The sequence below is a fragment of the Marinifilum sp. D737 genome (genome assembly GCF_026672275.1).
Taxonomy (GTDB): Bacteria; Bacteroidota; Bacteroidia; order Bacteroidales; family Marinifilaceae; genus Marinifilum.
Genome location: NZ_JANQCD010000029.1, coordinates 1 through 57671 on the forward strand (window position 1 = coordinate 1; position 57671 = coordinate 57671).

The window sequence follows — 57671 nt, forward strand, 5'->3', positions numbered from 1 at the left end:
CCTACTGGGATTTCGAGAGTGACTTATTGGTTTTCAGTGGCGAAGCTCAATTTTTTATTGCATAGCCGAAGTTACGTAATAAAAATTAGCTGATGTCAATGGAATCAAGATGTTGCTCGCAGTTTTTCAGGAGGACATTAAACAACTTCAGTATAAAAGATCAAATACTCCATAAGAGTAACATTAGTAGATTGCACTTTTGGGGGTGTTTGATTAGGAGATCCATTTTCTTCAGTTTAGTTCTTTTTCGTTTTAGCTTTCATTTGAGTTTGTGAGGGGAGATTATAAACAATCATTAAATATGTGTCTCAAATAATCCTTAAATTAATGGTTTACTAAATCAATTCCCATGAGGTACTTATTTGTTGTTACATTACTGCTGCTTTCCTTTTCATGTAGCAATTCTGTTGATGAGAAAAGAATCATCGATTCAAATAAATTCAACGAATTCATTTCAAAAAAAGACAAAACACTGGTATACATTTGGACGACATGGTGTAGTGGTTGTCGCAAAAGCCTGGAGGAAACTTTGCCCAAACTCATCCAGGATATCAAAGCTGATGACTATCAATTGTTGATGATTGCTGTTAGCAAAAATAAGGAAGAGGTGGACTCTTTGGTTGGGGCAAACGGTTTAAGCAGCAATTCTTACTTACTGGATTTTATCGGTCCTGATAAAGGCAAGTTTCAATCCGTTGGTATCAGACAGTTTCTCTCCTCCAATTTCCCAAACGAAAAGATCTTCACGGGAGGCATTCCTGTATTTTTTCTAGTAAGCAGAGATAAAGAAGTTTTGGTTAAAAAGCTTCCTCATACTTATGATGAGGTTATGGAGATTCTGGAATAGAAACTCCAAGCTTCAAATCTCAAGTAATTGATTCAAATTATGGATCATATAGAATAAGCCGGTAATCGACTGTTTCATTTTTCGACTATCAGACTTTCATCAACAAAAAAGACCCATCAGAAAATCTGACAGGTCTTGAAATAAAATATCTTGATGGTCTATGCCTCTTCGTAGAAAAATTTATCAGCGAAAGCTGGTTTTAAATCATCCAACCATAGCGCTTTAGGATCGTATTTTGCAAAGAAAGGACGTCCAACCCAATCAGAGTTTCTTCCCTGTATAAAGTTCAGAACGAAAACTTTTTCACCATTAATTTCGGTAACACCTGCAACTTGTACTTTTCCAGGATTAGCCGACATACTAGGTCCTCGAACCGTACGACATACACCGCTAACCTGAGCATAAGCCTTGCGGAAGATATCCCAAGCTTCTTCAAGTGTAACAGCAAAATATTCTTGAGCACCAGTTTCACGAGCAATAAACATGTAGTAAGGAATCATTCCCCAATCTACTTGCTTTCTCCACATGCGAGCCCACATGTCAGCATCAAAGTTCAAATGCTTCATTAATGGTGATTGAGTGCGAATTACTGCACCTGTAGCGCGAATATTTTTTACAGCTTGTTCTACAGCTTCAGTGCTCATTTCATTAATGTGATTAAAGTGAGCCATAATAGATAGGTTCAATCCACTATCTTGAATCTTTTTGAATACATCCAACAATTGTTGGGCATCATCATCGCTAGTGTAACGATATGGCCAGTAACCTAATGTTTTGGTTCCAATACGGATTGTCTTCAAGTTTGGAATCTTGGCTGCAATAATGGCATCGATATATTGTTCAAATACTTTCGATTTCATTACCATTGGATCTCCACCTGTAAACAACAAGTCGGTAATTGATGGATTCTGACGCAAGTACTCAATGATTAGATCAACCTGCTTCATAGCAAATTTCAACTCATCGATACCTGTAAACTGAGGCCAACGGAAACAGAAGGTACAGTATGCATGACATGTTTGTCCCTGAGAAGGGAAAAACAACATCGTTTCGTTGTATTTGTGCTGAATACCAACCAATTTTTCACCATTTAGTTCAGGAACATTGTGTACTTGTCCTGCCGGATTAGGATTTAGTTCCATTCTAATTTGGTTGGCAGCTTTGGTGATTTCAGGTCTTGAAGCACCGCTTCTAATTAATTCAGCCATTCTGTCGTAATGCTTGGCTGAAAGCATATCTTTTTGAGGGAAAGTCAGGATAAAAATCGGATCATTTTCGAAATTGTCCCAATCGATCAACTCATCAACTACGTAATTATTTGCTTTAAAAGGAAGGACCTCTCCAACAACTTCAATATCAAAAATCTGCTCTTCGCTCAGTTTACTAATCTGAGGAATATTCTTAAAGGTCTTCAGTGTGTAAGCTCTATACTTCATAGGCTAATATCTGGTTTTGATGTTTTAACAAGTAAGCGCGCGTAAACACGATTACTCCCCCTGGTTGTAATTATTTTACTCAAAATCAAGCTATTAGGATATGGTAGCGCAGATGTATGTGTGTAACTCATCAGAGTTATTGGCTACAAATGAGATTCCCCATGTTCAAGTTAGGGAAAAATTGGGACATTTTCCACATAAACTGTTCACTGTCAGCTGTAAAGGAAGACTAATATCCCAGCGTATCAAATAGCTGTGGCACAAATGTATAATATTTAAAAATTTTAAACAAGCTTGTTGGTGAGTTAAGTATTTGTATTAGTGATAGATTTAACTTTACTCACTCACTAATTTATATTGCAGGAATGAGTGATAAAGATTACTTTTGCTGAGGATCAGGAAGAAGGCATAATTGGGCTAAATAAATAATTTAACAGCTTACATATGCATTCTAAATAAGTATTTTTTGCATATCAGTAATTTAATGAAGAGAAGAGATATAGAATTAATGGCACCAGTAGGTTCATACGAATCTTTAATGGCTGCCATTCAAGGGGGAGCTAACTCGATATACTTTGGTATTGAGCAATTGAACATGCGTTCAAGGTCAGCAAATAACTTTGGATTTGAAGACCTAAAAAAAATTGCCAATATCTGTAAAGAGAACAATGTGAAATCTTACCTTACCGTTAACACGGTATTGTTCGATCATGATATTAAGTTGATGTATAAAATTGTTGATGCTGCCAAAGAAAGTGGTGTAACTGCAATTATTGCATCGGATGTTTCGGCAATTATGTACGCACGATCGATTGATGTTGAGGTACATATATCTACTCAATGTAATATCACGAATATTGAGGCAGTAAAATTTTACGCTCAGTTTGCCGATGTTGTGGTTTTGGCTCGAGAGTTGGATTTGAACCAGGTAAAAGCCATTTACGATCAGATTGTTGAACAGGATATCAGAGGTCCTAAAGGTGAATTGGTGCAGATCGAGATGTTTGCGCATGGAGCTTTGTGTATGGCAGTTTCGGGTAAGTGTTACCTGAGTCTGCATGAGAAGAACTCATCTGCGAATCGTGGTGCGTGCATGCAAACCTGCAGAAAAGCTTATACAGTAACGGAAAAAGAATCGGGTAACGAGTTGGAAATTGACAATGAATACATCATGTCGCCCAAAGACTTGTGTACCATTGGGTTTTTAAATAAAATGATTGATGCAGGCGTTCGAGTTTTGAAATTCGAAGGTCGTGCACGTTCTCCTGAATATGTAAAAACTGTGGTTGGTTGTTACAACGAAGCAGTTGATTCTTACCTTGATGAATCCTACAATAAAGAGAAGATTGATGCTTGGATGGAGCGTTTGTCTACAGTATTCAACCGTGGATTTTGGAATGGGTATTACCTGGGACAAAAACTGGGTGAGTGGAGCAATGAATACGGAAACCGTGCTACCAAGCGTAAAGTGCTTATTGGTAAAGGAACCAATTATTTTACCAAGATTAAGGTTGCGGAATTTTTGTTGGAATCCAACGAACTTGAAGTTGGGGATAACATCTTGATTACAGGACCAACAACTGGAGTGGTTGAAACCACAATCAAAGAAATTAGGGTAGACCTTAAACCAGTAGAAAAAGCGGTAAAAGGAGACAGTTTCTCCATAGCTTTGGATACTATGATTCGTCGATCGGACAAATTGTATAAGATTGTTGAGGTCACCAATGATCTAATTCAATAATAATTAATGTAAAGACGTACGGCCGTACGTCTCTAACAATGGCTAAATATGAATAAATTCGTTCTAACATTTATTACTTTGTTCGCTGCGCTATCCCTTAATGCAAGCGACTTTAAAGATTCATTATTAAAAAATGGTGATAAAGTACCAGAGTTTACTGTTACTACTTTAGATGGGAAAGAAATTTCGATAAAGGATTTGAAAGGAAAAGTGGTTCTGATCAATTTTTTTGCTACATGGTGTGGACCTTGTATGAAAGAGTTGCCAGAAGTTCAAAAACAATTGTGGCCGAAATTTAAGGATGAAAATTTTACATTGATTTCAATTGGTCGTGAACATACAAAGGATCAGTTAACTAAGTGGAATCAGAAGAAAGGTTTTACCTTCCCGATTGCACCGGATCCGAAGCGTGAAGTTTATTCAAAATTTGCCAGTCAGTACATTCCTCGTAACTTTATTGTCGATAAAACAGGTAAGATCATTTGGCAAGGGGTTGGATTCGATCAAAAAGAGATGGACCAAATGATAAAAACCATTCAGGAAAACTTATAATCCATGCAAGGAAATATCAGAAAAATGCGTACCGATTTAGGGGATCAAGTGCAGTATCAGTTACCTATTGGTGATGATTTAACTGAAATGAACTCACTAATTGGTAAGAAGATTAGTTTGAAATTTTTGGATCAAATCAATTGCATGCATTGTGGAAAGAAAACCAAAACATCCTTTTCGCAAGGATATTGTTATTCATGCTTTACCACATTGCCTCAAACCGATCCAAGCATTGTTCGTCCTGAGTTGGATTTATCTTATTTGGGAATTTCGCGCGATATGGAATGGGCGAAAGAAAATTCCCTTACATCGCATTACGTTTATTTGGCTTATTCTGGCAATTTAAAAGTTGGTGTTACCCGCGAATCGCAAGTTCCAACACGTTGGATTGATCAAGGGGCTAGCAAGGCAATAAAGCTTGCCAAAACCCCAAACAGACATATAGCTGGTGTTATGGAGGTGGCTTTAAAGGAGCATTTTTCTGATAAGACCAACTGGCGCGAAATGCTAAAACAGGATGGCACTACGGATATTGACCTATTGGAGGAGAAAAAGAATGCTGCTGATAAGTTACATCCGGAATTGAAACAATATCTGAGTGATGAAGATGAAATTTACAGCATTAATTATCCTGTAGATGAGTTGCCTAAAAAAATTACCAGCTTTGGTTTTGATAAAATAAAAGAGTTCGAAGGAGTTTTGAAAGGGATAAAAGGTCAATATTTGATTTTCGAAGAAGGAAAAGTTATAAATATTCGAAAACATAACGGATATCTTATCGAATTGAAAGTAATTTGATAAAAAATGTAAGAAACTGTAGGTAAAAAGAGCAAATTTCTTAATACATTTGTGTAGACTTGAAAAACTTAAAGAAACAAAACACTAATCGCTAAATTCATATCTGAAATGGAAAACATTAACTGGAAAGAATTTGGTTTTGGTTATACTAAAACTGATTACAATGTTCGTTGTCACTATCGTGATGGAAAATGGGGAGAATTAGAAGTATCTTCATCTGATCAAATCAATGTTCATATTGCATCAACAGGTTTGCACTACGGACAACAAGCATTCGAAGGCTTAAAAGCATTTAAAGGTCCTGATGGAAAAGTTAGAGTTTTCCGCATTGACGAAAATGGTAAACGTCTGCAAAGCTCATCTCACGGTATTATGATGGCTGAAATGCCTTTGGATTTATTCCGTGAAGCTGTAATCAAAGCTATCAAATTGAATGAAAGATGGATTCCTCCTTATGAATCAGGAGCTTCTCTATACATTCGTCCGGTATTATTTGGTAATGGTGCTCAGGTTGGAGTGAAGGCTTCAGATGAATATACTTTCGCAGTATTTGTAATGCCTGTTGGACCTTATTTTAAAGAAGGATTCAAGCCAACTGACTATGTGATCTATCGTGAATACGATCGAGCTGCTCCTCAAGGAACAGGTATCTATAAAGTTGGTGGTAACTATGCAGCTTCGTTAAGAGGTGGAACAAGAGCTCACGATGAAGGATTCTCTGCAGTATTATTCTTAGATGCGAAAGAGAAGAAATACATTGATGAATGTGGTCCGGCTAACTTCTTTGGAATCAAAGATAACACTTACGTAACTCCAAAATCAAACACCATTCTTCCATCTATTACAAACAAGAGTTTGTGTCAAATTGCTGAAGATTTAGGTATGAATGTAGAACGTCGTCCAATCACAGTTGAAGAATTGGCAGATTTCTCAGAAGCTGGAGCATGTGGTACAGCAGCTGTTATTTCTCCAATCCGTAAAATTGTTGATGCTGATAACAATATCGAATACAAGTATGGTGAGGAAGCAGGAGAGCGTAGCTTTAAGCTATACGAAACTCTTCGTGGTATTCAGTACGGAACTGTTGAAGACAAACACAACTGGAATACAATCATCGAGTTTTAATTGATTTCATTCCTTTTAAAATATAGAAAGAGCATCGGGTTTTCCTGATGCTCTTTTTCGTTGTTGTAAATAATTTCGTAATTAATCCGGATTAATTTGCCAGAAGCAATCCTTTTATTCGATCGTCAAAAGCCGAAAGAGCAGCTTTTGAACCTTCTCCCATTGCAATCACAATTTGTTTGTAAGGAACTATAGAAACGTCCCCAGCAGCATAAATACCAGCTTGGTTGGTTCTACAGTGCGAATCAATTTCGATTTCGCCAATTGGGTTGGTTTTAACTGTATCAGCAAACACTTTACTGTTGGCATTTAAACCAATCTGAACAAAAACGCCATCGGTTGTTAAAACTTCTTCCTTTTCGGATATTCGATCCTTATATTTTAAAGAGTGTACCTTATTGCCATCACCATCAATACTTAATGTTTGAGCATTGGTGGTAATGCTTACATTCGATAATTCTTTGATTTTATCTTGTAAAACCTGGTCGCCCTTTAATTCATCCATAAATTCTAGTATATGAACTTCTGAAGCGATTGAAGACAAGTCAATTGCAGCTTCTAATCCAGAGTTTCCTCCACCGATTACAACCACTTTCTTGCCTTTGTAGAAAGGACCATCGCAGTGAGTACAGAAAGCCACTCCTGAACCAATATAATCGCTTTCTCCGGGAACATTTAATTTTCTCCAGCTAGCTCCAGTAGCAATGATAAGTGCAGGTGCAGTGATTGTTTCATTCAGTGAAGTGGTAATGGTTTTAATACCATCAACAACATCCATGTTTTCAATCACACGATTTTCCAGGATATCAATGGGATAATCATGAAGGTGTTTCATTAAGTTACCTGATAATTCAGCTCCACTTGTTTTGGGCACGGAAATCATATTCTCAATGGATACCGTTTCGGTTACCTGACCACCTATTTTTTCGGCAACAATGGCTACTGAGAAACCTTTACGTGCTGAATATACTGCGGCAGAAACTCCAGCAGGGCCACCACCAGCTACAATAACATCATACTCTTTCTTTTGCTGCAATTCGGGTGTGTACTCAGTTCCCAATTGTTCTTCCAGCTTACCTAGCAATTCACCTAGTGATGAACGACCGACGTGCAATTGTTTGCCATTTGCATAAACTGTTGGAACAGCTTGAATGTTTAAATTTTCTACTTCTTCCTGATTAATGGCTCCATCAATAATTTCGTGTGAAATATTTGGATTCAGAAAGGCAAAAATGTTTAATGCTTGAACAACATCAGGACAATTGGTACAAGATAAGGAGATGAAGCTTTTAAGTTCAACTTTATCTGAAATGGCTTGAATTCTTTTGGTAAGCATTTCATCTGGCAAGTTTTTTCCAATTCCATCAAGGTTTAAAACTGCCAATAGCAAGGTTGTAAATTCATGACCATTAGGTACAGCTTTAAAAGTGACATTGCTTTCTGCTCCATTTTTCAGAATGGTAAATGCCAATCCATCTGCTTCTGATATTTCTAGATTTACCTTATCGCTACATGATGCAACATCCTCTAAAAGAGAGATTAATTCTTGCTTGTTAGAGTGCGATGATGATACTTGTATTTGAAATGTATATTGGTTTTTAAGCGATGAAAATAAATCAATTACCTGATTTTTTATTGTTTGTTCCAGCATGTTTTTTTGATTTTGGGAAAATCTGCCTTAAGGTAGTTTAACTTTAATCGGATATATTTTAAAGATTACTTCAAGGCAGACTCGGGTATTTTTTTCTTAAATTTTGCCTACTAAGTCGATGCTAGGCTGTAAAGTTTCATTTCCTTCTTTCCATTTGGCAGGACAAACTTCGGATGGATTTTTAGCAACAAACTGTAATGCTTTTAATCTGCGTAGTAATTCATCGGCATTTCTACCTACATTACCTGCAACTACTTCGTATGCTACAATTTCTCCCTCTGGATTTACAATGAAAGTTCCACGTTCAGCCAAACCTACTTCTTCAATCATTACATCAAAACCACGAGATAAAACTCCTGTTGGATCTGCTAACATTGGGTATTGAATCTTCTTAATGGTATCTGAAGTATCGTGCCAAGCTTTGTGTACGAAGTGTGTATCGGTTGATACAGAGTAAATTTCGCAATCTGTAGCTTTAAATTCAGGATATAGGTTTGCAAGATCTTCCAATTCAGTTGGACACACGAAGGTGAAATCGGCAGGATAGAAGAAAAAGACAGACCATTTACCCAATAAATCTGATTTTTTTACGGTTTTAAAATCGTTGTTTGCAAATGCTTGTACTTCAAAATCTACTACTTGTTTTCCAATTTGTGACATACTTTGTTTTTTATGTGATTATTTTTATTGTTTTGTTTTTATCTGTTACAAATCTAATTCTTGATTCGATATAAATCAAATAGATAATAATACTAAAAACATAGAAATAATCAATGAAGATGTGTTAAGGTGTTTATAGCTAATGTATTATGTGGCTTTGGGAGAGTGAGGTGATGGAAAAAAATAAACGAGTACAAATTGAATTGTACTCGTTTTTCTCATTGTAAGGTGAGATTTAGGATTTATAATCTATTAAATGTTTGGTTCTATAAGAACTCAAACGATGTTACTAAATTAATGAATTGCTTTTAAATTTCAACTCGATTGTTCATTAATGCTTTAATGGATTCTGCCAATCGCTGAACACCAATTTTGTTTTGCTCTTCATCCATAAACGAAAAATTAATTCTCATGGTATTTTTACCACTCCCATCGCAGTGGAATACAGTACCAAGAACAAAAGCTACATTTTTTGCTATTGCAATCTTAAAAAGATCTTCTGCATCCATGTCTTCAGGTAATCTCAAGAATAGGAATAAACCACCTTCAGGTTTTGTCCAGCTAACACCTTCGGGCATATAATCTTCAAAAGCTTTAAGCATTACATCTCTTTTTCGGTGATACATTTCGATAATTTTCTTCAAGTTTTTATCGAATAAACCTTCTTCAATGTATTTTGCAGCAATCTTTTGCACAAAAGGAGCTGTGCATAAATCTGTTGATTGCTTCGCTTTAACAAACTTGTCAATAATTGCCTCGTGGGCAACGATCCATCCAATTCTAAAACCAGGCACAAAGATTTTTGAGAAAGTGCCTAAGCTCATTACTTGTCCAGTGTTATCCAGTTCAAACATCATTTTTTGTGCTTCTCCTTCAAATCTTAATTCTCTGTATGGGCTATCCTCAACAATTAGAATATTGTATTTTCTTGCTATTTCTATGATTTCCAATCGGCGAAATTCTGGCATTGTGATTCCTGCAGGATTCTGAAAGTCGGGAATAACATATATGAACTTGGGCATTTCGCCTTGTTCCTGCATTTTTGCTAAAGTTTCTTCCAATAAGTCAGATCGCATTCCGTGCTCATCAAATTTGATTCCAACCGGAATACCGCCATAACTTGAAAAAGCACCTAAACCGCCCAAGTAACTTGGCAGGCCGCAAATGTATTTATCTCCTCGGTTTAAAAATATCTTACCAGCTAAATCTAATCCTTGTTGCGATGAAGTTAGAATTACAAGGTTGTTTGTAGTAATTTGCAAACCCTGATCTTGATAACGTTTGGTGAGGATTTCACGAAGTTTACGATCACCTTCGGTCGCACCATACTGAAGGGCTGAACTACCTTCCTGATCAAGAATCTTACAGGATATTTTCTTTAAATCATCAATAGGAAAAGAGCTTGGTGCCGGCAAGCCCCCTGCAAACGAAATGATATCATCTCGCTGGGTTAATTTTAACAATTCTCTGATTACCGACCGTTTCATTCCTTTTGCACTGTCGGAAAGAATATTTTCTAAGTTAGTTATCATTTTAATCCCTCTTTTTGATTAATTTATGTTGTGATTTTTTGAAAATCAAGCATTTTGACCACTAATAAATTTACGTTTTTATAGTGGTAAAACCATAGAATCATAAACAAATGGGATTTCAGAATGACAATTTATAATAAATATGCATTCAAAACTTTGAAACAATCAAATCAGCTCTCTGAGCTTTTCAAGTTGTTTGTACTTGTTAACATTCCGCATACTTCTGGCGGTTTTTGTAAAATACTGATGATTCTCTATGAATCGGATTTGTAATCGGTTCCACTCATCAATACTTTTAATTTTGCCATACTCTTTAAGCTCGCGGTATAAATTTCCTGAGACAGGAATGAAATCAGTTCTTCCAAGGTAATCCAAATCTGCATCGCACATGATCATTTCCAACAAGGATTCTGGTTGCGGTGGATGTTTGGTGTGCATGATTAGACTAGATACATCATCAATTTGTTTTTCGGAATATTTGTATTGAGGAAGGATATGTCTGGCAAGTTTAACACTATACTCTTCATGATCGTTATAAGAAAGAATAAAACCGGTATCGTGGAAAAGGGCTGCAGTTTTAATGATTAGCATTTCGGCTTCCGTAATTCCTTCTTTTCGGCCAATAATCTCTACTTCTGTAATCACATCTATGGTATGTTTCAGGTTGTGATAATACAAGTTCTTGGGAAGTTCATTTTCCATTTTTGTAAGAACGGTCTCTTCCAAGTCATCGTAACGAAGCATTTGAAAGCTTGTTAGGAAATAATCGTTAGGGAGTAAGCCTTTTAAATCTGCCGACATATTTGGTAAGAAACCTTTCACAAAGTACATGTCGATATTTCCTTTGTATTTCACAGGCATTCTGCCACGATATTCACAAATGAAAAAATCTTTTACCAGCATGTATGTCATTCCAGAGATATTAATTTCCCCAACAGCCCCGGAGGATTCCATACGGCTTGCAGTATTAACCGTATCACCCCAAATATCGTAACTGATTTTTTTTGTACCAACTACACCTGCAATAACCGGTCCGGTATGAATTCCGATTCTCAATCCCCAAATGGCCTTTTTTCCATTTTTCGAATTGATTTTCATGTTATTCATGTATTGCTGAATTTCCAGAGCCGCTAAAATCACCTCAATAGGGTTGGTTCTGTTTTTATTAGGAATACCCCCGGCACACATGTAGGCATCCCCAACGGTTTTTATTTTTTCAATATTGTATTTCTCAACAACAGAATCAAAATGCATGAAAAATTTATCCAGTTCATCAATCAGATCTTCGGGATTCATTTGTTCTACAATTTTTGTAAATCCATGAATATCTGAAAACAGAACGGTTACCATCCTATATCTTTTGGAACTTACTTTTCCTTTAGATTGCAGTTCTTCGGCGGTTTGTTTGGGTAGAAGGTTGGCTAGTAGTTTTTCAGCTTTTTCCTTCTTAAAAATTAACTCTTGATTTTTATTGTAAAATTCTCTTTCTAACTCACTTCTTTGTCGTCGAAGCTCAATTCTAAACCACAAAAAAAGAAATACTACAATTATTGAAAGAAGCAAGCCAAAGAAGATTAGATTTTGCGAAAATAAACCAGCTTCTCCTTGCTCCAATATGTGCAATATCATATCGGATTTCATAAGAAGTATGCAGAGAGTGTAATGAGTCATTCCGGATCTGTTAATAACCAAATGTAAACGATGAGACTAAAAATAGGGAAGAATTTTTAATTATCGCGCTGAAACAGAAAATAATCAACAAACTTTAACTGGTGGAATAAATTTGTTGTTTTAACAAAAAATACCTAAATTGAATCCAGTTATGTTAATACATGTATTTACTGTTCCCCTTTTAAACTAAACTATGGAAAGTACAAAAAGATCTTTACTTGTAGCATGGGATTTTTCAACTGTTGCTGAATATGCACTTGATCATGCAAGTATTTTTGCGGAAAATGTTGAAGCTGAGGTTGTTTTGGTTCATATTGTTAAGAAAGAATCACAACTGGAGGAGGCCAAAGGCAAAATGGCGGAAGCTGTTGAGAAAATCTACAATGAGAAAAACATTCGACCTGAATTCATTGTTCGTGATGGAAGTATATTTACTACAATAAATGATGTGGCCAAAGAAATGAATGCTATGTTGGTTCTTATGGGGACGCATGGAATTAAAGGTATGCAGAAACTTACAGGAAGTTGGGCCTTAAAAGTAATTGTAGGATCCAGAGTTCCATTTGTTGTAGTTCAGGCTCCTCCTGTCCAAAAGAAATACTCTTCAGTTGTATTACCAGTAGACTTTAAAAAAGAGAACAAGGAGAAATTAAGTTGGGCGGAATTTTTAGGGAAGTTCTTTAAAGCCAAAATGCGAGTTATTACGCCTAAGATGCCTGAAGGACAGATGTTGCAAAGAACAAAAGCCAATTTGGTTTTTGCTAAAAAATACCTGGAGAGCAGAGGAATCGATTATGAGATTGATACCGCCGATGGTGGCAATGATTTTGCGATGGAAACAGTTGAATTTGCAAAGAGGATTGATGCAGATATCATATTGATTATGACCACAAAGAATATCTCTTTCCAGGATTACATGCTTGGTGCACACGAACAATTTGTTATAGCCAATTCGGCTCACATCCCGGTGATGTGTGTAAACCCAAGAACCGATTTATCTAAATACGGTAGTTTTTACTAAAGCTTATCTTATTAATATCTATATTTGAACAACGGTTATTTAGCCGTTGTTTTTTGTTTGATGTAAATGATAAAGTAAGATGAAATTAGTTTTTGCAACCAATAACCTTAATAAATTAAAGGAGTTACAGCAGTTACTTGGTAAAAAAGTTGAATTGCTAAGTTTAAAGGATATCAATTGTAATGATGAAATTCCGGAAGACTATGATACCCTTGAAGAGAATGCAACTCAAAAGGCAGAATACATATATAAAAAGTACAATGTGAATTGTTTTGCCGATGATACTGGTTTGGAGATAAAAGCTCTTAACAACGAGCCTGGTGTTTACTCTGCTCGTTATGCAGGCGTAGATAAGGATGCCAAAGCCAACATGAAAAAGGTATTGACGAAACTTGATGGAATCGAAGATCGTTCAGCAAGATTTAGAACGGTAATTTCTTTGTTTTTAAATGATAAAGAGTATCAGTTTGAAGGAATAGTTGATGGTAATATTCTGGAATCTGAGAGAGGGAAAGATGGATTTGGTTATGATCCAATATTTGAACCTAAGGGCTACAACATATCATTTGCTGAAATGGAAATGAACGAAAAAAATAAAATTAGCCACAGAGGTTTAGCTGTTCAGAAATTAGTCCAGTTTTTATTGGATTACAAAAATTAATAAGTTGCTATGAGAAAGATTGCTATCCTTTTTGTTTTGATTTTTTACATTTGCTCAATTCAAGCACAAAATTTTGTGGGATGGAGCGAGCATTTGCCATATCGTAAAGCCAAACAATTGGTAGCATCTTCTGATCATATTTTCTGTCTTACAGAATCGGGTGTGTTTTCTTATTCGTTAATTGATAATGAAATAAAGTCATTTGGCAAAACAAATACTTTATCTGATTCAGATGTGTCATCAATAGCCTGGTCCGAAGAAAATGAGACTCTTGTTTTGGGCTATGAAAATGGAAATGTTGATTTGGTAAGAAATAGTGAGCTTATAAATATCGATGATATTAAGAATTTTGGTGGTTTTGCCGATAAACAAATCCGATCGATACATGTAAAAAACGATATTGCTTATTTGGGAACCAGTTTTGGCATTGTTGCCATTAATATAAACAAACAAGAAGTTGCTGACACTTATTTGATCGGTGAAAATGGATCTCAAGTGCAAGTAAATGATGTGATTACTGGTGAAGTGTATGTTTGGGCAGCAACAGAAAATGGAATTTTTAAGGCCAATTTAAATGCTGGCAATCTGGCCGATTTTAATAATTGGTCTAGGATTACCACTATTCCTAATCATACACGGGCTTGTGTTGATCTTTGTGTTTTAGATGGAAAAGTGTTTGCTCTGAGAAATTCAATTGGAACTGTTAGTGAGATATATCAATATCATAATGAAAATTGGAGTGAGTTTTACACAAATGTAGCGCCTATTAATTCAATTAAAACTTCTCTTGATAGATTGTATGTTGTTTTAAATAAGGAAATAAAGAGTTTTAATGCTTTGGGTAGCCAAATCGCTGATATCTCCGGCTCCGAAGCCAATAATTTTAGGGATATTTTACTTGAAAATTCTAGGGTTTTTATTGCTGATTATGAGAAATCACTTTTAGAACAAACAGGTGGTGAATTCATACAAATTAAGCCCGATGGACCATTAAGATCAGAAATAACATCGGTTTACTCTATAGGAAAGAAAACATGGGCAAGTGCAGGCCTTGCAAACGAAAGTTTGCCTGCAGAATTGTATTTATTTGCAGATTCTGAATGGAAGAACTTTACTGATAGCAATGTTGAGGAATTAAGGGATAAAAAGAATATCACAAGCATTGCTGGAAATCAGAAAAATGAAGCGAGAATTTATGCTGGAACCAGTGGAGATGGCATATTTGAATTCGAAAATGGAGAATTAAGAAATTACTATCACTCTTCTAATTCGCCTTTGGAGAAGAATGGAATCATATCTATGGATTCTGATGATGAAGGTACAGTATGGGTTTTGGATGCCAATTCAGGAAAAAGTATAAAGGCTTTAAGCTACAATGATGAATGGGTTTCTTTGTCGTATAGCAGTATGGATAATCGTTCGGATTTACAAAAAATTATTGTCCTTCAGAATGGTGATAAATGGGTTTTAAGAGGATTGGGAAGTTCGCTATTTGCATTTAATGTAAATGGTACAATTGCCAATAATGATGACGATGTGAAGAGCAATTTCTTTGTGCGGGATGAAAATAATTCCAATATCAGTTCGCAAATCCATGATATTACAGAAGACCAAAAGGGGAGTGTTTGGGTTGGTACATCAAGTGGAGTAGCGGTGTATTCAGATCCAGGAACTATTTTTAGAGAGGGAAATTTTTTCGCATATCGTCCTGTGATTACCATTGATGGTTCCACTCAATATTTGCTTTCTACCGAAAAGGTTCAGTGTATTGAAGTAAATGGAGCAAACCAAAAATGGCTTGGGACAGAAAATTCCGGAGCGTTTCTGGTTTCGGAAAATGGGGATAAGCAATTGACTCATTTTAACACATTGAATAGTCCTTTACCGTCAAATAACATTCAAAAGATATCGGTGAACCCAGGAACTGGTGAGGTTTTCTTCCTTACTGATAATGGGATGGTATCCTACAGGGGAAAAGTGACTGAAGGAACCGAAAATTACCAAGACTTGTACGTGTATCCAAACCCGGTTAGAGAGACTTACAAAGGAGATATCACGGTAAGTGGATTAATGAGCAACTCAACTGTTAAAATTACTAATGTAAGTGGAAATCTGGTTTGGGAAGGCAAATCGGAGGGAGGCCAATTTATTTGGAATGGCAAAAATTTTAGTGGATCAAGGGTTCATACTGGAGTATATCTGATATTCTGTTCCAATGCCGATGGTTCAAAATCTAAGGTGGTTAAGCTGTTATTCATTAACTAAGTCATTATGCTGCATCAAACCAAAGGCATAGTATTGAATCGGGTTCAGTATGGAGAAACCAGTCTGATTGTTCATGTTTATACCGAAAAGTTTGGTCGTCAGTCTTATATGGTAAAAGGAGGTCGATCGAAAAAATCGAAAAGCAAAAGCAATTTGTTTCGGCCATTTTTTCTTTTGGATATGGAAGTGTACCATCGCGATGGGAAAAGCATACAATCCTTAAAAGAAGTCAGGCTTGCAGAAACCTTTAATAGTTTGATTTTTGATGTATACAAAAGCTCAATTGCTCTTTTTTTAACCGAAGTGCTTTCAAAAGTGTTGCGCGAGGAAGAAGCCAACCATGAACTGTTTGTTTTCTTGTATAATAGCATTAGATACCTTGATCTAACAGATGAATCGGTAGAGTTGTTTCATCTCTATTTTTTAACCAAATTGACTCGCTTTTTAGGTTTTTATCCTCAACTAAACAGAAGTGAGATTGCCTCTTGTTTCGATATGGACAATGGACGATTTGTTTCTGAAATAAATTCACATGCTCATTGTTTAAATAAGGAAGAAAGTAAAGTGTTATTTGATTTGTTTAATGCTTCAATTGATAAGCTTAATGAGTTAAAAATAAACAAGAACACATCAAGAATGCTTCTTCGGGGAATTCTTAATTTTTATGCACTGCAAAGTCAAGGATTTTCTTCGCTTAAGTCACTCTCTGTGATTGAGGAGCTTTTAAATGGAGACTAATTATTAAATTTTTTTTATGCTCTGTTTTGATCTTATAAGCTGATTAAATACATTTGCAAGACGAAAATGGCCCCATAGTTCAAGGGATAGAATAGTTGTTTCCTAAACAATAGATCCAGGTTCGAGTCCTGGTGGGGCTACCTAATAAGAAAAGCTGACAGTTTTGTCAGCTTTTTCTTTTTAATTCAAGTTGTTTTCTCTCAACACTTCTCAATAATTAAACCCTATCAAATTAAAATATGCTAACCAGGGAATAAAAAACAGAGCTGTCACAACAATGAATGACTGATAAACCAAATCAAAAGTTCCAAGATCTTTAAAACGAATAGCCTTTATCAGTAAATAGATGCTACTAAACTCCAAAGCAATGATGATAAATGGCAAGACTAAGGCCATTTTAATGAGCAAAGGAATACCATAGAAAAATTCCATAGGGTCAGTGGTTAGTAAAGCAAAAGCAAGCATAAAAAGGAAAACGATGATTAAAGAGGCAATGGAAAAATTGATTTTCTTAAGAAGGTGAGCCTTTTTGTTGCGAACAAATAGTTTAATGATTGTGCTAGCAATGATGTAAATCGATAAAATAAGAACAATACCTCCAATCCAGAATTTCAGAAATGTAACAGGTTCATACCTCTTTAATTTCTCATATGCATGAGTTTCTGCAAAAAAGTATGCTATTTCGCCTTTTGTATTTCTGCCAAATGCCTGGAGCCAACCCCGTTTCGAATAGAAAGTTAAACCGGATACAGGCAAAAATTTGTCGTTCCATGGCAATACCTCTAATACATTGTCTTTTGCTACAATTTCAATTTCTGGGGCCAATCCAATTAAAACACCTACTTTATCGAAAGTTGTATGCGAATTAAGTGTATACCGATAATGACCTGCAAACTTCTCCAAAGTTTCATCCACTGAACCGATCTTAGCTTCTATTTTTGCTTTGTGCTTGTTGTTTATATCGCTGGGTATCAATCGTGACAAAAGCTCATTAATAAATTTATCAATAAATACGCGACTTTTTCTGCTTAGATAATTCGAAGAGTTAACTGAAACAAACAAGCCTAAGTTTTTTTCTGGGAATAATGATAATTGATTTGAAAAACCTTGATAACTACCGCTATGTCCGAAATACTTCATCCCGTTCCATTGGTATTCTTGAAAACCAAGCAGCCATCCGCATTCGGCCTTTTCATATTGCTTAAATGGTGTATGTGTCATTTTAACTAGAGTAGTTGAATCTAAAATTTGCCTTCCATTAAACCTGCCATTATTCAAAAACATAGAGATATAGTTTCCCATGTCCGAAGCTGTTGATTGAAATGAAGCTGAAGGATAAAAGAGAGGGAAATCAGGCTTGTATGGAATTAACTTCTCGTTCTTTTGCAAATAACTTGTAACGTAGTTTTCTTTGAGTTCTGCTTGCCTTTTAAAACCGCTATAATTCATTTCGAGTGGTATCAATATTTTTTGCCTGACGTATTTATGAAAAGGTAAACCTGATACATCTTCAACAATAAGTCCCAATAGAGCATATCCCTGATTGGAATAGGTTACGACATTACCTGAGGGTCTTACTTGTGATGGCAGATACATTTTTAAATATTGAGCTAAGGGAATGACATCTTTTTCGGTTCGAACCGAAGAGCCAATATTGCAATAATCTAATCCGGCAGTGTGTGTTAATAGTTGTCTTGCGGTAATCGGGGAGTCGAATTTATAGCTAATTTGAAATGAAGTGAGATAATTGTTAACATCCCGATCAAGTTCTAACTTTCCATTCTCAACTAATTGCATAATTGCTGTAGCCACAAAAGTTTTTGAAATGGAACCTACTCCAAATATTGACGAGCTGCTGTTCACAGGGTTTTTAGACTCGATATCTGTAACGCCATAACCCTTCATGTGAAGAATAGAATCTCCTTGCATTAAAACTATGGTAGCCCCGGCAATATTAAAGCTAGCTAAACCTTCAGTAAATTCAGAATCGATCCAGGCATTTAAATCATTTGTGTTGTTATCGGTATTTTGAGCGCAGACTATATTTCCATTAGAAAATAAAGAACATAAAATTGAGAATACAATAAGTAAGTGTTTCATAAGATTTGATTTAAAAATTAAATTTTAGGGTGTAAGATGCCTGTCGGTTGGTAAACCGAGAACAGGTATTGAAATATTTAAAAAATTGATAGGGCGTTTAAGCGGAATATTGGTTTCCTGGCTTTTTCTCAATCAAAGTAGATGCTATAAACCATAACAATATTGATAATAGATAAATAAGGCTCCCATAAATGGAAACAATCGTAGTGGTTTTTAATGCTGAAAATATTACCGTTGGTTCATAATTAATTGAGCTGACTGCTCCTTCTTTCGCTGCCCTAAAGAATCCAAAAAGTCCAAACATCTGACCCAAAAATCCAGTGACAAGGGCAAATAATCCTATTGATTTTCCATATTCAAGTTTTCGTAAAAAAACTTTTTTATCGATTTGTTGGGAACTGTATGCAAGAATAAAATGATAAATCATCCAGGCAAGTGTGATCATTAATAGAAGCGTAAGAACCCACATAAAAAAAGGTCCTCCTGTAATAAATAAATCGCTCATAATTAATTAAATTTGTAATGAATACTTCTGCCAAATTATAGGAGATAAGAAGATTCACAAAGGTTGAATCCACTTCTTAACCGGTTGTTTGTCCACTCTAAATGGTAATAAAGAGATCTTTGCCGAAATTAGCTCGAAAAAATTGAAAATATGAATATCAAATCGAAAAATCTCCATTTACACATTGCCTATTGGATTTTTGCTCTACTCGTTTTAATTCGAGCATTTGGTTTTTCATGGGAAGATAAAGTCAATGCATTTTACTTCGTAGGAATGATTTTTCTAATTGTAATAGGAACATCCTATTTTTTCAATTATGTGCTTGTTCCGAAATTTTACTATACAAAAAGATATGGACGATTTGCATTTTATACCTTTTGTATGGCTATCATTTCGTTTTACCTTGAAATGCTAGTATTGCTATTCTCTTATATCTATCTGGCAGATCTGAACTATCTTGGTTTGGATTCCGACGCTGCTCAACCTATGCTTCTGGCAATTGTATTGTATTTTTTGGTACTTTTTGGTGGCTTTTTATTGATGATTACTCAAATAAATGAAAACCGACAAGTAATTCAACAACTGGTGGATGAAAAAGAGAAGATGAAAAAGTCCTTTCTGGAAATCATGTCTAATCGAAAAATATGCAAAATACCTTGCGAAGAAATTATCTATATCGAAAGCCTATCAAATTATGTAAAAATCATTACAATAAATAAGGAGATATCAAGCAAGGAAAAGATAAGTAGATTATCCGAAAAGTTACCAGATTCTTTTCTAAGAATTCATCGTTCATTTATTATCAATACAGAAAGAATTAAGGAACGTTCACTCGACGAGGTTTTGGTTGAGGATGTTAGGCTTAATATTGGCAGAACTTACAGAAAAGAAGTTAAGGAATTGCTGAATAAAAGAGCTTAAAATTGATTGTTTGAGATTATCATAAACGACTTCTACCTTATAGTTTTATACTGGATGGAATACCTTTAAAGCTACCCGCGATTTTGCCTGTTATAAGTAATGCAGATGAATTTAGAACACAATTATGACTCAAACTTAGCCCTCGATTCCATTATATCTTCCATATTTTCTTCTGCCCAATCCACCAAATTGTTGATATGTACTAATAATGATTTTCCTCTTTCTGTGATTTCATATTCTACTCTTGGTGGGATTTCAGGAAATACAGTTCTTTTTATTAATCCATCAGCTTCCAGTGTTCGAAGAGTGACGGTAAGCATTTTTTGGGATATGTCACCTATGGTTTTGTGTAATTTATTAAAACGCATATTATCTACTTCTCCTAAAACCAGAAGGATCAATACTGACCATTTATCACCACACCTATTTAAAACTTTTCTTACGGGACATTCCTCAAAATGAGAAAATATTTCTAGTTTTTTTTCCATTTTATCATCTTGGTTTTCAACATTAGTTACTTGAAAGTAAGTATCTCACTTTGCTGTAAGTTCTTGGAATATAGATACTATGCAATTAGTTTTGACGCACTAAAAGTAAGTTAAAATACATTAGTTATCAAGAATTATCAATTTGGTTTAAACCTAAATTATAGATATTAGTTATTATGGATTTAAGTACTATCGAAAAAGCTATCGAAACAAAAGTATATCATATTCATTCCGATATGAAAGTACCATATCATGAACATGCAGCTCAGGATGAAGTATTTTATTGTATAAAAGGAGAAGGTATTGGTATAGTAGACGGAAAAGAAGTAGAGTTAACCGTAGGAAGTGTTTTACTTGCTCCAGCTGGTTCGATGCATACTCTTAAAACTGATGGAGATTTATACGTAACAGCTTTACTAATTCCTGTAAATAGAATTATCTGCCACTGCAAACAAGTGACCTATGGTGATATTAGGATGGCTATGGTTAATGGAGCTCGTACCGTAGAAGAAATAAAAGAAATTACAGGAGCAGGTAACGGTTGTGGGAATTGTATTGATGATGTAAAAAAAATACTGGGATTAGCTTGTGGTTGTAAGATGATTACTATGGAAGCGGTTGTTGATGCTTTTAATAATGGAGCCAATACAGTTGAAAAGCTTGGAGAAGTGACAGGAGCAGGCACCGATTGTGGAAAATGTAAACTTTTACTACAGAATATAATTGATACAAGAAGGTAATAAACTTCGCAAGATTCGGATTTTTCAGACCTACCTGCTAGAAGCTTAAAAGCAGCATAACAGTTGAGAGAGGTGAAAATAGCTTGGTAAAAAAATAAATACCTCTTTAATTATTTAATTAAAGAGGTATTACTTGTCACTTATGAATAAATTTGTGCCCTTTCTGTTTTATTGAAAGTTGAATGGTAAGACATATTTTTTTGAAAGATTATGCCAGCATAATAAACTATTAAAAGTTAGTTGAAAGGCCCTTTGTTAATTTTTGAAAGTTCTTCATTTATTTCGAAGATTCGCCCTCTAATTTCTGAATATCCCCACTGGCTTAGTCTTTCGGTATGCATTGCCAAATATTTTTCTGCATTTGCTCTGTTGTCAAATACATAAACACCTCCGGCTGTTTTGTCAGATTCATTCTGAGTCCAGATTTTCCAAACTACACCTGGTTCATCATTAATACTATTTGCAAGATCTTTCATTTGTTTTGCCATTTCCTCACCAAAAGGTCCTGAGTGAGGAAAATCTACATACATAATTACTGCCATTTTACTTTATTTTTAAATTGTTTATACTTATCGAATTTTAAAATTGATAATGTTAATCTGTCTTTCGCAAATGAGATTTTAAAATCCCAACCACTTCACTTTTTCTTTTAAATCAGGGCTTTGTCTTTGTGGAGCAATTGGCTCCATATCAGGATACCCAATTGGAATAATCCCAGCTATGAGCCTGTCTTCGGGCATAGCTAAAATTTCTTTTACCTTTTCAGAATGATTTAATCGGCTCCCAATCCAAACAGTACCCAGACCCACTGCCTTCGCTTGCAAAAGTATATTCTGAATAGCTGCACAACTGGCTTTCAAAGCCTCTTCTCTTTTGAAGCTGTCCTCTAGTTTTGGGTAGCTTACAATGATGTGGCAAGGAGCACCTCCAAAATTTTTTGAATACTCCAGCATTCTTTGCTTTTCCTTTTCAGGAATATAAGGTGCTGATGGAATGTATTCTTTGGCAAACTTGTAGAACTCATCAGATATATTTTTTGCAAATTCATCTCGCACAACAACGAATTCCCAGGGTTGACTATTCCCTGCTGATGGTGCCCAATTGGCTGCTTGCAATACCTTTTCTATTAAGGCGGGCTCAAGTTCTTCATCCTTATATTTTCTAATGCTTCTCCGATTTTTAATTACATCTATTACATCCATTCTTTTTTACTTTTTCTACCAGCCCCATGTATGTTAGCACTTTGATTGATTTTTCTTGATGGGCTTCATTGGTTTTGTGTTATTGATTGTCTTTTAGTTTTATAAAGCTTAAAATTGCCAGCAAGGCAAAAAATATTGGATCCGACCATCCAAATCCAACAAAGATTTTAGTAAAACCTGCATATAGTGTTATTAGTACGCCAAGAACATTTGTTAGCATCAAGCCTTTAAATAGTTTTTGTGCAGTAAGGCTTTTAGTTTCTACATCCCTAAATAAAAAGCCTATAATTGCTATACCACCTAAGAAAATGCTATTGTGTTGAGATAAGAATGTTGAATATTGATCATTTAATTGCACACCATAATTGGGCCATATGATCTTAGGGAAAAAGAATAATCCAATCGCGAAAATCGCATAAATGCTACTGTGTACTTTTAGGAAAGTACTGTTACTTATTTTTTTCATCTCCATCTAATTTTATTTTCATGCACAAATAAAGAAATAGAATGCTGTATATTTACTATGTATTTCCTCAAGGAAACCAGTATCCTCGAGGTAACTAACAGGGAAATTCTGAAAAAATGGAGAAGAAAGAAGATATCATTTTGTCCAGGCAATGTGTTTTGCAAATAAGAGCTATAAAAGATACCATGGAACTCTTATCAGGAAAATGGAAAATGCAGATAATTGGTACATTGTTACGGCATGGAACAATGCGATTTATGGAGCTTAAAAGAACTTTAAATGGGATAGCTCCCAAAAAATTATCGAAGGATTTACATGAGCTGGAAATGAATAAATTAATAACGCGAACAGTTAAAAATACGAAACCGATTACTGTTGAGTATTCGATAACAGAACATGGAAGAACATTAGATGGTTTAATAGGGGAAATAATTGATTGGGGATTAACACATCGCCAAACGATAATAGGATAATCTCTGCTCATATAGAATAAAAACTATGTCTCGAATTAGTGATACTCTTTCCTTTGATCAAGCCAGAAAGTTGGTCTTGTTATCTCAACAAATCCCTCCGGTAAAGCATAAGGGAACAGCAATTGATGCCAGCCTTTTGGCCATCGAGCATTTGGGCTACATTCAAATTGATACCATTTCGGTGGTTCAGCGAGCACATCATCATACTTTATGGACTCGAAATCCAAAATATCAAGCTTCACATCTCGACCAGTTGCTTACCGAAAAAAAGGTATTTGAATATTGGTCGCATGCAGCTGCCTATCTGCCTATGCGCGATTTTCGTTTTAGCTTGATACGAAAGCATGCAATAGCAAGTGGAGCTCAAAATCATTGGTACGAAAAAGATGAGAAATTGATGAAAGACATCATAAAGCGAATTGAGCTTGAAGGTCCTTTGATGGCAAAAGATTTTGAGAATACGGATAAAAAAAGCAGAGATTGGTCGAGTAAACCTGCCAAAAGAGCCTTGGAAAACCTGTTTATGCAAGGCGATTTAATGATTCCCTTCAGGAACAAATTTCATAAAGTTTATGATCTCACCGAAAGGGTAATTCAAAATGATATTGATGTCTCCATGCCAAGGGAAGAGGAATACATTCGTTTTTTGATTGTTAGATATTTGGAGGCAAATGGCTTGGGTTTGGCATCGGAAATGGCCTACCTGTTAAAAAACACCAAACCCATAGTGGAAAGGCATCTAAAAGAAATGCACTTAAGCGGAGAGCTGTTGCAAATGAAGGTAGGAGAGGTAAATTACTACACTTTGCCAAATGCTCTTGAACTATTGAATAAACCTTTATTGCGCAGTAAATTGAAAATTTTATCGCCTTTCGATAACCTATTAATCCAGCGAAAGCGTATGCATTCTTTATTCAATTACGATTACCAAATTGAATGTTATGTGCCCGAGGCTAAACGCAAATTTGGATATTTTTGCTTGCCAGTTCTTTGGGATGGAAAATTGGTGGCCAGGATGGACTGCAAGGCTGATAGAAAGACATCGGTATTGCATGTAAATCATTTAGCATTAGAAGCAAATCTGAAGAAATTAGATGCTTTTTCCGAAGCCTTATCGAAAGAATTAAAAGCATTTATGAGCTTTAATGATTGTAATCAGATAAAAATTCACAGAACAACACCCGAGTCGTTTCATTTTGCAGTAGATAAGTTTTAAAAGTACTTATTCTTTGTTTTAACATTTTGAAGCAGATTTTTTTATAATTTCGTCCGTACAAATCAGAAAATAAACGATTAATATAGATAAAAATGGATATTAAAGCACTTAATGAGGAATTGAGAGGTAAAACTCCAAAAGAGATTATTGAATGGGCAATTGCATATGGTAAAAAGTCTGTGGTAACCACAAACTTTAGACCTTACGAAGCTGTAATTTTGCACGCTTGTGCCGAAGTGAAGAAAGATATTCCGGTAATTTGGTGTGATTCAGGATACAATACTTCCAATACCTATCGTCATGCTGAAGAGACAATAAAACAATTGGACTTAAATGTAAAATTGTATGTGCCTAAGCAAACTGCTGCACATCGCGATGTGGTTATGGGTATTCCTGATATCAACGATCCAAAACACAAAGAATTTACCGAACAGGTAAAAATGGAGCCTTTCCGCAGAGCAATGGAAGAGCACAAACCAGATGTTTGGTTCACAAACTTGAGAAAAGGTCAAACTGCTTTTCGCGATTCTATTGATATTCTTTCTCTATCAGCTGATGGAATGCTAAAAGTAAGCCCGTTTTACAACTGGAGCGACGAAGAAATGGACAAATATCTTGCTGAGAATAATTTAGGAATTGAAACCAAGTATTTCGATCCAACAAAAGTTCTTGGCAACCGCGAGTGTGGATTACACGGATAAAGAATTTCAGTAGACTTGCCTAAAGTTTACTGCAAAGAATTGAAAAGACGCTTTCGTACCTGTGTGGATGAAGGCGTTTTTTTATTTGCGATGCCATAAAACCATTCGCAAAAGCAAATTTACGTAGAGACCATTCGAAGAGCTAAACCATCGATTTTACCGACTGATTTGCCAATTCTAAGCAAGATTTATCAATCCAAGCATTGAATTAAGCTTTAAACTGCATAAAAACCTTCCTTTTTAAACTCTTCCAACTTCTTTTCGAAAAGCACCGAGAAATTGTTCAGTTCGGCTTTGTGTTTATCTACAAATGAAAATCGGAAAGGAGAGTGACGTTCACATTGTTGGATAAATTCAGGACTAAAATCTTTAGGGTTGCAAACAACAGATGATCCGAACAACAACCCAAAACTACGTTTAATCAATCCCTGGAATGCAATTTCGTTTGGATAAACTTCCTTTACTGTTGCCAAAACTTCTTTTCCCAGGTGATAGGTTTTGCACAACATTCTATCGAGATATTGTGAATGCAGGTTTTTAGAGAAACAGGTGAAAACTCCTTCATACAAATCATCTCTGGCATCTTGTAAATCGTCTAATATTTGCAAATATGCGCCATACTCGTAAAGAAAATGAAGTTGATCGTAGCTCAATTCCCCAGCAATTAAATATCCATCGGCAATAACCGATGTTGCACCTTTGGTAACGGCAATCTCGAAACATTCTATATCGCTCATGAGCGTTTTTTTAGTCAATGCAATGCTTCTGGTTTGTGCATGGTGAATATCCAATAAACTTTCGTGCACTTTGGGATAATTGCCTCGGTCATAATCATCCTCTATCATTCCAACCAATTGATAGATTTTTTCTTCGGCTTCGCTTTTTGCAATTATCTCTTCGCCTTTTAGTCGCAATTCAAAACGTTCAGAAAATTCAATTTTATCTTGATGAGAGATTCTTCGGGAATCGATAAAATTATCGGTATACGGATAAAGAAGGCTATATGCCAGGGTAGATGAGGTGGTTTGAACAGGATATCCAAACAAGGCTTGTAGACCAAAAACAATCCACTGGTTTCTTAGTGCTTGAAAAAGTTCCTCATTGCCCAAATTTGGGTCAAAATGAAGGGCCTTTCGGATAAAATCTTTGGTGGCATGAATCATATCATCCGAAAAAATCAGTTGCAATTGATCATTGGAGTACGATAACTCCTCTTTAAAGAAGGATTTACACTTTTTAAAAAGCAATTCATTCTCGAGATTATCTTTTTCACTGTTCGATTTTACAAAGCTGAGAAATCGTTCGCACTTTAACTCCCAAATGTATTTCTCAATAAAAGAGAATTTTGGCTTATTGGCAGGAAATTCTTCTGAGCAATTTAGCCATTTGTTTATGAATTGATTTAGAAACTTATTGTATGCTTTTGCGTGGTCAATCATATGGTAATTTGTTCATTTACTGATACAAATTGTGAAAAATATCCGAAGCATGAAATTTAAATCGTTCAAAGCCAATAATTGCCTGCTGAATGCATTTTTTACACAGCTATGGCCGGATATCATTCTTTAATTCATTGATTCTGAAAAATGAAATCTTTACTTTAGCAGTCTGATGACCGTAAAAAGTCTGGAATAGTCCTGAAATGAATAATAATCAATAGTAACTGTTCACTGCTAACTGTTCACTGCTAACTGTTTACTGATAATTGTCAAAATATGAAATTCACAATACTTGAACCAATAGGAATGACCGCCTGTAAATATGGTCAGCTTAAAAAAGAATTCGAAGAGTTGGGACATGAGTTGGTGTTCTTTGGAGATCGAAATGAGGACGAGCAAGAGCTCATTAAACGAGCAGAAGGAGCCGATGCAATTGTAGTCAGCAATATTCCAATTACCAAAAATTTTATTGATGCCTGTCCAAAGCTTTCTATGATTTCAGTAGCCTTTACCGGTGTTGATCATATCGATATGCAGGCATGTAATGAGCGAAACATTTTGGTTTCCAATGCTGCCGGGTTTTCTAATGAATCGGTTGCCGAACTTACCATTGGTATGATTCTGTCGGTATATCGTAAGATTGTTGGTGGCGATGCCATGACTCGTTTTGGTGGCGATCGTGGAGGTTTTTTAGGAACAGAGCTAAATGGAAAAACTTTGGGTATTATCGGAGCTGGCGAAATAGGCCTTAGAGTGGCCGAAATTGCCAAGATTTTTAATTGTAAGGTTCTTGCTTATAGTCGAAGCGAAAAGAGCGTAGAAGGCGTTAAATTCGTCGATAAGGAGACTTTATTAAAGGAGTCGGACATTGTATCATTGCATGTGCCATTAACACCGGCAACAAAGGGATTAATGAGCAAGGAAGAATTCCAATTAATGAAACCTGAATCAATTTTAATCAATACAGCTCGCGGACCTGTTGTAGATAGCGATGCATTGTGCTGGGCCCTTGACGAACACGAAATTGCAGGAGCAGCTGTTGATGTTTACGAAAAAGAGCCACCATTGGACAAAGAACACATCTTGTTTACTGCACCAAACCTAATTATGCTTCCGCACATTGCTTATGCAACCAACGAATCATTCGAAAAACGAATTGATATCGTAATGGAAAATATCAAATTGTGGTTACAAGGTGAACCAAGAAATATAATGAACTAATTAAGTATAAAGTAAAAAGGAGGAAGTAAGATGTAGTAATACTTTCTCCTTTATACTTTGAACTTTTTACTTTATAATCTTCACCAACCGTGTAATTCCGGTCAACTTTCCTTTTTTGTTGTAGGATTCACTTCGAATGGTCCCAATATTTTTCGAAATCCACATTACATTGTGCATGCGAACATTTACAAAACCTGTTTTACTTTGCACATCTTCCGATAATTTGAAGCATTTGAATTTACCTGCAGGAGTTTCAATGCTTTCGTGAGCTTCCACTTTTCGATTGGTGATATTTGTAGTCATATTCATGTTCATTACTCCCCCTTCAATGGAGATGGTGATTGAGCCATCGTTCAAACTTTGTCCTGGACTTAAATTTGGAGGATAAATTAGATCATCGGTAGTTACTTTTACTTCCATATTTTGGAATGCCTCCATTTGTTTTTGATTCAGGTATTTGTCCATGTCGATATAAAATTCATTTCCCTTGCAGCGGAATGTAATGGTGTCCGACAGAATAACTTTGTCTTTTGAATCGCTATCCATTGTGGTTTGCAACATGGAGTAAATGGTTTCACCACCTTTATTTTTAATCGATAGTAGTTTTTGGGTATACGAGCCTAGTACTTTTCCTTTTTGATTAGTCATTTCATAATGCAACTCGGTTCCTACTGTGTTGGGAATGTAAATGCTGCATTCCTGGGCAAGTACAAGCTTAGAGCTCAAGAATAGCATAAGAATCAGATAAAATATCTTTTTCATGATTATTAAATTGTGGCTAAAAGCCTCGGTTTAAAGTGAATTGGTAGCAAGTTGCCAAATGGCAACCAAAAGAGTATGTGGGACCTTTTAATTGATTATCTAATTTATCAAATTATGGCTTGTAAGAAAAATAAATTTTAGGAGATTTTAGAAAATTAAGAGTGATTGGTCTTTTTTTTAATAAAGCAGTAGCGATTTAGAAAATCTTTGATACTTTTAAGTTTAAATCAAGTAATAATACCGATTATAAATTGTATTCGCCATCTGTTCATAAAACTTCAAATGTCGAACCAATTATATATCGGCATTTCAATTTAATATTTCATAGCTTCTCTATAGCTTACTCTGAAATTTAAATGGTATAATATGAAACTGGAAATTAAAGAATATCAATTTGGTGAACGTCCACAGGTAACCAGACCAAATAGAGAAATATTAACGATTTTGGGTGAAGAAGGAATCAGAAAATTAGTAGACGATCATTACAGTCTTTTGCGCGAAAGCGAGATAGGTGCTATGTTTCCTCCCGATGATAAAGAATTTGAAGCAGCCAAGTTGCGCTCATCAGATTTTTTTATTCAAATTTTAGGAGGACCACAATATTTCAATCAGAACAGGGGAGAACCAATGTTGGTGCGTCGCCACAAGCCATTTAAAATTACAACTGAAGGAAGGAAAATCTGGCTTGAATGTTATCAGAAATTATTACCGGAACTTGGTCTTTCAGATGAACTTTTAATGTCTTATTGGAACTATCTGAATGTATTTTCAAGCTGGATGATAAATACCGAAGAATAAAAAAAGAGATCTGTTTTGCAGATCTCTTTTTTAGTTATTTACTATTTAGTTTTTAATATAGCGCCCTTCTTTGTCTTTAAAGCTTCCTACAGCAATGATGATAAAATCAATAAGAGTCCAAATACCAAATCCCCCTAGGGTTAATAACATTAATACTCCAGTACCAATTTTACCTGCATAAAAACGGTGTACACCCAATCCTCCAAGGAAAAAGCATAATAATAGCATTGCAACAAAATTCTTATCGCTTCTTTGTTCGATAACTTCCATAGTTAAAATTTAATTTGTTAAACGGATGGAAAAATAGTAAAAATTATCACTACTCATGTTAAGACTACATAAAAAAAGCTGATGATTAATGAATCACCAGCTTTTGCAAAGTATTTTATAGATTGTCTTAGATGATCAACATTGCATCACCGTAAGTTCCAAATCTGTATTTTTCTTTAATAGCCTCTTCGTAGGCAGCCATTACATTGTCGTAACCTCCAAATGCACAAACCATCATCATTAAAGTAGAAAGTGGTAGGTGGAAATTGGTAATCATTCTGTTTGGCACATGGAATTCGTAAGGTGGGAAAATAAATTTATTTGTCCATCCTTCGAAAGGTTTAAGCGTTCCCATGGTTGATACAGAACTTTCAAGCGTTCTCATAACAGTAGTACCAACTGCACAAACATTTTTCTTCTTCTTTTTAGCCAAGTTTACTTTCTCAACAGCTTCATCCTCGATAAAGATCTGCTCAGAATCCATTTTGTGTTTGGTCAAATCTTCAACATCAACAGTGCGGAAATTACCCAAACCAACATGTAGAGTTACTTCTGCAAAATCGATACCTTTAATTTCCAAACGCTTCATTAGCTCACGGCTAAAGTGCATACCAGCTGTTGGAGCTGCAACTGCACCTTCGTGCTTAGCAAAAATAGTTTGGTAACGTTCTGCATCTTCTGGTTCTACCGAACGATCGATGAATTTTGGAAGAGGAGTTTCTCCTAATCCGAAAAGAGTTTTCTTGAATTCATCATATGGTCCATCGTACAAGAAACGAAGTGTTCTACCTCTCGATGTAGTATTGTCAATTACTTCAGCAACCAACAAGTCGTCATCACCAAAGTACAATTTATTACCAATTCTGATTTTACGAGCCGGATCAACCAAAACATCCCATAGTCTTTGTTCACGATTCAATTCGCGCAATAAGAATACTTCAATTTCGGCACCTGTTTTCTCTTTGTTACCATACAAACGAGCAGGAAACACTTTGGTATTGTTGAACACCATTACATCTTCATCATCGAAATATTCGATCAAATCTTTAAAGATTTTGTGCTCAATTTCACCTGTGTCTTTGTGAAGTACCATTAAACGAGATTCATCTCTGTTGTAGGCTGGATGTAAAGCAATAAGTTCTGTAGGTAATTTATACTTAAACTTAGATAACTTCATAAGGCTGAATGACTTTTAAAATATATTTTTTGTTATTGGAAAACGCGAAGCATTCCCTTTTACGAAAAAGTTGCAAGATAGTTATAAATTTTCTAAGAATTTTATAAAATCTTCAATTTCAATTGCATCGTCGATTTTGAAATCGCCGATTTGAGTACGTTGCAGAGCTGTTAAGTGAGCACCGCTATTTAAAGCTTGACCAATGTCGCGTGCTAAAGCTCTGATATAGGTTCCTTTACTGCAAACCACTCTAATCTTCAGAACATTTTCTGCAAATTCGATAACTTCGATTTCATCGATCACCAAAGTTTTCTTCTTAATTTCAACTTCCTGACCTTTTCGTGCATATTCGTAGGCACGTTTACCGTTAACCTTAACTGCCGAATAATCTGGTGGTCGTTGCTCAATGCTTCCAATAAAACCTTTTAATGTTTTATCAACCAGTTCACGAGTAATATGCTCTGTTGGATATTCCTGATCGATTTCTGTTTCCAAATCGAAGGAAGGAGTGGTTGCTCCCAATTGTAAAGTGGCAATGTATTCTTTCACCTGCGATTGATAAGTATCAATCTTTTTGGTGTATTTTCCAACACATACAATCATCAATCCGGTTGCCAGAGGATCTAGTGTTCCTGCATGACCAACCTTAATTTTTTTCACGCGAAGCTTGTGTTTGACTTTGAACTTTACCTTGTTCACCAAATCAAACGAAGTCCATTTGTATGGCTTATTCAGCAGAATAAAAGCCCCTTGTTGAAAGTCATTATCGGTTTCGAATCGAATCATTAGAAGTGATTTGCCATTTTTACAATTAGGCTGCAAAAATAGCAATTACTCCGATAATCAGGCAATAAATGGCAAAATAGATTAGTTTTCCTTTCTTAACCAGCTTAATCATCCAGCTGCAAGCCAGTAATCCAGAGATAAAAGCTGCAAAGAAACCAACAATTAAAGGTGTTACTTCTATGTTTCCTTGAGAGGTAAATTCGCCATTGGCCAGACAAAGGATATTTTCTCCAATAATCGGAACCAAAACCATTAGGAAAGAGAATTTTGCAATGTCTGCTTTTCGGTTGCCAAGCAGTAATCCTGTTGCAATGGTAGCTCCGGAACGCGAAATACCAGGTAGAATGGCAAATGTTTGAGCCAATCCAATGATTAAAGCGTCCTTAAAGGATATTTCTTTGTCTTTTTGTTTGGCATAGTAGGTAAATCCCAGTAAAGTTGCTGTTACCAATAACATACAACCTACCAAAAGCAGAATTCCATTGTTATCAAAGAGTTCTGATACTTCATCTTTAAAGAAAACACCAACAATTCCGATTGGAATCATTGATATGGCAATTTTAAAAAGATACTGGGTAGATTCATTCCATTGGAAATGAAAAACATCCTTAAACAGTGAAAGAATATCTTTTCTGAAAACAATAATGGTACTAAGTACTGTTGCACCATGCACAATTACAGTAAAAGCAAGATTATTTTCAGCATCAACACCTAAAAGAGCTTTTCCCAGTTCTAAGTGTCCACTGCTACTAACAGGCAAAAATTCAGTAAGTCCCTGGAGTAATCCAAGGATTAAGGCTTCAATCCAATTCATAAAATTAAGTAGTGTTTTTTCCGATATTTAACTCGGAATCAGATAGGTGTTACGCTATTTGTTTTCTTTTGGTTTCTTCATTATGGCATAAATTTCGAAAGCAAATCCGAACAATACCACCAATGGAGCAAGCGTAATTCTTCTGAAACTGAAAATGCTTTCGTCGAATACATTAGGATCATCAGAGCCACCACCCATCATAAGCAAAAATCCAATAATGATAATTACAAAACCAATCAGAAGAAGTTTGTAGTTCTCTTTGCCAAGAGCGAAACCTGGTTTGTTATTTTGTTTGTTCATGTTTTCAAAATTTATCCGTGTTCGGAAATCAATGCCAAATTTACAATAAATTTTACTGAATTAGCATTTAAAATGTCTTAAGTTTTGTTAACTCTTAATCTTTAGTACAATGATCTTGATTCCAATCGCAAGTACTTATTCACCGCAAATAAGGTAGAAATCCAGGTGATGAATAAACCAGTTAGAATAATCAGTAAAAATAATACTCCTACCAGTTCGGTATTGTTAAAAGTAATTACTTGTCTGAGTTCTTGTTGCGAAAGGTATATAACACCAGAAAGCATAGCGTTTGCAATCAATGCGCCTAAAAATCCGTGAAGAAGTCCTTTGCCTATAAATGGTTTACGAATAAAACCTCTTGTGGCACCAACCAATTGCATGGTGTTTATAATTAAGCGCTGCGAGTAGATTGATAATCGTATTGTGTTGTTTATCAGTGTAAACGAAATAACAAATAAAATGGCACTAAAGCCCAAAAGGATTAAACTGATTCTTTTTACGTTATCGTTTACCAAATGAACCAATGATTTTTGATAGTAAACCTCTTGCACTTGCGAGTATCTGGTAAAATCTTTTTCGATTACAGCAATGCTATCAGGGTTGGCATACTCTGCATATAGCTTAACGTCTATTGTAGCTTGTAACGGATTGTAACCTAAAAAAGAAATAAAATCTTCACCCAATTCTTTCTGTAGCTCTTTTGCTGCAGTTTCTTTGTCAACAAACTCGGTTGCTTTTACAAATTCTGTGGCATCCAGGTTTTTTTGCAAACGTCTTATTTCTACTTCCTTCACATTGTCTTTTAGAATGATGGAGACTCCAATATTTTCTTTCACATAATTTGAAAGCTGATTTGCATTTAAAATCAGCAAACCCGTTAGTCCCAGCATGAAAAGAACCAGAGAAATACTGATAACTGAAGTGATATAAGAGGAGCGCAAGCGGCGCTTTGAGCCATTTTCTTTTTGTGCCATATGTTAGCTTGTTTTAAACCGATTAGGATCAATCATTAATTGGTCACTTGCGAAAATACAATTTTTTGATGAAAAGCTTCATGTTACCAGTTACAAGTTTCAAGAGCAAAAAGTGGTTTTGGTAATTGGATGTTTAAGCTTACTCATTCACAAAATTACACATTCACTCATTCACTCATTCCTTTTTTGTTAAATTTGTGATTGTATCACTACCAAATATACAATTGCACATTGGGAATTATTCGACAACAAACCATTAAGGGAAGTTTCGTTTCGTATATCGGAGCGATTTTGGGATTTTTAAATACGGGTATATTGTATCCCAGTTTTTTTGCAACCGATCAAATAGGATTAATTGCCTGGTTGGGTGCGATTACTACTGTTGCAGCACAATTTTCAACACTTGGTTTTAACAATGTAACAGCCCGTTTGTTTCCTTACTTCCGTAACGAGAATGTAAATCACAACGGCTATTTGTTTATTCTGTTTTGGGTTGGTATGGCTGGTTTTGCAATGTCGCTTATTGCTTATTTTATTTTGCAACCCATTGCAATCGAAACATATCAAGATGAATCACCAATGTATTTGAACTACTTGATTTATCTGATTCCATTGATATTTTTCACCCTTTTCTATAATTTGTTTGAGGGGTACAACAGAGTGATGTATGATGCAGTTTCAGGGACCTTTTTTAGAGATATTGTTTTTAAAGTTCTAAACCTTATTTTTTTGATCCTCTTTTCGGTAAAAGTGATCGATTTTTCTCAGTTTATTTTACTTTACGTACTGGCATATTGCTCTCCAACAGTGTTTTTATTCATTTTACTTTGGGTACGTGGACAAATTTCTTTTGCATCCAATTTAAAGTTTGTTACGCCGGAACTACGAAAATCGATGGCTAGTGTTTCCTTATTTGGGATATTGAATGGCTTAAGTGATAAGTTAGCCAACCAAATTGACAGAATCATGATTGAAGGGTTTATTGGTTTGGGGTCAACAGGGATTTTTGCAACCATGACCAATTTTGGAACCTTGGTTTCTATGCCTTCAAGAAGTTTGAAAAAAATAGCAAGTACGGTTATTGCTGAGGCATGGAAAAAGAATGATTTAAAAACAATTGCTCAAATATACTCACAAAGCGGATTACATCAGTTTATGGTAGGATGCCTTTTGTTTATTGGCATCTGGATCAATATTGATAATGTTTTTGAAATTGTATCTGATCGTTTTATTGATGGGAAATATGTTGTGTTTTTTATTGGTATTGGGCATGTAATACAGATGGCATCAGGAGTGAGTGGGGTAATTATTCAATCATCGCCATACTATAAAATGCAGGCTGTATTCATGACTCTATATGGTCTTTTGGTAATTATTACCAACCTTATCATGATTCCGATCTGGGGGATTACAGGAGCAGCAATAGCCTCTGTAACAGCAACTTTATTTTTTAACTTATCCAAGTATCTGTTTTTACTGAATAAATATAAATTTCAACCATTTAATTACCGTTATTTAATGGTGATATTGGTTGCTGTCACAGCTTATTACGCTGGAACACTGTTACCAAAAATGGACTGGTTTGTATTCGATATTGCAATCAGGTCATCAATAGTTGGCGGAGTTTATCTTTTATTGTCTTTTGCCTTTAAAATATCATCTGATTTCAACCAGTTTGTTAAAAAGTACATAAAGCTTGGTTAATGACAAATTTCATGATCTTGCTTTTGTAACTTCCATCTTTTGTGACTCCATAGCCAGTATTGGGGATTTTGTATGATTTGATCTTCGAGTAGTTTGGTGTGTTGCTTTGTAATGCTTCCATATTTAGCTTGTTGCGGATTTTCTTCGATGATCTTTAATTCTACTTCATAATATCCGCGCTTAACTCTTTCAATATTTAGGAAAACAACTGCATAATCAAAATCAACAGCATATTTTTCTGTACCAAACATTACAGCGGTATCCTGATTTAGGAATTTAGTCCAGAATAAGTTTGTCTTGTTGCGCTTGGGACATTGATCACTACCAAATCCTACTAAATATGTTTTGTCTTTTTTATCTTCTAAAAAGCTTTTTGTTTCTTGTTTGGGAATCAGTTGCAGTCCTGATTTGCCTCTGGTTTCTCTAAATTTCTTGTCAAAAAATTTATTTGATAATGGTTTGTAAATTGCACTGGTTTTGTGTTTTAACGAGCCGCCAAGTGCAGTAGCAACCATTTCCCAGTTGTTGTAATGCCCAAATGCAAGCACAATACTTTTCTTTTGTTTATACAATTCATCAATAGCTTCCAGGTTTTTTATTCTGCATCGTTTTTGAGCTTCTTTGGCACTTATGCTAAAGCATCTGATACTTTCTACTATAAAATCACAAAAGAAACGATTAAAATCTCGGGCAATTCTTTTGTGTTCCTCATGGCTTTTTTCAGGAAATGAGTTTCGAATGTTATTCAGAATCAGCTTTTTTCGATATCGAATGACATAATGGTTTAAAACAAAAAGCAGATCCGATATCAGGTACGAAACACGAAGTGGTAGTAGAGATATTGGCTTTAGAAATAGGTAATACAATAGTGGTGTCATGCTTAATATATTGGTGGTTCGGGCACAAATATAGAAGCATTCCGGGAAAATAAAATCTGAGTTTGATAAAAGGAAAAATTATTCCTTGATGATTTCAATAATCTCAGTGGTTGAAATGGATGGAGTACGTTCAAGATATACAACTTCGCAAAGCGATTTGAATTCATCAAATCTTCCTTCCCAGTCGTTACCCATAACCAAGACATCGGCATTGTATTTCTTTATGTATTCGCCTTTAAGCTCTAAAGATTCTTCGTAGAACACTTCGTCAACCACTTTTAAAGATTCAATGATTCTCATTCGATCTTTTTCGGTGTATATAGGATTCTTTTGCTTCTTAGAGAAGTTTAAAGCATCGGTAGAGATTCCAACAATTAAGTAATCACCCTGTGCTCTGGCACGTTCTAAAATTCTTAAATGTCCGATGTGAAATAAATCAAAAGTACCAAAAGTGATTACGCGTTTCATATGATTGTTGTTTGTCTTTTGTTGACTGTTTATTGTTTACTGATAATTGCCTGCAGTTTACTGGCGAAGATAATGTTCTTGGATGAAATTAAAAATTCTCTCAGAAGCTTTATCATCAATGTTATCGTAGGATTTTTGAATAATTTCTTCTCGCTTGCCTTTAAAGAGATCTTTATTGCTCAGATTCTCTATCAAATCTTCCTGCAATTTTTGTTGATTGGTAGAAATCGGTCCAACAATAAAATCGTTAAAGAAAGTGTGTAGCTCTCGATCTTTGGTTTCATACTTCTCACGATCGTAAAGCAAGAAGAAAACCGGTCGATTCAACAAGATATAATCCATGTAGATAGAAGAATAATCGCTAATCATGGCATCGGTTTCCGGAAGGAAAGGGTAAACATCCTTTACATTATCGTACCATAGAATTCTTTCAAAATCATCGCTTATGGTTTGATATTGTGGCAAAGGATGCAGTTTGAACACAAATACCAAATCGTTCTGCAAGGCGAATTCGTTAAGCGATTTTAAATCAAGAATCTCATCAGAAATGCCATCGCCACCTGTATCGCGAAATGTTGGAGCATACAGAATCGATTTGATTCCATTTTTGCGCATTTCCGCAACTTTACTGATGGTTTCTACATCCGAATTTAAAAGTGCATTCTCGTACTTTTCAGGATTTACAATGATGTCGTTTCTAGGATAACCCGTATCAATAAAATGATCGCTTATAAATGCTGGTTTAAAGAATTTTTCGGTAAAGAACTTGCCAGTAGAAATTAGCGCTTGATATTTTGGCAATTTCCCCACAAAGTTAAGAATGAATCTGCGGTATAATGAGCTGGTTTCCTGAATGAAAAATTTATTGCTGCGTTGAATTTTCTTGAAGCCAATGCCATGCCATATTTGTACAATTTTTGCTCTCCAAAACAATTGAAAACGACAATTGTCCATCCAAGAAAAATTATCAACTACAAACACTTTACTTCTCAGCATAATCCAATAAGCTTTACATGAAGGGTAGTAGAGAATATTGTCGTATTTCTGATTCAGTTCATTGAAAACATCCCTGTTTGCAGTTAGCAAATAGAATTCCTGATCCGGTTTTTTCTCGGCCAAATAGAGAAAAAAGAATTTTACATTGTCGTTAAAGAATCCATCTTTGGCACCCATTAAAACCATCAGGTTTTTCTTTTTGGGAATCAGGTAACTTAACGGAACAAGAAAAATCCACCCCAAAAGAGTGGTGAAAAATATAACTGGCTTGGAATGTTTATTTAGGTTCATTTATTGATTCAATTTTCGAATTTCGTTGTAAACTCTTTCGCAACTGCCATTATCCTGGTAAGTGTGGTACATGTCGCGAATTTTTTTGCGCCACTTGGCATGTGTCAATGGTTGATCGAAATAGCGTTTCAGGTGAGTGATAAACTCTTTTTGGCTTTCCGATTTTGCACCAGGACTGTTCTCATCAAAGTTGATGAAAAAACCTTTGTACTGACTGTATTCTTCCAAATCGTAAGGAAGAAAAACAACTGGTCGATCAAGCAATAGGTAATCGATCCAAAGCGATGAATAATCGGTAACCAGAATATCTACGTAAGGAAGCAAGTCATACACATCTGCAAACCTGTCCTGGTCGGCCTTTATTACTCTTTCGATTGAAAAGAAATCATGTGTTTTTTGAACAGATTTACGTTTGATATCTTCTTTATGCCCACGAACCAGAATGTATGCATCTTCTTCTTCCAGGAATTTTGAAAGTTGATCGGCATTAAAATCTTCGAATGGGAAAAAGTGAGTTTTGTGTCCTTCCTCGCGCCAGGTTGGTGCGTAAAGTATAATTTTCCGATCCAGAAAAGGATTTTTAAGAAGCAAATCGGTATTTAAATGTTCCGGATCAGTCAAGTAGTCGTTTCGTGGCAAACCCGTTACCCAAACATCATTCATGTCCATATTAAATCCGGCAGCATGTATGATTTGCTCTAAAGGCGAACTCCCCACCATGTAGGAATAGCCCTGAAGTTGTTTCTGCTTTCCATATTTTCTCCACACGGCAGTTTGTAAACCCATTTTTTTCATTGGAGTTCCATGTCCCAGATAGATGATGTTTTTACACTTTGTATTCAGGTAATATGGTGCAAAAGCAGCAGCACTAATTCCATAGGAAATAATTACATGCTTGCTTCGTAAAAACAGTATAAAACCTTTAACAGACCAGGCGTAGACCACTTCGCCTGGAAATTTCTCTTGTAACTGCTTGTATAATTCTTTGTGTGGTGTAAACAAAATGCTGTTGAAATCGTTCTTCACCCTCATGTATTCGAACAGGTATTTTGAATTGTCGAAATAGTTTTTTTCGGTCAAAAAGAAAAGTGCAATTCTCTTGTTCTTAGGTACTAACTTCTCTATAAAGAAATAGAACCAACGTAGAAAAAACAGTACGATATGCAGAAAAACAATTTTCTGCATGAAGTTTACAAATTGTTGTGGTTTGGTGTATCCGCTAGACATTTTCCTTTTTATAGTTTTTAATGCCAAACACAATTGCTCCAATTGCAATTACAAAGAAAAGAATCATACTGGTCAATGAAATTTTCTCACCAACAAAGTATCCCTTAGGTTCAAATTTGAACTCAACTTTGTGATTTCCTGCTGGAAGTTTCATGGCACGAAGAACATAGTTTGCTCTAAAGTGTTTTGCTGGTTTTCCATCGACATACGCATTCCAACCAGGTTGATAATACACTTCAGAGAAAACAGCCAGTTGTTCTGTTTTTGCCTGATACTGGTAGTTAATCTGATTTGGCGAATATTTTGTCATTTGAATGTTGGCTGTTGAATCTGCAATAATGCTTAAGCCCTTCAACTGATTTTTAAAACGCTGATCAACAATTGCCTCTTTAGCCGGATCAAAGCCATTTAAAAGCATGATTTCTTCATTGGCATCTTTAACCAATTTATAAGAATCAACAAACCATGCATTTCCGAGTGCGTTTGGATTAATGCTTAGCTGAGCTCCTTTTTCTCCCTGGCTAATAATGTATTTTGCATTCAACATGTCCAAAGCCTTCATGTTGCCTTTGTCGATATGATATTCGTACAATTCCTGAACACGACGCAATTTTGCTCCATGATAACCTCCAATGGATTTGTGGAAGTAAGATGGACGTGCATTCTGGAAAGGACCACCGATTTGTTCAAACACCCTGTAATTGGTGTTGTAGGTAACGGCCCAAATTTGTGCTGCTACTTTTTCGTAATCGTTGGCTTTTCTGTTCTTTCGGGTGTAGTCTTTTACTGCCTGATCGGCAATTGCCTTTAATTCAGGATTGTTTTTTAACTCGTTCTGCAGAATTTGAAAATCTGCCATATTAGGCATGTATGCCAGGTTCAGTTCTTTCTTTTCTACAAATGCATCATTGGTAGTAAAGCGTTTGTTAACCGGATACAAATCAGCTATAACCAAAATAATTACCGCTGGAATAAAGAATTTTGCTTTCAGATAATCTTTAGAATAAGCCCAAACCAAAGCTGCACCAACTATAATGAACAGGAAGCTTCTTAAAGCATCAGCTCTGAACATGTCGATACGAGCATTGACCAAATCGTTCTGAATTTGAGCAATGAAAGAAACTGCATTCGGATTGGAAGCACTAATTTGAGTAAAATAGTTTTGTTCCACATCGCTTAAGAAATCCAAACCAAAAGTTGGGATAAGATAGAGAAGAAGTGCAACACCTCCTGTTAATGCAAATGGCAGAACCAATACATTTAGGTTTAGAGAAGCAAACTTCACTTTTTTCTTCAGTATCTCAGGTTCATCAATTAGCTTTTTAAGCGCTAAAATGGCCAATAGAGGAATACACAGCTCAACGATAATCAAGATGGATGATACTGCTCTAAACTTGTTATAAAGTGGTACGTAATCGAAAAACAGATTTGTAAGGGCAGGGAAGTTATGTCCCCAGGATAGCATGATTGCCAAAATAGTAGCTGTTAGCAATCCCCATTTTAGGCGACCTGCCACAATAAATAGCCCTAAAAAGAATAAAAACAAGATAAAGGCTCCTACATAAACAGGACCAACGGTAAATAACTGATTTCCCCAGTAGTGGTGGTTTTTCACCTGTTCCATATTGTAATAATCAGCAACCGATTTAACCTGACCGCCATTTACATAGTTCAAAACCTGTATGCCTTCTTGTGGAGATCCACCGCCGCCTTTTGCATTGGGAATCAATAAGCTTAAAGTTTCCTGGATTCCGTAACTCCACATGGTTCCGTAATCTTTATCTACTCCAGTGGTTTGGTTGTCCTTATTACCCAAACTCAATTCCGATTTACCTCGAATTGTGGATTTACTGTATTCGTATGAGCTATATAAGTTCGTAAAGTTAACCCCCAAAGCAATAATCGAAGCTATGGCAAGTACTCCTATGGCTTTAAAGAAATGTTTCAGATTCTTTTCTTTAAACTGGTGGTAGAATTCATAGATCAGAATACAAATAACCGTAAGCATAAAATAATAAGTCATTTGTATGTGGTTGGAATACAATTCCATGATCAGGAAGAATGTGGCTATAATTCCACCCCAAAGATATCGTCCTCTTAATACCATTAATATTCCACCAAGGGCGGGAGGGATGAAAGCCAATGCATTTACCTTCCACAAATGTCCTGCTCCAATGATAATGATGAAATAAGTGGAAAATGCATATGCAACGGAACCCGCGATGGAGAGCCATGGATTAACTCGTAAACTAATGAGAAGGATATAAAAACCAAGCATGTACAGAATGAGGTACTTCACAGGATCTGGAGTATAAAGCTCCATCATCTTCTTAAAAGTGTACATGTCTTTTGCTTGGTAATCAACATTAATTTGGTAAGATGGCATTCCTCCAAACATCGAGTTGGTCCACAAGGCATCTTCGCCTGTCTTTTCTCGAAAATCAATAATTTCTTTTTTAGCACCCCAAGCGTGAATTGAGTCACCCTTTTTGTACTGTTTTCCCTCCATAGCAGGCTGGAAATACATGAATGCTACAATTAAAAATACCAGGATGGATACCAGGTGAGGCAATGCGGACTTAAATATCGACTTAAAACTCATATTGAATTATGAATTAGGATCCCGATAGTTATCGGGGATGAATTATGAGTGAATCAATTCATAATTCATCATTGATAATTGATAATTTTAAATTCAGGCTCTAAAATACAAAAAGCACAGAACAATATTGCCCTGTGCTTCACTTAATGTTTTTACGATTGTTTATTTCCTTACAAACTTTGGTACTTTTGGGTATCAAGCATGCCCTTATAAGTTTTGTAAGTGTAATCATCCAACCATTGGTAGAATTCTTCAATCTCTTTTTTATTCACTTTAGCTGAACGCCATTTCTTTTGGTGCTCCTCTGTATTTTTGAAAAGTTCTTCTTCAGCTTTTTCAAGTTTTTGAATAATACCAGTCTTCTCAGCATTAATCAATTCTGATACTTTTAAGTATTTGTATCCAGCCGAACGAGAAATTGGATAGCAGCGGTCTTTCAATTCCATAGCCATTGCATTCAATGGGCAGTTTTCTTTTCCATCAGCCAATAATACTTTAGGCAAATTCTTGCCACCTTTTACCCAAACTGGCAAAGCAATTGAGGTATTTGGGAATCCAACCTGAGTCCAGATGGTAGCCATGTCTTTGTCTTCGCCTTCTTTCACACCTTCAATCATGATCATAGATGATGAGCCGTGACGAGTAATTAAATCACCTGAGTTTACAAAGTTTTCTCCGTAAGCTACAGTTTCAAACTCTTTTCTGAAGTCTCTTTTCAAAACAGGGTGCTTTAAGCATCTTGAGAAGTTCTGAATCACAGTCTTTGCATTCATATCACCACAAGCATCGGCTTGGTAGAAAATATCCTGAGCGGTTTGGAAACGAATAAATCCATAACCAATATCTTTTTTACCAGTAAAGGAGTAGTTGGTTCTAAGAATGTATCCATTTGGCGCTTGTGCAGGATCGTTAGCGTCGAATTTGGTAAAAGTATGATTGTTTACTTCATAAAATGCAACATTTCCATCAGCATCCAGTACACCAAAGTGAGCAGCCAATCCCATTGGTTTAGGTGTATCTTTCAGCAATTGCTCAAACTCTTCAAGGTTTGCACACTGTTGCAGGGCCAATTTCATAAAGCGTCCTTCCTGATCTTTCAATGAAGTTGTATCCTGCATGTTTACATTGAAAGATGCAGAGTTCATGATTGCAAAACCCATAGCGTTAGATCCACCCCAAACTTGTTCCCCTTTTTCGTCGTTGGAATTGATCATACCGATGTATGGATATTTGCCATCGGTGAAATACATCATTTTGTTTTCAAAACTTTCTGTGTCGCGCAGTTTCCAAATCATTGGGCGACCATCTTTGGTGTACTTGCCGGAAATTACGGCAGTTGTGCAGGCTCCAGCCTGCCATACGCTTACTACAACAAGTAGCAGTAGGCTTAATAAATTTTTCATTTGTTAGTTAGTGGTTTAGTAAAAAACAATGTAGAGAGATTCTAAATTATAACAAAAACTCTTCCCTGCCAATTTTAACATTTGTAATCAATAAATTAGACAAGAAAATTTGTATAAATCGTCCCGGGATAAAAATATATTAATCCATCCTCACCCCGGGAGCAATTTTTAGTAGCTATGCTACAATCGTTATACTGCAAAGCTATCTAAAAGAGGAGAAATATACAATTAACAACTGTATATGGAGTGGAAGTTTGTTAAAATTAATTTCGTTATGAAAAAATTAAATGATTTTACACAGGATGCTATAATGAAAGTTGAAATGAGCGAATTAAAAGGAGGCGAGCAGGTTGGAGATAAAAGAACCGGACAGAATGATAAAGGTTACTACATGTACTGGTATGATGATGAAGAAGGATATGTAGGTGCTTATATGAGACAATTTGCTTAAATTTAACAGAAAAACTCCCTTCAGTTAAAGCTGAAGGGAGCAAAATTTCGAAATATGATGAAAAAGATAATTTTTTGTACTATAATTCTCTTGTTGGGTTTGTATTCATTTGGGCAAGTATGTAAGAAAAAGCTTGAGCCTCCATTAATTCTTTCTGGGAAATGTGTTTTTGTATTGAATCAATTAAAAGATCATTTTAAAAATGATTCTATAGCAGTAGATTATTTTAAAACAAAATATTTTATCATTCAAGAAGGGAGATATACAAAATGTACTTTTAAAACCCAAAAGTGCGTTGAATTTTTTACTGATCCCAAAAATAAGAACTTGAAATGTATTTTAAAGAAAAGAGTTTATGAAGATACATTGCTTGAGTAAGATTTAATATTCTGATAGCCTATCTTCACGAAATCGATATTCTTCTCGCACTTGATTAATGATATCCGTTTCAATTTCATCAATGATAAGATCTTCTTTTTCATTTAAAACAGTGGGAGAGGTGTGATAGTCAATCCAAGGCGGACAGAAAATAGAATTGCCATATTCTTCTCCGGCTCGGTTCAAACTCAACATGTAAATTTGATTTTCCAGTGCTCGGGTAATCACAAAATGATGCCAGCTAGGAAAACTGTTGTCCTTGTAAAAAGCCACCGGATGTATCAGAAAATCAATTTCATGATCTAAGGCCAATGTTCTTGTTAATTCAGGAAATCGTATATCGTAACAAATGATAATGCTAATTTTTACACCATTGATCTCGAAACTGATGGTATTCTCACCTTTTTGGAAATACTCCTTTTCCATAGAGTTTCCGAATTGAGCCGTGTGTTGCTTGCTGTAAATGGCTTCCAGTTTACCTTTAGGATTGACAAGAGCTTGCGAGATAAAGAAAGCATCTTCTTTTTTCTGGGGAAAACCGTAACAGATGTAGCAGTTTCTCTTTTGAGCCACATCAGAAAAAAACTGAAAGCTTTTGCCATTTACATCTTCGGCTAATTCGCCTAATTGCTCGAATGTTTCCCGGGAATATCCACTTGTGAAAAGCTCTGGCAGAACAATTAGATCAACCGCTTCTAATTCATCAATTATTTTTTGAGCATGAAGCAGGTTAGCATCTCGTTCCTCGATGGATTTTGCATCACAATTGTTGATTTGTATGGCAGCAAATTTAAGCTTGGGCATGATTGTAGGGTTTAAAATGCTAAGCTTAAATATAGTGAAATTGAAATTATCTCATTCTAAGGTGATTTGTCATGCTCTGACTTTAAGCAAGCTGTAAATGTCAGGGTATGACTATGTGGGGTTTATTTTATTGACAGCTTCACTTAGAGTGAGACCCTCAAAATACAAAATAATATTTTTGTAGTTCTTGTTCCTTTTCCTCAAGGAGAAGGTTAGGATGGGGTGATAACAAAAAAACCATCCTCAAACGAGAATGGCTTTCCTATATTTTGAATTTCGCTTATTTCAATTTCTTGAATAAAGATTTCATGCTAACATGTGAATCTAAGATTTCAGCTAGTTTAGAAATCTCGATACGCTCTTGTTCCATGGTATCGCGATGACGAATTGTAACTGTGTTGTCTTCCAATGATTGGTGATCAACAGTTACACAGAATGGAGTACCAATAGCATCCTGACGACGGTAACGCTTACCAATTGAGTCTTTCTCATCGTACTGACAGTTGAAATCGAATTTCAAGTCGTTGATGATTTCACGAGCTTTTTCAGGAAGACCATCTTTCTTTGTTAATGGCATAACTGCCAATTTGATTGGAGCCAAAGCAGCTGGTAGTCTTAATACAACACGTTCGTCGGTTTTTCCATCTTCTTTCTCGATTTTCTCTTCTGCATAAGCTTCCGACATAATCTGAAGGAACATACGGTCAACACCAATCGATGTTTCCACTACATAAGGAACGTAGCTCTTGTTCAGTTCAGGATCGAAGTACTGAATTTTCTTTCCCGAAAATTCCTGGTGCTGACTTAAATCGAAATCGGTACGAGAGTGAATCCCTTCCACTTCTTTAAATCCGAATGGGAATTTAAATTCAACATCGGTTGCAGCGTTAGCGTAGTGAGCCAACTTATCGTGATCGTGGAAACGATATTTATCATCATCGAAACCTAGAGCTTTGTGCCAGCTCATACGCGTTTCTTTCCACTTGTCGAACCATTTCATTTCTTCTCCCGGACGAACAAAGAACTGAAGTTCCATTTGTTCGAACTCACGCATACGGAAGATAAACTGACGAGCAACAATCTCGTTACGGAATGCTTTACCAATTTGAGCAATCCCGAAAGGAATCTTCATACGACCTGTTTTCTGAACATTTAGGTAGTTTACGAAAATACCCTGTGCAGTTTCCGGACGAAGGAAAATTTTGCTACTACCATCAGCTGTAGAACCCATTTCAGTTGAGAACATCAAATTGAACTGACGAACATCGGTCCAGTTTTTAGTTCCCGAAATAGGACAAGCAATCTCGTTATCGATAATGATTTGCTTTAATTCGTCCAAATCGTTCTTATCCAAAGCATCAACAAAACGCTTGTGGACAGCATCCATTTTCTCTTTGTTTGCCTTAACACGAGGATTGGTTGCTCTAAATTGTTCTTCGTCGAAAGATTCACCAAATTTTTTCTTTGCTTTGGCAACTTCCTTATCCATTTTGGCTTCATATTTAGCCATCAAATCCTCGATTAAAACATCAGCACGGTAACGTTTCTTCGAATCTTTGTTATCGATCAAAGGATCATTAAAAGCATCAACGTGGCCCGATGCCTTCCAAATGGTTGGGTGCATAAAAATAGCAGAATCAATCCCTACAACATTTTCGTGCAATTTTACCATTGAATCCCACCAATACTTTTTGATGTTGTTTTTCAATTCAACACCCAATTGTGCGTAATCGTAAACAGCACTTAGTCCATCGTAAATCTCCGACGACTGAAATACAAAACCGTATTCCTTACAATGGGCAACCAGTTTCTTGAAAACATCTTCCTGAGCCATAAATCTTATATTTTGAGTTTATTATTTTAATTTGAACGAAACACAAAAATACAAAAAAAGCCATTCGATGGCTTTTCCATATCATTAATTTCTAGTGTTTTTGATAATTTATTTGCTGGATAGTGTAATACTATCGTTTGCGTAGCAGAAGATTAAAAAATTAATTAATCCACATCTTCGAAATCCACATAATCACCTACATCCTTTTTGTTAGGATTAGATTTGGTATTTGAATTTTTATCGATGGTAACTTCACCTTCTCGCTTTTCTTGTTCTTGTTGCTGTCTGTTGGCCTCTTTTTGCATTTTATCAAAAGTTTTTTGCACCAAAAAAGGGAACATTGCACGAATGATCAATTTTAGCAGGTAATAAATACCGACAGCAATAATGATAAACTTTATAAATGCCATATTCTTATAATTTGATTGACAAAGATAACAGAATTATAACGAATGAGTAAATGGGAGCATAGGAATTGGTATGCTAAAGGAGCTGAGACTGATATTGATTTATCCCAAAGAAAAATCCCGAGCTTCGTTTAGCCCGGGATTTTCTTCTAACCACTATTTACTAACCTAAATCTAATTCTATGAAAAAACTTCTCTGTTTTGTACATTACAAATGTAGGATGTAAATGTGCTAAATGGTTTAAACAAAAGTTAATGAAGCTTAAAAGTGAATTTTGAAGCTTAGTTTATACCAAAGAAAAATCCCGAACTTGTTCAGTCCGGGATTTTCTCTAACCACTATTTACTAACCTAAATCTAATTCTATGAAACGAGAAAGAAAATTGAATTATTTAGATTTCAGTTTTATAATTGAATTTTCTTTCGGCTTCCATATCACTTTAATATAAAATCATTTTGATATGAAAAAACTTCTCTGTTTTGTACACTACAAATGTAGGATGTAAATGTGCTAAATGGTTTAAATAAAAGTTAATGAAGCTTAAAAGTGTTGAGAAAATTTCAATTCAGACTGCGGTGCTCTGCACCTAATTAAAAATGCAATTGCATAGTTCTATAAATACTGCGCAGCTCTGCTGCTTTGTTCTTACAAAGAGCTTTAGGTGCGTAGCACTGGAGTATTTGTACAACATTTAACAAATTATCAAATCTAAAGGTGCGGAGTACCGCTATCTAGTTTATTAAAAATTTGAAGACTTTCAGAAAAAAAAGGACTACCTACAGAAGGTAGCCCGGAATTTAAATTGATGTAAACACTCTGTTTACACAGAGCAATATAAAGTTACAACTTATTTGTATAATGGTTTCTTTTTATTTCCTATAGGTTCAAACCACGAGCATTCATCTTTCTTTTTGTTTTTATCCTTACAGCCAAACAACAGGTTAAAGCCAAAACGTACATTGGCAACTTGAGCACTGTTAGGGCGAATTGCTGCCAATATATTATCGGTAATGGTATAAAACTGAACAGGACCAAGTTTAGCAGCTACTCCAAATCCAATATTATTATAAGAATTGTTTACAGCAGTATAGCTTAAGCTTGTACTAAGGTTTCTAAAAAATCTCGCATTTGCCGATAAGGTAAGTGATGATTGAACCTTGCCATTGAAAATTTCTGTTCGACTTAAAGCTCCTAAATTTACTCTATTATGAATTTGGTGCGTACCTCCCAAATAAATTTTGCTTGGTAAGCCCACAGAGTAAGAACCCGTCAAATCTGACACTCTAAATTCATCTTGGATGTCATCCACCAAATCATCAAATACATCTTCTATTTCTCTGTAGTTTGGATCGTTTGAATTTCCCGATTGTGACCAGTCTGCACCATTGTAAGTGAACGATCCATCCTGAACAAACTCATAGCCGTTCGATTTCCAGGTAATACCTCCAATATCAAGTACACTTGCGTAAAGTGTGGTCTTCTCATCCATTTTGTAAGTCATACCCAAGTCAACAGCAAAACCTTTGTTGTCGGTATTCAAGAAGAAATCTTCATCAAAATCATCACTGTTAAAATTAATATCATCAACAAAACCATTGGCATCGTAAGTAATTTGGTTGATTGGAACAGAAGCTCTTAATCGATGTTTTGAGTTCAGTATCACTTGGGCGCCGGTTAAGGAGGTAAAAACAGACATGTCTGACTCCTCCATATGAAGATTGGCGATGCCAAAAAGAACTTTCCCTTTTATACCTACAGTCCATTTGTCGTTGATTTTTTTGGAAATTCCCAAGGCAATTTCATGATAGGCATTGGCATCAACGCCCAAACCACCCCAATTGGCAGTTCTTCCTCTAAAATCGTAATTACCGTTCTTTAAAAATGTAATCATTTCCTTATCGAAACTAAAGCGCGAGTCTTCTTTCTCGATCACATCAAGAGTGAAATAGAAGTCCTTGGCCTTAATTCCCAAAGCAAAAAGAGTCAATTCAAATTGCTGAGAAAGAAAGTTGGTAGTTTTTAATGCATCGTGAAAACTATTTACATCTACAACCAATGAATCGCTTCTAATACCTGTTCCATCAGTAATCACATCCTTATAAGCAAAACTGCTGTTGCTGTAATTAAAATAGATGGAACTAAGAGCCGGAAAGCCAACAAAGACTTTGCAATCTGGCTGTATGGCTGGATTCACCTGGTTTGATTGAGGTACGTTCTGCATCAAATACAAGGTGTTGTTTAGTTTTTGAGCTGTACCGTTCATAGTGAGGAGTACAAAAAGTAATCCTGTTAGAGATATCTTGGTTATAATTCTTGTCATTATAGGATGTTTTAAAGTGCTGGTTTTAGTTGCTTAGGTCAAGTTGTGCTTGTACCGATATGGTGAATTTTAATTCGTAATCGCCTTGTAGCTTCACCGGGATTCCTCCATTTTGGGTACTTACAACCGCATTTATAATGATGTTTTCGGTTTTGTTAAGATTTGCAATTTGAGCTTGCGTTAATTTTATTTCGTGGGAAACTTCTTTAATCGAATTTGGATCAACTACACCAACATTTGCTCCCGAAGTATAAACCGAAGCAGCATCAATTACTTCATTGTCTTTAATTTCATCAATTACATTGTAGCTTGCATCGGTAAGCTGAATGTTTTCAACGGTAACATCAAGTGGATAACCATTTTTGGCTGTAATTACTACTGCGGCATTCATTACCTTATCGGCATCATCAATATCAACACCATCAATTGTATCCTTAAGCGTTAGGTTTGTTGCGGTAAACTCCAAAGGAATTTCAATTTCGATATCAGCATCAATTCTCGAGGTATTACTAATAATGTTTGGTTGAGTAGCAATATCTACATTGTTAGGATTTAAGTCAACATTACCAAAATAATCCAACCTGTCTGATGGAGGCAATGCCATTAAATCAACAATGTCAGAGTTGTTTTTATCGTAAGTAATGGTTTCTTCATTAGGAGTATCTAAAACATCGGCAATGGTTTTAGGATAATTAACAGGTTGCAATACATCCGGATTTAAATTTTGACTCAATCCGCTAGAGCTGTAACCAGTGATGTTTGCGTTTATTGCAAAAGGAACACCAACAGAATTGCGCAGATGAACATGAATCTTCGGATCTGCAAAACGGTATTCACCATCTACATCATCCCAAAAATCAACACCCAAGTCAATACTACCTGTTCCTATGTTAATTGTTTGCGTCCCAAAATCACCTGATGCAGTATAAAAGTCAATGTTTTGAACTTTAAGATTGACTCCAACATCTCCATTTCCGCTGATTGTAGTTCCATTATCACGTATGTAAACAGAGAAATCAATGTTAACTTCGTTACTGGGAGTGTACGGAGCTTTAAAATTGACTGTAGCATTGCTAAGTGCAATGCTTTCCGGATGATTAATTGCATTAGCCCCTACACGAAAAGTCCGAGTCACCACGCTTCCTCCTTCAGTAATTCCAGGAAATGTAACCGTTAAATCAATTTCGGTATCCAAAGGGTTGGTTAAGCTTAAATCGATAGTTGCGTTTAGCTGCAAATTAGAAAGAATGATATCAGGATCTCCGGCATCAACAGAGAATGTTTCTGAAAAAGGTATTGGATTTGTAGGGATCGATGCATGCGGAATCCCTGCGAAAGTACCAATTGCGATGCCAAGGTTTTGACTCACCTGATTTGGAAAATCTAATACATCATCTACAGCATAAGTAAAAATATCATTTTCGCGATGTCTGATCACAAGTTTGTTTCCTTCCAAAAATATGGTTTGATCGTTTGGATCCAACTCGTGTTCGTTTAGAAGGTACCAGAGTGTATAGGTTCCATATCCAACAGGAGCAATCATGTTTGGAGTCCATTCAACTTTATCCGATAAGCGATCCATATCGTAATCGTCAGAATCGAAGCATGATTGTGTTGTAATGGCCAATAGTCCACATAGAATGAGTGGAATCAGAAATCGTGATTTAGATATCATAGTAATGTAATTAAATAGACAATATTAGTTTTGAACCGAATTCAACACCTAAAACCCTAGTTTTAATGTTAAATTATATTCAGATCAGAATAGCAATTAAGTCATGTAAGGAAAAAGATCTTATACATGAATTAGTTATTATTATTGACAAACGGCCTAGTGTACGGAATAGTTTAACAAGAAGTTGCGATTATCACCTACATACAGATTAAACGATTTGTTGCCCGCTTTGGCAAAGCCAATTGAAAACTCGGTATTGCCTTTTAACGGGAAGCCGGAATGATTATTTCCTTTCAAATCAATTAAATAGATTTTGTTTTCGTTTTCGGTACAGATGCCAATTTCTATTTTTCTTCTCGAGAACTTGTAAACATTAGGTCTGTAGCTAATTCCTGAATCGAATTTCTTCTCTAGCTTTTGATCTCCCGATGCATCGAAAATTTTAAGGAAATTGTAATCAGCAAATAGATATTCGTTCTTTCCATCGGAGTTTAAATCGGCAGCTGTAAAATAATGCGCTTCCGACAACTGAGTGAAAGATTTTGATTCAACTTTACCATTAAAATAGATGTAATAAATGCTTCCATTGGCATCGGTAGTCACCAATCGATTACTTTGTTTCTCAAGGTAAAAAGGATTGTTCTCCGATTTAGAGAATTGTTTTTTCGGTTTCACCCTTTCAACACCACGACGGTTTAGGATGTAAACCCTAAATTTATCAGCATATACGATGTAGTCTTTACCACCAATTCTAAAATGTTGAATTTCACAGGTAATTGGATTCTCAGCCTTGGCAGGACTCCAACCTTTTATAATCTTACCTTCTTTTGAATAAGCATATACGCGTTGATCCTTACAAGGAATAAAAATGCGGTAGTTTTTGTTCTTGTCGTAATCGAAAATGGCAATGCCACGAGCAGCTTCCGCTTTTAGTCGCACCGGATAATTTTTCACGTAGTTTCCGTTTCTGTCGATTAAGTGCAGATGATTTTTGGTTGCAAAAAGGTATTGCAGCTTGTTGTTTTTAAATAGATCAATCTGTTCCACCTTACCAATTATCTGAGAATCCAAAGGCTTTGTCCATAGAATTCTTCCTGCTGGATTTACCAGGTAAATTTGGTTCTGAATATCTTGTACAAAGATTTCATTCTCTTTGGTATAATGATTTTTAACCAGGTAAGGCTTGTGGCGGAAACAAGTGTCAATTCTCGATTCCCAATCGGTTTGCGGTGCCGATTCCAGAACCGGATCATATTCAATAAACAGGTTGTTGTAAATTAGGTTTCTGTTAGAGCTCAACTGCAAGCCAACTGCCTGAAACTTATTTACACTTTCCTTATGGTTTTGTATTTCAGATTGAAGCTCCTCGCTTAGAAAACTGGTAATAAAACGGTTTGCCTTCGGCGTTGAAGTATAAAAGAAGAAATTTGCTTTATTCGATAGATACTCTTTGTTTTCCTGGTAGTTTTGGTTGCTATCCAAAGTTTTACCCAGAACAGATTCCTGGATAAATTCTGACAGGGCACTAATGCTTGGCCCCATTACCAAATAGTTATCGATAAAGGTAAAGTAAGCCGATGAGGCATCACTAAAGAAACTACCAAATAACTTTTCTGGTAATCGATCTTCTGGCAATCGGTAAATGTCAAAAGAAGTTTCAGAATCGAGTTTGTAAGTCCTTTTGTAGTAGGATAGGGTTCGTTCCTGGTTTTTTGCAAAACCAAGAATTGGTTTTAGCATCTTCTCTTTTGCGATACTGGCGCTCTTGGTGCGGATTACAGTAAACTTTTTATCAGCATTTCCTTCTGCAAATGCCAATCCAATTTCTTTATAGATGATCGAGAAAATGATCTCTTCAAAATCTTCGCCCGTTTTCTTTTTCAGATCATTAATGCCTTTCTGGTAGTCGGAAAGTTTTCCCATCTGATCTAAAAACTTGCGGTATTTTCCTTTGTGTAACAGAGGATCTTCGATACCCAACACGGCCAAAACACCAGTGGTAGCCGGTAGAATGGATTCCATTTCCATTTTTACAGGTTCTTGTTGTAAAAACAGGTTCATCAGGTTTCCTTGATTTGGATCGCTATAGGTAAATCCATTCATCAGGATGATTCTGTTTCTGAAGCTTAAATCCAACTCGGTCCAGTTTCCAATGTTGGTATAATTGCGAATGAACTTGCTGTGTTCCTTGTTTAATGAAAAGGAAATTTGTTTTGGGAAAGTCTTTAAATTCAAGAAGATATTTGCATCAACATTTTTACCTATGGTTCGTTTGATTTGTTCAAATCCTTTGGTTTTAGATATGGAATTATCGGTACTTAACTGTCGAACAGAGTTTTCCAATAATAGCATCGATCTACTGGCCAGGAACAAACCTTTTGAGAAGGTAAAGTGCAATTCTTTTTCCTTTTTACTGGCTGCAGGAATGCTGTATATGCTTGTGTTTTGATAGTTTCGTTCACGCAATACCAAGTCTGGTCCAATCCAATTCGAAACAGCAGTTTTCAGTTTCTTTTCTTCCAGATAATCCAGAATTGGGAGAATGTATAGGTATTCAATGTCATTTTTTCCTTGCAAATGACTGGCCATGGTAAACGATCGGTCCAATGTAAACTGATGATCCGATCCAATGTTCCCTGCCAAACTATCTATGAACTGAAGGTTCTCGTTAATTTTTGCAATTTTTTCGAACTTGCTTAGTTCTTTCCAGGCACCTGTATTGTTCTCCAATTTTGTGATGAGTTGTTCTAAACTTTCAAATTGAACGATTAATTCGGAGTTTACCGGAATTGCTGAAAAAGGATCGACGCCTTTGTATTCCTTTTGTTTTTGAAGATATAGGTAGCCTAAAACGATGATTGCCAAAAGCAAAACAATAAAGAAAGAGGTAAGTATTTTTCTCAGCATAGAACTCGGACTTAATAAAGATGCAAGGTATAGTGTTGCTTCAAAAATAAGAATTTATGCAGTGTTTAAAAAATTATGTGAAAGGCTTTTGTATCAATGCCTGCTTATTTCGTGAATTAAGGATTTTGCTTGGTGAAAGCGTGAGTTTTTCATGCAAAAAAGCCCCGACCAAAGTCGAGGCTAAATGTTGAAAATCTAGTCTTGGTTGAATTACAAATCAAATTTGATTCCCTGAGCCAATGGCAAATCGGTTCCAAAGTTTAGGGTGTTGGTTTGTCTTCTCATGTAGGTCTTCCATGAATCTGAACCTGATTCTCGACCACCACCGGTCTCTTTTTCACCACCAAAAGCACCACCAATTTCGGCACCCGATGTTCCGATGTTTACATTTGCAATACCGCAATCGCTACCTACAGCAGAAATAAAGGTTTGTGCTTCTCTCATGTTCAGGGTAAATATCGATGAGGATAAACCTTGTGGAACGTTATTGTGCAGCTCAATAGCCTCATCAAGTGTACTGTATTTCATGATGTACAGAACAGGAACAAAAGATTCGTCCTGAACAATTTGCCAATGGTTTTCTACCTCACAGAATGTTGGTAATACATAGTTTCCTTCCAGTACTTTGTCGCCAAATACAATAGTACCACCCGCTTTCTTCACCTCTGCAATGGCATTTTGGTAAACCTCAACTGCTCCTTCATCAATTACTGGCCCTACCAAAGTGTTTTCGTCAAGCGGATTTCCAATTTTGCTTTTGACTTGCTTGTAGGCACTCAGCAAACGGTTCTTCACATCATCATAAATACTTTCATGAATAATCAAACGGCGGGTTGAAGTACAGCGCTGACCTGCTGTCCCAACCGATCCAAACACAATACCCGGAATGGCAATATCCAAATCGGCAGTAGGAGCAACAATAATGGCATTGTTTCCACCCAACTCGGCAATGGTTCTTCCCAAACGAGCACCTACTTTTTCGGCAACTCTCTTACCTATGGCAGTCGATCCGGTAACCGAAATCAACGGCACACGCTTGTCTTCTATAAAATTATCTCCCATTACCGATGATTTTGCAACTACCAGGCTGAAAACACCTTCGGGAACGTTATTTTCTTTTAATACGTTTTGAATGATTTTATGACAGGCAATGGCACAAAGTGGCACTTTCGAGCTGGGTTTCCAAATTACAACATCACCACAAACTGCAGCAATCATGGCATTCCATGCCCAAACCGCAACCGGGAAATTGAATGCAGAAATTACACCTACCAATCCTAGAGGGTGATACTGATCCATCATTTTGTGATCTGGTCTTTCCGAATGCATGGTAAATCCGTAAAGCATTCTTGACTGACCCACTGCAAAGTCGCAAATGTCAATCATTTCCTGAACCTCGCCCAAGCCTTCCTGGTAAATTTTACCCATTTCGAGCGTAACCAGTTTGCCCAAATCCTCTTTGGCATCGCGTAGTGCATTTCCAATTTGTCTAACGATTTCACCACGTTTTGGTGCTGGCATTTTTCTCCAAACCTTAAAGGCTTCCTGAGCTTTTACCAGAACTTTTTCATAATCATCCTTATCGGCATTTTTAACTTTCGCAATAAGCGATCCGTCAATAGGAGAGTAGGATTCTGTGATATCTCCTTTACAATCAAACCATTCAGTTCCAGTTGATACTCCGGCATTTACATCTGCTATGCCTAGTCGATTTAGTGTTTCTTGTACTCCGAAATTCTTTTTGAGTTCTTGTGAAGTTGTAATTTCCATTTGATTATGAATTTATTGTGGTATTAAGGGTTAAACTTGAGAAGAATACAATTTAATAAAACTAAATCTAAATAGTAATGATTTTTATCAGTTTATTTCATGTTCATTCGATACTTACTTCACTAATTTCAATTGACTTATCATTTGCCTGATCGTTCAAAGTCGAATATTCCAATAGTCGAATAGTCTGAAAAAGGGAACCACGAAGACCACAAAGTTTTTTCACAAAGGGCTCGAAGGACCAGAAATTTTAAGGGTAGCTTAGGGTCGTTTTTTACTGGTTCACCCTTTAGTCTGTAGACAGTTTGTTCACATTAAACTCAATTTTCAATTGTGTTCACGAGCTTCGCTCCGCTACGGTTCCCTAAAAGGGAAACATCTGGCTGGAAGCGTAAATGTTTTAATTAAAACAGGGTGATTTTTTTAGTATCACATAAAAGTAATGGTAGTTAATTGCTTAGATTAATTTGGGGTGATGTGTGAATTTGATATGCCTTTTATAAGAATTCAACTCACAAAAAGCCCGAACCAATAAATTGATTCGGGCATGCTGTATTTTAAAATGAAAATAAAAGATTCTAGTGCATAATGAAGTTTCTAAAATGCTTCATGAACTGAACTCTTTGGTAGGCTGCAGGATCATTAGCATTCGACTGACACATCTTTCCTTTAAAGTCACGAATGTTTTCAAATCCCTGGTCTTCCATCCAGGAGTATACTTCTTTCAATAAAATATCAATGTATTCTGGTCCGTTTTTGTAAATAACAGAAGCCAACTGAACGGCATCTGCACCAACCAAAATGTGCTTGATAATGCTTTCTGAAGTATGAATACCGGTAGTTCCTGCCAATGAACACTTCACTCTATCCGACATGATTCCGATCCATCTTAATGAATTTTTGTAATCATCAGAATGAGAAAGAACCTGTCCGTTGGTAATACCCAGGTTATGAATATCGATATCAGGACTGTAAAAACGGTTGAACATTACAATTCCATCAGCATCCATATCATCCAGTTTTTTCACCATATTGGCCAGGTTCGAATGGTAAGGACTAATTTTTAATGAAACAGGAATGGCAACCTGATCTTTAACGGTTTTCAAAACATCGAAATAAATTTTCTCGTTTTCTTCGCCTGATCTGTTCATATCAGTTGGCAAAACAAACAAGTTGATCTCCATTGCATCGGCACCTGCTTTTTCAATTTCTCTCGAGAAATAGGTCCACTTTTCAGCACTAACACAGTTGATACTTGCAATTACAGGAATCGATAAGGCAGCTTTGGCCTCTTCAATCAATCTTAAGTACTTGCGAAGAATATCCTCATGTGGCTCTTCCTGCATGTAGTCAAAAGTCTCCGGATAAATGTAAGGACGACTTGTCATGGCATGCATTTGTTCTTCCATTTCCATGATGATTTCTTCTTCGAAAAGAGATTTTAGAACAACGGCACCTGCACCATTTTCTTCTAATTCCACTAATTTTTCTACCGAATCAGTTA

The 57671-nt window shown here is 35.9% G+C and carries 52 protein-coding genes and 1 tRNA gene (1 of these 53 running past the window's edge); 20 read left to right on the top strand and 33 right to left on the bottom strand.

Annotated features, from left to right (window positions below):
- Nucleotides 1-349 precede the first annotated feature (349 nt).
- Nucleotides 350-847, top strand: coding sequence for a TlpA family protein disulfide reductase (locus NQ163_RS15635; protein WP_268191265.1), 498 nt, complete (start codon nt 350-352; stop codon nt 845-847).
- A gap of 158 nt (nt 848-1005) precedes the next feature.
- Here NQ163_RS15635 and NQ163_RS15640 read toward each other — a convergent pair whose 3' ends face one another.
- Entirely contained in the window at nt 1006-2283 is a 1278-nt protein-coding gene (locus tag NQ163_RS15640; RefSeq protein ID WP_268191266.1) for a KamA family radical SAM protein, read from the bottom strand.
- 484 nt (nt 2284-2767) lie between these two features.
- On the opposite strand from NQ163_RS15640, the gene NQ163_RS15645 reads away from it, so the two are divergent.
- The 4 genes from NQ163_RS15645 to NQ163_RS15660 all read left to right on the top strand — a co-directional run bounded on the left by NQ163_RS15645 (nt 2768) and on the right by NQ163_RS15660 (nt 6499).
- Nucleotides 2768-4024, top strand: a complete 1257-nt coding sequence (locus NQ163_RS15645; protein ID WP_268191267.1) for a peptidase U32 family protein — start codon at nt 2768-2770, stop codon at nt 4022-4024.
- Nucleotides 4025-4072: 48 nt separating this feature from the next.
- Nucleotides 4073-4576 carry a TlpA family protein disulfide reductase gene (locus NQ163_RS15650; protein ID WP_268191268.1) on the top strand — a complete coding sequence of 168 codons (504 nt, stop codon included), beginning with the start codon at nt 4073-4075 and terminating at the stop codon, nt 4574-4576.
- 3 nt (nt 4577-4579) lie between these two features.
- On the top strand, nt 4580-5374 hold the full coding sequence (locus tag NQ163_RS15655; RefSeq protein ID WP_268191269.1) for a DUF2797 domain-containing protein: 795 nt from the start codon (nt 4580-4582) through the stop codon (nt 5372-5374).
- A gap of 108 nt (nt 5375-5482) precedes the next feature.
- Nucleotides 5483-6499 carry a branched-chain amino acid aminotransferase gene (locus NQ163_RS15660; RefSeq protein ID WP_268191270.1) on the top strand — a complete coding sequence of 339 codons (1017 nt, stop codon included), beginning with the start codon at nt 5483-5485 and terminating at the stop codon, nt 6497-6499.
- A gap of 91 nt (nt 6500-6590) precedes the next feature.
- Here the strand turns inward: NQ163_RS15660 and ahpF are convergent, their stop codons facing one another.
- The 4 genes from ahpF to NQ163_RS15680 form a co-directional block, all read right to left on the bottom strand.
- On the bottom strand, nt 6591-8150 hold the full coding sequence (gene ahpF, locus NQ163_RS15665) for an alkyl hydroperoxide reductase subunit F (protein ID WP_268191271.1): 1560 nt from the start codon (nt 8148-8150) through the stop codon (nt 6591-6593).
- Between the two features lie 96 nt (nt 8151-8246).
- Nucleotides 8247-8810: an alkyl hydroperoxide reductase subunit C gene (gene ahpC, locus NQ163_RS15670; protein WP_110362554.1), complete on the bottom strand. Its 564-nt coding sequence runs from the start codon at nt 8808-8810 to the stop codon at nt 8247-8249.
- 308 nt (nt 8811-9118) lie between these two features.
- On the bottom strand, nt 9119-10342 hold the full coding sequence (locus NQ163_RS15675) for an aminotransferase-like domain-containing protein (protein WP_268191272.1): 1224 nt from the start codon (nt 10340-10342) through the stop codon (nt 9119-9121).
- Nucleotides 10343-10507: 165 nt separating this feature from the next.
- Nucleotides 10508-11971 carry an adenylate/guanylate cyclase domain-containing protein gene (locus NQ163_RS15680; protein WP_268191273.1) on the bottom strand — a complete coding sequence of 488 codons (1464 nt, stop codon included), beginning with the start codon at nt 11969-11971 and terminating at the stop codon, nt 10508-10510.
- A gap of 235 nt (nt 11972-12206) precedes the next feature.
- On the opposite strand from NQ163_RS15680, the gene NQ163_RS15685 reads away from it, so the two are divergent.
- The 5 genes from NQ163_RS15685 to NQ163_RS15705 all read left to right on the top strand — a co-directional run bounded on the left by NQ163_RS15685 (nt 12207) and on the right by NQ163_RS15705 (nt 16838).
- A complete protein-coding gene (locus NQ163_RS15685) occupies nt 12207-13034 on the top strand; it encodes a universal stress protein (RefSeq protein WP_268191274.1) in 828 nt (275 codons plus the stop codon).
- Between the two features lie 79 nt (nt 13035-13113).
- Entirely contained in the window at nt 13114-13695 is a 582-nt protein-coding gene (locus NQ163_RS15690) for a non-canonical purine NTP diphosphatase (protein WP_268191276.1), read from the top strand.
- 9 nt (nt 13696-13704) lie between these two features.
- On the top strand, nt 13705-15960 hold the full coding sequence (gene porZ, locus NQ163_RS15695) for a type IX secretion system anionic LPS delivery protein PorZ (protein ID WP_268191277.1): 2256 nt from the start codon (nt 13705-13707) through the stop codon (nt 15958-15960).
- Nucleotides 15961-15966: 6 nt separating this feature from the next.
- Nucleotides 15967-16698, top strand: coding sequence for a DNA repair protein RecO (gene recO / locus NQ163_RS15700; RefSeq protein WP_268191278.1), 732 nt, complete (start codon nt 15967-15969; stop codon nt 16696-16698).
- A gap of 68 nt (nt 16699-16766) precedes the next feature.
- A tRNA-Arg gene (locus NQ163_RS15705) sits at nt 16767-16838 on the top strand.
- A gap of 70 nt (nt 16839-16908) precedes the next feature.
- Here NQ163_RS15705 and NQ163_RS15710 read toward each other — a convergent pair.
- Both NQ163_RS15710 and NQ163_RS15715 read right to left on the bottom strand, forming a co-directional pair.
- Nucleotides 16909-18798, bottom strand: a complete 1890-nt coding sequence (locus NQ163_RS15710) for a serine hydrolase domain-containing protein (protein ID WP_268191280.1) — start codon at nt 18796-18798, stop codon at nt 16909-16911.
- A 97-nt stretch (nt 18799-18895) separates the two neighbouring features.
- Nucleotides 18896-19303 carry a hypothetical protein gene (locus tag NQ163_RS15715; RefSeq protein ID WP_268191281.1) on the bottom strand — a complete coding sequence of 136 codons (408 nt, stop codon included), beginning with the start codon at nt 19301-19303 and terminating at the stop codon, nt 18896-18898.
- Nucleotides 19304-19453: 150 nt separating this feature from the next.
- On the opposite strand from NQ163_RS15715, the gene NQ163_RS15720 reads away from it, so the two are divergent.
- On the top strand, nt 19454-20224 hold the full coding sequence (locus tag NQ163_RS15720) for a LytR/AlgR family response regulator transcription factor (RefSeq protein ID WP_268191282.1): 771 nt from the start codon (nt 19454-19456) through the stop codon (nt 20222-20224).
- A 122-nt stretch (nt 20225-20346) separates the two neighbouring features.
- Here the strand turns inward: NQ163_RS15720 and NQ163_RS15725 are convergent, their stop codons facing one another.
- A complete protein-coding gene (locus NQ163_RS15725) occupies nt 20347-20712 on the bottom strand; it encodes a winged helix-turn-helix transcriptional regulator (protein ID WP_268191284.1) in 366 nt (121 codons plus the stop codon).
- Nucleotides 20713-20888: 176 nt separating this feature from the next.
- Here NQ163_RS15725 and NQ163_RS15730 point away from each other — a divergent pair, with 176 nt between their 5' ends.
- Nucleotides 20889-21452 carry a (2Fe-2S)-binding protein gene (locus NQ163_RS15730; protein WP_268191285.1) on the top strand — a complete coding sequence of 188 codons (564 nt, stop codon included), beginning with the start codon at nt 20889-20891 and terminating at the stop codon, nt 21450-21452.
- Nucleotides 21453-21688: 236 nt separating this feature from the next.
- Here the strand turns inward: NQ163_RS15730 and NQ163_RS15735 are convergent, their stop codons facing one another.
- The 3 genes from NQ163_RS15735 to NQ163_RS15745 all read right to left on the bottom strand — a co-directional run bounded on the left by NQ163_RS15735 (nt 21689) and on the right by NQ163_RS15745 (nt 23120).
- Nucleotides 21689-21994 carry a monooxygenase gene (locus NQ163_RS15735; RefSeq protein WP_268191286.1) on the bottom strand — a complete coding sequence of 102 codons (306 nt, stop codon included), beginning with the start codon at nt 21992-21994 and terminating at the stop codon, nt 21689-21691.
- A 78-nt stretch (nt 21995-22072) separates the two neighbouring features.
- Nucleotides 22073-22654: a nitroreductase family protein gene (locus NQ163_RS15740; protein WP_268191287.1), complete on the bottom strand. Its 582-nt coding sequence runs from the start codon at nt 22652-22654 to the stop codon at nt 22073-22075.
- Between the two features lie 79 nt (nt 22655-22733).
- Nucleotides 22734-23120, bottom strand: coding sequence for a hypothetical protein (locus tag NQ163_RS15745; RefSeq protein ID WP_268191288.1), 387 nt, complete (start codon nt 23118-23120; stop codon nt 22734-22736).
- A gap of 116 nt (nt 23121-23236) precedes the next feature.
- Here NQ163_RS15745 and NQ163_RS15750 point away from each other — a divergent pair, with 116 nt between their 5' ends.
- The 3 genes from NQ163_RS15750 (at nt 23237) to NQ163_RS15760 (ending at nt 25510) form a co-directional block, all read left to right on the top strand.
- Nucleotides 23237-23593: a winged helix-turn-helix transcriptional regulator gene (locus NQ163_RS15750; RefSeq protein ID WP_268191289.1), complete on the top strand. Its 357-nt coding sequence runs from the start codon at nt 23237-23239 to the stop codon at nt 23591-23593.
- A gap of 25 nt (nt 23594-23618) precedes the next feature.
- The gene (locus NQ163_RS15755) at nt 23619-24809 is read left to right on the top strand and encodes a winged helix-turn-helix domain-containing protein (protein ID WP_268191290.1); all 1191 of its coding nucleotides are present in this window, start codon (nt 23619-23621) and stop codon (nt 24807-24809) included.
- 92 nt (nt 24810-24901) lie between these two features.
- Nucleotides 24902-25510 carry a phosphoadenosine phosphosulfate reductase domain-containing protein gene (locus tag NQ163_RS15760; protein WP_268191291.1) on the top strand — a complete coding sequence of 203 codons (609 nt, stop codon included), beginning with the start codon at nt 24902-24904 and terminating at the stop codon, nt 25508-25510.
- Between the two features lie 215 nt (nt 25511-25725).
- Here the strand turns inward: NQ163_RS15760 and NQ163_RS15765 are convergent, their stop codons facing one another.
- Entirely contained in the window at nt 25726-26949 is a 1224-nt protein-coding gene (locus tag NQ163_RS15765) for a hypothetical protein (protein ID WP_268191292.1), read from the bottom strand.
- A gap of 276 nt (nt 26950-27225) precedes the next feature.
- Between NQ163_RS15765 and NQ163_RS15770 the strand changes: the two genes are divergently transcribed.
- Nucleotides 27226-28170 carry an NAD(P)-dependent oxidoreductase gene (locus tag NQ163_RS15770; protein ID WP_268191293.1) on the top strand — a complete coding sequence of 315 codons (945 nt, stop codon included), beginning with the start codon at nt 27226-27228 and terminating at the stop codon, nt 28168-28170.
- A gap of 66 nt (nt 28171-28236) precedes the next feature.
- On the opposite strand, the gene NQ163_RS15775 is transcribed toward NQ163_RS15770, so the two are convergent.
- Nucleotides 28237-28932 (bottom strand): TapB family protein, encoded by a 696-nt coding sequence (locus NQ163_RS15775; protein ID WP_268191294.1) that lies wholly within the window; start codon nt 28930-28932, stop codon nt 28237-28239.
- A gap of 366 nt (nt 28933-29298) precedes the next feature.
- Between NQ163_RS15775 and NQ163_RS15780 the strand changes: the two genes are divergently transcribed.
- On the top strand, nt 29299-29730 hold the full coding sequence (locus NQ163_RS15780) for a globin domain-containing protein (protein WP_268191295.1): 432 nt from the start codon (nt 29299-29301) through the stop codon (nt 29728-29730).
- Nucleotides 29731-29775: 45 nt separating this feature from the next.
- Here the strand turns inward: NQ163_RS15780 and NQ163_RS15785 are convergent, their stop codons facing one another.
- The 6 genes from NQ163_RS15785 to NQ163_RS15810 all read right to left on the bottom strand — a co-directional run bounded on the left by NQ163_RS15785 (nt 29776) and on the right by NQ163_RS15810 (nt 34051).
- A complete protein-coding gene (locus NQ163_RS15785; RefSeq protein WP_268191296.1) occupies nt 29776-30000 on the bottom strand; it encodes a TM2 domain-containing protein in 225 nt (74 codons plus the stop codon).
- Between the two features lie 127 nt (nt 30001-30127).
- Nucleotides 30128-31177 (bottom strand): tRNA preQ1(34) S-adenosylmethionine ribosyltransferase-isomerase QueA, encoded by a 1050-nt coding sequence (queA, locus tag NQ163_RS15790; protein WP_268191297.1) that lies wholly within the window; start codon nt 31175-31177, stop codon nt 30128-30130.
- A gap of 81 nt (nt 31178-31258) precedes the next feature.
- A complete protein-coding gene (truB, locus tag NQ163_RS15795; protein WP_268191298.1) occupies nt 31259-31963 on the bottom strand; it encodes a tRNA pseudouridine(55) synthase TruB in 705 nt (234 codons plus the stop codon).
- A gap of 25 nt (nt 31964-31988) precedes the next feature.
- Nucleotides 31989-32777, bottom strand: coding sequence for an undecaprenyl-diphosphate phosphatase (locus NQ163_RS15800; protein ID WP_268191299.1), 789 nt, complete (start codon nt 32775-32777; stop codon nt 31989-31991).
- A 54-nt stretch (nt 32778-32831) separates the two neighbouring features.
- Entirely contained in the window at nt 32832-33077 is a 246-nt protein-coding gene (locus NQ163_RS15805) for a DUF3098 domain-containing protein (RefSeq protein WP_268191300.1), read from the bottom strand.
- A 101-nt stretch (nt 33078-33178) separates the two neighbouring features.
- Nucleotides 33179-34051: a cell division protein FtsX gene (locus NQ163_RS15810; RefSeq protein WP_268191301.1), complete on the bottom strand. Its 873-nt coding sequence runs from the start codon at nt 34049-34051 to the stop codon at nt 33179-33181.
- 231 nt (nt 34052-34282) lie between these two features.
- Between NQ163_RS15810 and NQ163_RS15815 the strand changes: the two genes are divergently transcribed.
- Nucleotides 34283-35755: an oligosaccharide flippase family protein gene (locus tag NQ163_RS15815; RefSeq protein ID WP_268191303.1), complete on the top strand. Its 1473-nt coding sequence runs from the start codon at nt 34283-34285 to the stop codon at nt 35753-35755.
- Here NQ163_RS15815 and NQ163_RS15820 read toward each other — a convergent pair.
- From NQ163_RS15820 to NQ163_RS15845, 6 genes are all read right to left on the bottom strand, one after another.
- The gene (locus tag NQ163_RS15820; protein ID WP_268191304.1) at nt 35752-36633 is read right to left on the bottom strand and encodes a lysophospholipid acyltransferase family protein; all 882 of its coding nucleotides are present in this window, start codon (nt 36631-36633) and stop codon (nt 35752-35754) included. The genes NQ163_RS15815 and NQ163_RS15820 overlap by 4 nt on opposite strands.
- A gap of 78 nt (nt 36634-36711) precedes the next feature.
- The gene (locus NQ163_RS15825) at nt 36712-37101 is read right to left on the bottom strand and encodes an adenylyltransferase/cytidyltransferase family protein (protein ID WP_268191305.1); all 390 of its coding nucleotides are present in this window, start codon (nt 37099-37101) and stop codon (nt 36712-36714) included.
- A gap of 57 nt (nt 37102-37158) precedes the next feature.
- Complete coding sequence (locus tag NQ163_RS15830; RefSeq protein WP_268191306.1) at nt 37159-38388, bottom strand: CDP-glycerol glycerophosphotransferase family protein; 1230 nt, start codon at nt 38386-38388, stop codon at nt 37159-37161.
- Nucleotides 38389-39615 (bottom strand): CDP-glycerol glycerophosphotransferase family protein, encoded by a 1227-nt coding sequence (locus tag NQ163_RS15835; RefSeq protein WP_268191307.1) that lies wholly within the window; start codon nt 39613-39615, stop codon nt 38389-38391.
- The gene (locus tag NQ163_RS15840; RefSeq protein ID WP_268191308.1) at nt 39608-42217 is read right to left on the bottom strand and encodes a YfhO family protein; all 2610 of its coding nucleotides are present in this window, start codon (nt 42215-42217) and stop codon (nt 39608-39610) included. Before NQ163_RS15840 ends, NQ163_RS15835 begins: the two co-directional genes overlap by 8 nt.
- A gap of 170 nt (nt 42218-42387) precedes the next feature.
- Nucleotides 42388-43620, bottom strand: coding sequence for a carcinine hydrolase/isopenicillin-N N-acyltransferase family protein (locus NQ163_RS15845; protein WP_268191309.1), 1233 nt, complete (start codon nt 43618-43620; stop codon nt 42388-42390).
- Nucleotides 43621-43894: 274 nt separating this feature from the next.
- Between NQ163_RS15845 and NQ163_RS15850 the strand changes: the two genes are divergently transcribed.
- Together NQ163_RS15850 and NQ163_RS15855 are read left to right on the top strand one after the other, a co-directional pair.
- On the top strand, nt 43895-44071 hold the full coding sequence (locus NQ163_RS15850) for a hypothetical protein (protein WP_268191310.1): 177 nt from the start codon (nt 43895-43897) through the stop codon (nt 44069-44071).
- A 57-nt stretch (nt 44072-44128) separates the two neighbouring features.
- Nucleotides 44129-44449 carry a hypothetical protein gene (locus NQ163_RS15855; RefSeq protein ID WP_268191311.1) on the top strand — a complete coding sequence of 107 codons (321 nt, stop codon included), beginning with the start codon at nt 44129-44131 and terminating at the stop codon, nt 44447-44449.
- A 3-nt stretch (nt 44450-44452) separates the two neighbouring features.
- On the opposite strand, the gene NQ163_RS15860 is transcribed toward NQ163_RS15855, so the two are convergent.
- The 8 genes from NQ163_RS15860 to NQ163_RS15895 all read right to left on the bottom strand — a co-directional run.
- Nucleotides 44453-45253, bottom strand: a complete 801-nt coding sequence (locus NQ163_RS15860; RefSeq protein WP_268191312.1) for a carbon-nitrogen hydrolase family protein — start codon at nt 45251-45253, stop codon at nt 44453-44455.
- 280 nt (nt 45254-45533) lie between these two features.
- Nucleotides 45534-47087: a glycine--tRNA ligase gene (locus tag NQ163_RS15865; RefSeq protein ID WP_268191313.1), complete on the bottom strand. Its 1554-nt coding sequence runs from the start codon at nt 47085-47087 to the stop codon at nt 45534-45536.
- Nucleotides 47088-47251: 164 nt separating this feature from the next.
- Nucleotides 47252-47497 (bottom strand): DUF4834 family protein, encoded by a 246-nt coding sequence (locus NQ163_RS15870; RefSeq protein WP_120238155.1) that lies wholly within the window; start codon nt 47495-47497, stop codon nt 47252-47254.
- Between the two features lie 845 nt (nt 47498-48342).
- The gene (locus NQ163_RS15875; RefSeq protein WP_268191314.1) at nt 48343-49815 is read right to left on the bottom strand and encodes a DUF5723 family protein; all 1473 of its coding nucleotides are present in this window, start codon (nt 49813-49815) and stop codon (nt 48343-48345) included.
- Nucleotides 49816-49840: 25 nt separating this feature from the next.
- Nucleotides 49841-51490 (bottom strand): hypothetical protein, encoded by a 1650-nt coding sequence (locus NQ163_RS15880; protein ID WP_268191315.1) that lies wholly within the window; start codon nt 51488-51490, stop codon nt 49841-49843.
- Nucleotides 51491-51646: 156 nt separating this feature from the next.
- Nucleotides 51647-54397 carry a DUF3352 domain-containing protein gene (locus NQ163_RS15885; protein WP_268191317.1) on the bottom strand — a complete coding sequence of 917 codons (2751 nt, stop codon included), beginning with the start codon at nt 54395-54397 and terminating at the stop codon, nt 51647-51649.
- A gap of 210 nt (nt 54398-54607) precedes the next feature.
- Nucleotides 54608-56167 carry an L-piperidine-6-carboxylate dehydrogenase gene (amaB, locus tag NQ163_RS15890; RefSeq protein ID WP_268191318.1) on the bottom strand — a complete coding sequence of 520 codons (1560 nt, stop codon included), beginning with the start codon at nt 56165-56167 and terminating at the stop codon, nt 54608-54610.
- Between the two features lie 578 nt (nt 56168-56745).
- On the bottom strand, nt 56746-57671 hold the 3' portion of the coding sequence (locus NQ163_RS15895; RefSeq protein WP_120238160.1) for a dihydroorotate dehydrogenase-like protein. 70 nt of this gene lie beyond the right edge of the window; 926 of the gene's 996 nt are visible here — the last part of the coding sequence; its start codon lies off the right edge, out of view; it ends in the stop codon at nt 56746-56748.

Coding starts and splice junctions, on each gene's coding strand:
- NQ163_RS15635 (WP_268191265.1), top strand. CDS start 350: ATGAGGTACTTATTTGTTGTTACATTACTGCTGCTTTCCTTTTCATGT.
- NQ163_RS15640 (WP_268191266.1), bottom strand. CDS start 2,283: ATGAAGTATAGAGCTTACACACTGAAGACCTTTAAGAATATTCCTCAG.
- NQ163_RS15645 (WP_268191267.1), top strand. CDS start 2,768: ATGAAGAGAAGAGATATAGAATTAATGGCACCAGTAGGTTCATACGAA.
- NQ163_RS15650 (WP_268191268.1), top strand. CDS start 4,073: ATGAATAAATTCGTTCTAACATTTATTACTTTGTTCGCTGCGCTATCC.
- NQ163_RS15655 (WP_268191269.1), top strand. CDS start 4,580: ATGCAAGGAAATATCAGAAAAATGCGTACCGATTTAGGGGATCAAGTG.
- NQ163_RS15660 (WP_268191270.1), top strand. CDS start 5,483: ATGGAAAACATTAACTGGAAAGAATTTGGTTTTGGTTATACTAAAACT.
- ahpF (WP_268191271.1), bottom strand. CDS start 8,150: ATGCTGGAACAAACAATAAAAAATCAGGTAATTGATTTATTTTCATCG.
- ahpC (WP_110362554.1), bottom strand. CDS start 8,810: ATGTCACAAATTGGAAAACAAGTAGTAGATTTTGAAGTACAAGCATTT.
- NQ163_RS15675 (WP_268191272.1), bottom strand. CDS start 10,342: ATGATAACTAACTTAGAAAATATTCTTTCCGACAGTGCAAAAGGAATG.
- NQ163_RS15680 (WP_268191273.1), bottom strand. CDS start 11,971: ATGATATTGCACATATTGGAGCAAGGAGAAGCTGGTTTATTTTCGCAA.
- NQ163_RS15685 (WP_268191274.1), top strand. CDS start 12,207: ATGGAAAGTACAAAAAGATCTTTACTTGTAGCATGGGATTTTTCAACT.
- NQ163_RS15690 (WP_268191276.1), top strand. CDS start 13,114: ATGAAATTAGTTTTTGCAACCAATAACCTTAATAAATTAAAGGAGTTA.
- porZ (WP_268191277.1), top strand. CDS start 13,705: ATGAGAAAGATTGCTATCCTTTTTGTTTTGATTTTTTACATTTGCTCA.
- recO (WP_268191278.1), top strand. CDS start 15,967: ATGCTGCATCAAACCAAAGGCATAGTATTGAATCGGGTTCAGTATGGA.
- NQ163_RS15710 (WP_268191280.1), bottom strand. CDS start 18,798: ATGAAACACTTACTTATTGTATTCTCAATTTTATGTTCTTTATTTTCT.
- NQ163_RS15715 (WP_268191281.1), bottom strand. CDS start 19,303: ATGAGCGATTTATTTATTACAGGAGGACCTTTTTTTATGTGGGTTCTT.
- NQ163_RS15720 (WP_268191282.1), top strand. CDS start 19,454: ATGAATATCAAATCGAAAAATCTCCATTTACACATTGCCTATTGGATT.
- NQ163_RS15725 (WP_268191284.1), bottom strand. CDS start 20,712: ATGGAAAAAAAACTAGAAATATTTTCTCATTTTGAGGAATGTCCCGTA.
- NQ163_RS15730 (WP_268191285.1), top strand. CDS start 20,889: ATGGATTTAAGTACTATCGAAAAAGCTATCGAAACAAAAGTATATCAT.
- NQ163_RS15735 (WP_268191286.1), bottom strand. CDS start 21,994: ATGGCAGTAATTATGTATGTAGATTTTCCTCACTCAGGACCTTTTGGT.
- NQ163_RS15740 (WP_268191287.1), bottom strand. CDS start 22,654: ATGGATGTAATAGATGTAATTAAAAATCGGAGAAGCATTAGAAAATAT.
- NQ163_RS15745 (WP_268191288.1), bottom strand. CDS start 23,120: ATGAAAAAAATAAGTAACAGTACTTTCCTAAAAGTACACAGTAGCATT.
- NQ163_RS15750 (WP_268191289.1), top strand. CDS start 23,237: ATGGAGAAGAAAGAAGATATCATTTTGTCCAGGCAATGTGTTTTGCAA.
- NQ163_RS15755 (WP_268191290.1), top strand. CDS start 23,619: ATGTCTCGAATTAGTGATACTCTTTCCTTTGATCAAGCCAGAAAGTTG.
- NQ163_RS15760 (WP_268191291.1), top strand. CDS start 24,902: ATGGATATTAAAGCACTTAATGAGGAATTGAGAGGTAAAACTCCAAAA.
- NQ163_RS15765 (WP_268191292.1), bottom strand. CDS start 26,949: ATGATTGACCACGCAAAAGCATACAATAAGTTTCTAAATCAATTCATA.
- NQ163_RS15770 (WP_268191293.1), top strand. CDS start 27,226: ATGAAATTCACAATACTTGAACCAATAGGAATGACCGCCTGTAAATAT.
- NQ163_RS15775 (WP_268191294.1), bottom strand. CDS start 28,932: ATGAAAAAGATATTTTATCTGATTCTTATGCTATTCTTGAGCTCTAAG.
- NQ163_RS15780 (WP_268191295.1), top strand. CDS start 29,299: ATGAAACTGGAAATTAAAGAATATCAATTTGGTGAACGTCCACAGGTA.
- NQ163_RS15785 (WP_268191296.1), bottom strand. CDS start 30,000: ATGGAAGTTATCGAACAAAGAAGCGATAAGAATTTTGTTGCAATGCTA.
- queA (WP_268191297.1), bottom strand. CDS start 31,177: ATGAAGTTATCTAAGTTTAAGTATAAATTACCTACAGAACTTATTGCT.
- truB (WP_268191298.1), bottom strand. CDS start 31,963: ATGATTCGATTCGAAACCGATAATGACTTTCAACAAGGGGCTTTTATT.
- NQ163_RS15800 (WP_268191299.1), bottom strand. CDS start 32,777: ATGAATTGGATTGAAGCCTTAATCCTTGGATTACTCCAGGGACTTACT.
- NQ163_RS15805 (WP_268191300.1), bottom strand. CDS start 33,077: ATGAACAAACAAAATAACAAACCAGGTTTCGCTCTTGGCAAAGAGAAC.
- NQ163_RS15810 (WP_268191301.1), bottom strand. CDS start 34,051: ATGGCACAAAAAGAAAATGGCTCAAAGCGCCGCTTGCGCTCCTCTTAT.
- NQ163_RS15820 (WP_268191304.1), bottom strand. CDS start 36,633: ATGACACCACTATTGTATTACCTATTTCTAAAGCCAATATCTCTACTA.
- NQ163_RS15825 (WP_268191305.1), bottom strand. CDS start 37,101: ATGAAACGCGTAATCACTTTTGGTACTTTTGATTTATTTCACATCGGA.
- NQ163_RS15830 (WP_268191306.1), bottom strand. CDS start 38,388: ATGAACCTAAATAAACATTCCAAGCCAGTTATATTTTTCACCACTCTT.
- NQ163_RS15835 (WP_268191307.1), bottom strand. CDS start 39,615: ATGTCTAGCGGATACACCAAACCACAACAATTTGTAAACTTCATGCAG.
- NQ163_RS15840 (WP_268191308.1), bottom strand. CDS start 42,217: ATGAGTTTTAAGTCGATATTTAAGTCCGCATTGCCTCACCTGGTATCC.
- NQ163_RS15845 (WP_268191309.1), bottom strand. CDS start 43,620: ATGAAAAATTTATTAAGCCTACTGCTACTTGTTGTAGTAAGCGTATGG.
- NQ163_RS15850 (WP_268191310.1), top strand. CDS start 43,895: ATGAAAAAATTAAATGATTTTACACAGGATGCTATAATGAAAGTTGAA.
- NQ163_RS15855 (WP_268191311.1), top strand. CDS start 44,129: ATGAAAAAGATAATTTTTTGTACTATAATTCTCTTGTTGGGTTTGTAT.
- NQ163_RS15860 (WP_268191312.1), bottom strand. CDS start 45,253: ATGCCCAAGCTTAAATTTGCTGCCATACAAATCAACAATTGTGATGCA.
- NQ163_RS15865 (WP_268191313.1), bottom strand. CDS start 47,087: ATGGCTCAGGAAGATGTTTTCAAGAAACTGGTTGCCCATTGTAAGGAA.
- NQ163_RS15870 (WP_120238155.1), bottom strand. CDS start 47,497: ATGGCATTTATAAAGTTTATCATTATTGCTGTCGGTATTTATTACCTG.
- NQ163_RS15875 (WP_268191314.1), bottom strand. CDS start 49,815: ATGACAAGAATTATAACCAAGATATCTCTAACAGGATTACTTTTTGTA.
- NQ163_RS15880 (WP_268191315.1), bottom strand. CDS start 51,490: ATGATATCTAAATCACGATTTCTGATTCCACTCATTCTATGTGGACTA.
- NQ163_RS15885 (WP_268191317.1), bottom strand. CDS start 54,397: ATGCTGAGAAAAATACTTACCTCTTTCTTTATTGTTTTGCTTTTGGCA.
- amaB (WP_268191318.1), bottom strand. CDS start 56,167: ATGGAAATTACAACTTCACAAGAACTCAAAAAGAATTTCGGAGTACAA.